This is a genomic window from Salinivibrio sp. MA440, assembly GCF_001996265.1.
In the GTDB taxonomy this organism is placed as follows: domain Bacteria; phylum Pseudomonadota; class Gammaproteobacteria; order Enterobacterales; family Vibrionaceae; genus Salinivibrio; species Salinivibrio costicola.
The window spans coordinates 1-57,671 of the sequence record NZ_MUFI01000019.1; the positions used below are offsets into that span (position 1 = coordinate 1).

At 50.7% G+C, this 57,671-nt stretch carries 53 protein-coding genes (1 of these 53 running past the window's edge); 30 read left to right on the forward strand and 23 right to left on the reverse strand.

The genetic code is table 11. The annotated features are described in order from the left end of the window. The first annotated feature begins 492 nt into the window (after window positions 1-492). Window positions 493-825 (forward strand): SMR family transporter, encoded by a 333-nt coding sequence (locus tag BZG80_RS07620; protein WP_077461911.1) that lies wholly within the window; start codon window positions 493-495, stop codon window positions 823-825. Between the two features lie 77 nt (window positions 826-902). Here the strand turns inward: BZG80_RS07620 and groL are convergent, their stop codons facing one another. Continuing rightward, window positions 903-2,549, reverse strand: a complete 1,647-nt coding sequence (gene groL, locus BZG80_RS07625) for a chaperonin GroEL (RefSeq protein ID WP_077679085.1) — start codon at window positions 2,547-2,549, stop codon at window positions 903-905. Between the two features lie 43 nt (window positions 2,550-2,592). Beyond that, window positions 2,593-2,883: a co-chaperone GroES gene (locus BZG80_RS07630; protein ID WP_021024083.1), complete on the reverse strand. Its 291-nt coding sequence runs from the start codon at window positions 2,881-2,883 to the stop codon at window positions 2,593-2,595. A 219-nt stretch (window positions 2,884-3,102) separates the two neighbouring features. Here BZG80_RS07630 and BZG80_RS07635 point away from each other — a divergent pair, with 219 nt between their 5' ends. Further along, window positions 3,103-4,452 carry an MATE family efflux transporter gene (locus tag BZG80_RS07635; protein ID WP_077679086.1) on the forward strand — a complete coding sequence of 450 codons (1,350 nt, stop codon included), beginning with the start codon at window positions 3,103-3,105 and terminating at the stop codon, window positions 4,450-4,452. Here BZG80_RS07635 and BZG80_RS07640 read toward each other — a convergent pair. Further along, window positions 4,422-4,895, reverse strand: coding sequence for a MarR family winged helix-turn-helix transcriptional regulator (locus BZG80_RS07640; RefSeq protein ID WP_077461909.1), 474 nt, complete (start codon window positions 4,893-4,895; stop codon window positions 4,422-4,424). The genes BZG80_RS07635 and BZG80_RS07640 overlap by 31 nt on opposite strands. A gap of 247 nt (window positions 4,896-5,142) precedes the next feature. Here BZG80_RS07640 and BZG80_RS07645 point away from each other — a divergent pair, with 247 nt between their 5' ends. Genes BZG80_RS07645 through BZG80_RS07660 form a run of 4 tightly spaced genes read left to right on the forward strand, consistent with a single transcriptional unit; the run spans window position 5,143 to window position 9,932 of the window. Next, entirely contained in the window at window positions 5,143-6,282 is a 1,140-nt protein-coding gene (locus BZG80_RS07645; protein ID WP_074214047.1) for a homogentisate 1,2-dioxygenase, read from the forward strand. Between the two features lie 14 nt (window positions 6,283-6,296). Continuing rightward, on the forward strand, window positions 6,297-7,283 hold the full coding sequence (locus tag BZG80_RS07650) for a fumarylacetoacetate hydrolase family protein (protein WP_077661099.1): 987 nt from the start codon (window positions 6,297-6,299) through the stop codon (window positions 7,281-7,283). A gap of 60 nt (window positions 7,284-7,343) precedes the next feature. Then, window positions 7,344-7,964: a maleylacetoacetate isomerase gene (maiA, locus tag BZG80_RS07655; RefSeq protein ID WP_077646945.1), complete on the forward strand. Its 621-nt coding sequence runs from the start codon at window positions 7,344-7,346 to the stop codon at window positions 7,962-7,964. A gap of 9 nt (window positions 7,965-7,973) precedes the next feature. Next, window positions 7,974-9,932: an acetoacetate--CoA ligase gene (locus BZG80_RS07660; protein WP_077679087.1), complete on the forward strand. Its 1,959-nt coding sequence runs from the start codon at window positions 7,974-7,976 to the stop codon at window positions 9,930-9,932. Between the two features lie 114 nt (window positions 9,933-10,046). Here the strand turns inward: BZG80_RS07660 and BZG80_RS07665 are convergent, their stop codons facing one another. Further along, entirely contained in the window at window positions 10,047-10,568 is a 522-nt protein-coding gene (locus BZG80_RS07665) for an FxsA family protein (RefSeq protein WP_077679088.1), read from the reverse strand. Window positions 10,569-10,874: 306 nt separating this feature from the next. Between BZG80_RS07665 and aspA the strand changes: the two genes are divergently transcribed. Then, window positions 10,875-12,326: an aspartate ammonia-lyase gene (gene aspA / locus BZG80_RS07670; RefSeq protein ID WP_394329758.1), complete on the forward strand. Its 1,452-nt coding sequence runs from the start codon at window positions 10,875-10,877 to the stop codon at window positions 12,324-12,326. Between the two features lie 75 nt (window positions 12,327-12,401). Here aspA and BZG80_RS07675 read toward each other — a convergent pair whose 3' ends face one another. Continuing rightward, a complete protein-coding gene (locus BZG80_RS07675) occupies window positions 12,402-13,712 on the reverse strand; it encodes an anaerobic C4-dicarboxylate transporter family protein (RefSeq protein WP_077577070.1) in 1,311 nt (436 codons plus the stop codon). Between the two features lie 254 nt (window positions 13,713-13,966). Between BZG80_RS07675 and BZG80_RS07680 the strand changes: the two genes are divergently transcribed. The 8 genes from BZG80_RS07680 to BZG80_RS07715 all read left to right on the forward strand — a co-directional run bounded on the left by BZG80_RS07680 (window position 13,967) and on the right by BZG80_RS07715 (window position 19,245). Then, entirely contained in the window at window positions 13,967-14,236 is a 270-nt protein-coding gene (locus BZG80_RS07680) for a type B 50S ribosomal protein L31 (protein WP_021024093.1), read from the forward strand. Then, window positions 14,233-14,376: a type B 50S ribosomal protein L36 gene (ykgO, locus tag BZG80_RS07685; protein WP_077679089.1), complete on the forward strand. Its 144-nt coding sequence runs from the start codon at window positions 14,233-14,235 to the stop codon at window positions 14,374-14,376. The genes BZG80_RS07680 and ykgO overlap by 4 nt, the downstream gene beginning before the upstream one ends. Before the next feature lie 194 nt (window positions 14,377-14,570). Further along, window positions 14,571-15,086 carry a thioredoxin fold domain-containing protein gene (locus BZG80_RS07690; RefSeq protein ID WP_077679090.1) on the forward strand — a complete coding sequence of 172 codons (516 nt, stop codon included), beginning with the start codon at window positions 14,571-14,573 and terminating at the stop codon, window positions 15,084-15,086. Window positions 15,087-15,174: 88 nt separating this feature from the next. Beyond that, window positions 15,175-15,807 (forward strand): response regulator, encoded by a 633-nt coding sequence (locus BZG80_RS07695; protein WP_077646939.1) that lies wholly within the window; start codon window positions 15,175-15,177, stop codon window positions 15,805-15,807. A 35-nt stretch (window positions 15,808-15,842) separates the two neighbouring features. Then, on the forward strand, window positions 15,843-16,475 hold the full coding sequence (locus BZG80_RS07700) for a MarC family protein (protein ID WP_077461900.1): 633 nt from the start codon (window positions 15,843-15,845) through the stop codon (window positions 16,473-16,475). A 180-nt stretch (window positions 16,476-16,655) separates the two neighbouring features. Further along, on the forward strand, window positions 16,656-16,922 hold the full coding sequence (locus tag BZG80_RS07705; protein WP_021024098.1) for a DUF4212 domain-containing protein: 267 nt from the start codon (window positions 16,656-16,658) through the stop codon (window positions 16,920-16,922). A 12-nt stretch (window positions 16,923-16,934) separates the two neighbouring features. Beyond that, a complete protein-coding gene (locus BZG80_RS07710) occupies window positions 16,935-18,662 on the forward strand; it encodes a sodium:solute symporter family protein (protein ID WP_077679091.1) in 1,728 nt (575 codons plus the stop codon). Between the two features lie 73 nt (window positions 18,663-18,735). Continuing rightward, on the forward strand, window positions 18,736-19,245 hold the full coding sequence (locus BZG80_RS07715) for a hypothetical protein (protein ID WP_077669661.1): 510 nt from the start codon (window positions 18,736-18,738) through the stop codon (window positions 19,243-19,245). A gap of 58 nt (window positions 19,246-19,303) precedes the next feature. Here the strand turns inward: BZG80_RS07715 and BZG80_RS07720 are convergent, their stop codons facing one another. The 3 genes from BZG80_RS07720 to BZG80_RS07730 form a co-directional block, all read right to left on the reverse strand. After that, window positions 19,304-19,528: a hypothetical protein gene (locus BZG80_RS07720; RefSeq protein ID WP_077461897.1), complete on the reverse strand. Its 225-nt coding sequence runs from the start codon at window positions 19,526-19,528 to the stop codon at window positions 19,304-19,306. Further along, window positions 19,528-22,977: a hybrid sensor histidine kinase/response regulator gene (locus BZG80_RS07725; protein WP_077679092.1), complete on the reverse strand. Its 3,450-nt coding sequence runs from the start codon at window positions 22,975-22,977 to the stop codon at window positions 19,528-19,530. Before BZG80_RS07725 ends, BZG80_RS07720 begins: the two co-directional genes overlap by 1 nt. Window positions 22,978-23,107: 130 nt before the next feature. Beyond that, complete coding sequence (locus BZG80_RS07730) at window positions 23,108-24,283, reverse strand: 3-phenylpropionate MFS transporter (RefSeq protein WP_021024103.1); 1,176 nt, start codon at window positions 24,281-24,283, stop codon at window positions 23,108-23,110. A 197-nt stretch (window positions 24,284-24,480) separates the two neighbouring features. Between BZG80_RS07730 and BZG80_RS07735 the strand changes: the two genes are divergently transcribed. From BZG80_RS07735 to fis, 9 genes are all read left to right on the forward strand, one after another. Continuing rightward, window positions 24,481-26,277, forward strand: coding sequence for a DUF294 nucleotidyltransferase-like domain-containing protein (locus BZG80_RS07735; RefSeq protein ID WP_077679093.1), 1,797 nt, complete (start codon window positions 24,481-24,483; stop codon window positions 26,275-26,277). Window position 26,278: 1 nt separating this feature from the next. Continuing rightward, window positions 26,279-26,902 (forward strand): 3'-5' exonuclease, encoded by a 624-nt coding sequence (locus BZG80_RS07740; protein ID WP_021024105.1) that lies wholly within the window; start codon window positions 26,279-26,281, stop codon window positions 26,900-26,902. 229 nt (window positions 26,903-27,131) lie between these two features. Next, the gene (gene acs, locus BZG80_RS07745) at window positions 27,132-29,081 is read left to right on the forward strand and encodes an acetate--CoA ligase (RefSeq protein WP_077577051.1); all 1,950 of its coding nucleotides are present in this window, start codon (window positions 27,132-27,134) and stop codon (window positions 29,079-29,081) included. 270 nt (window positions 29,082-29,351) lie between these two features. Continuing rightward, complete coding sequence (gene aroQ, locus BZG80_RS07750) at window positions 29,352-29,807, forward strand: type II 3-dehydroquinate dehydratase (RefSeq protein ID WP_077461892.1); 456 nt, start codon at window positions 29,352-29,354, stop codon at window positions 29,805-29,807. Window positions 29,808-29,832: 25 nt separating this feature from the next. Continuing rightward, window positions 29,833-30,294: an acetyl-CoA carboxylase biotin carboxyl carrier protein gene (gene accB, locus BZG80_RS07755; protein ID WP_077679094.1), complete on the forward strand. Its 462-nt coding sequence runs from the start codon at window positions 29,833-29,835 to the stop codon at window positions 30,292-30,294. A gap of 10 nt (window positions 30,295-30,304) precedes the next feature. Next, window positions 30,305-31,648 carry an acetyl-CoA carboxylase biotin carboxylase subunit gene (accC, locus tag BZG80_RS07760; protein ID WP_021024109.1) on the forward strand — a complete coding sequence of 448 codons (1,344 nt, stop codon included), beginning with the start codon at window positions 30,305-30,307 and terminating at the stop codon, window positions 31,646-31,648. A 127-nt stretch (window positions 31,649-31,775) separates the two neighbouring features. Beyond that, window positions 31,776-32,663, forward strand: a complete 888-nt coding sequence (gene prmA, locus BZG80_RS07765; RefSeq protein WP_021024111.1) for a 50S ribosomal protein L11 methyltransferase — start codon at window positions 31,776-31,778, stop codon at window positions 32,661-32,663. A gap of 229 nt (window positions 32,664-32,892) precedes the next feature. Next, the gene (dusB, locus tag BZG80_RS07770) at window positions 32,893-33,858 is read left to right on the forward strand and encodes a tRNA dihydrouridine synthase DusB (protein WP_021024112.1); all 966 of its coding nucleotides are present in this window, start codon (window positions 32,893-32,895) and stop codon (window positions 33,856-33,858) included. 22 nt (window positions 33,859-33,880) lie between these two features. Continuing rightward, window positions 33,881-34,177: a DNA-binding transcriptional regulator Fis gene (fis, locus tag BZG80_RS07775; protein ID WP_021024113.1), complete on the forward strand. Its 297-nt coding sequence runs from the start codon at window positions 33,881-33,883 to the stop codon at window positions 34,175-34,177. 89 nt (window positions 34,178-34,266) lie between these two features. Here the strand turns inward: fis and zntR are convergent, their stop codons facing one another. Then, complete coding sequence (gene zntR, locus BZG80_RS07780) at window positions 34,267-34,692, reverse strand: Zn(2+)-responsive transcriptional regulator (protein WP_025744438.1); 426 nt, start codon at window positions 34,690-34,692, stop codon at window positions 34,267-34,269. A 270-nt stretch (window positions 34,693-34,962) separates the two neighbouring features. Here zntR and purH point away from each other — a divergent pair, with 270 nt between their 5' ends. Continuing rightward, window positions 34,963-36,552 (forward strand): bifunctional phosphoribosylaminoimidazolecarboxamide formyltransferase/IMP cyclohydrolase, encoded by a 1,590-nt coding sequence (purH, locus tag BZG80_RS07785; RefSeq protein WP_077679095.1) that lies wholly within the window; start codon window positions 34,963-34,965, stop codon window positions 36,550-36,552. Between the two features lie 21 nt (window positions 36,553-36,573). Further along, the gene (gene purD, locus BZG80_RS07790) at window positions 36,574-37,869 is read left to right on the forward strand and encodes a phosphoribosylamine--glycine ligase (protein ID WP_077669668.1); all 1,296 of its coding nucleotides are present in this window, start codon (window positions 36,574-36,576) and stop codon (window positions 37,867-37,869) included. Between the two features lie 132 nt (window positions 37,870-38,001). Here purD and BZG80_RS07795 read toward each other — a convergent pair whose 3' ends face one another. Both BZG80_RS07795 and hupA read right to left on the reverse strand, forming a co-directional pair. Further along, window positions 38,002-38,676, reverse strand: coding sequence for a DUF1481 domain-containing protein (locus tag BZG80_RS07795; protein WP_077679096.1), 675 nt, complete (start codon window positions 38,674-38,676; stop codon window positions 38,002-38,004). A gap of 60 nt (window positions 38,677-38,736) precedes the next feature. Continuing rightward, window positions 38,737-39,009 (reverse strand): nucleoid-associated protein HU-alpha, encoded by a 273-nt coding sequence (gene hupA / locus BZG80_RS07800; protein ID WP_021024119.1) that lies wholly within the window; start codon window positions 39,007-39,009, stop codon window positions 38,737-38,739. A gap of 223 nt (window positions 39,010-39,232) precedes the next feature. Between hupA and BZG80_RS07805 the strand changes: the two genes are divergently transcribed. Continuing rightward, entirely contained in the window at window positions 39,233-40,321 is a 1,089-nt protein-coding gene (locus BZG80_RS07805; RefSeq protein ID WP_021024120.1) for a CNNM domain-containing protein, read from the forward strand. A gap of 58 nt (window positions 40,322-40,379) precedes the next feature. Here BZG80_RS07805 and BZG80_RS07810 read toward each other — a convergent pair whose 3' ends face one another. Further along, on the reverse strand, window positions 40,380-40,970 hold the full coding sequence (locus BZG80_RS07810) for a YjaG family protein (protein ID WP_077461884.1): 591 nt from the start codon (window positions 40,968-40,970) through the stop codon (window positions 40,380-40,382). Window positions 40,971-41,061: 91 nt separating this feature from the next. Here BZG80_RS07810 and BZG80_RS07815 point away from each other — a divergent pair, with 91 nt between their 5' ends. Both BZG80_RS07815 and BZG80_RS07820 read left to right on the forward strand, forming a co-directional pair. Further along, window positions 41,062-41,967 (forward strand): D-2-hydroxyacid dehydrogenase, encoded by a 906-nt coding sequence (locus BZG80_RS07815; RefSeq protein ID WP_077679097.1) that lies wholly within the window; start codon window positions 41,062-41,064, stop codon window positions 41,965-41,967. Beyond that, a complete protein-coding gene (locus BZG80_RS07820) occupies window positions 41,968-42,582 on the forward strand; it encodes a uracil-DNA glycosylase family protein (protein ID WP_077577035.1) in 615 nt (204 codons plus the stop codon). Between the two features lie 31 nt (window positions 42,583-42,613). On the opposite strand, the gene hemE is transcribed toward BZG80_RS07820, so the two are convergent. Together hemE and nudC are read right to left on the reverse strand one after the other, a co-directional pair. Then, window positions 42,614-43,678, reverse strand: a complete 1,065-nt coding sequence (hemE, locus tag BZG80_RS07825) for a uroporphyrinogen decarboxylase (RefSeq protein ID WP_077679098.1) — start codon at window positions 43,676-43,678, stop codon at window positions 42,614-42,616. A 253-nt stretch (window positions 43,679-43,931) separates the two neighbouring features. Beyond that, window positions 43,932-44,702 carry an NAD(+) diphosphatase gene (nudC, locus tag BZG80_RS07830; RefSeq protein ID WP_077669671.1) on the reverse strand — a complete coding sequence of 257 codons (771 nt, stop codon included), beginning with the start codon at window positions 44,700-44,702 and terminating at the stop codon, window positions 43,932-43,934. A gap of 144 nt (window positions 44,703-44,846) precedes the next feature. On the opposite strand from nudC, the gene BZG80_RS07835 reads away from it, so the two are divergent. Further along, the gene (locus BZG80_RS07835) at window positions 44,847-45,332 is read left to right on the forward strand and encodes an Rsd/AlgQ family anti-sigma factor (protein WP_025744442.1); all 486 of its coding nucleotides are present in this window, start codon (window positions 44,847-44,849) and stop codon (window positions 45,330-45,332) included. Between the two features lie 143 nt (window positions 45,333-45,475). Here the strand turns inward: BZG80_RS07835 and rpoC are convergent, their stop codons facing one another. The 9 genes from rpoC to tuf form a co-directional block, all read right to left on the reverse strand. Next, window positions 45,476-49,690: a DNA-directed RNA polymerase subunit beta' gene (rpoC, locus tag BZG80_RS07840; RefSeq protein ID WP_077486505.1), complete on the reverse strand. Its 4,215-nt coding sequence runs from the start codon at window positions 49,688-49,690 to the stop codon at window positions 45,476-45,478. A gap of 83 nt (window positions 49,691-49,773) precedes the next feature. Beyond that, complete coding sequence (rpoB, locus tag BZG80_RS07845) at window positions 49,774-53,799, reverse strand: DNA-directed RNA polymerase subunit beta (protein ID WP_025744443.1); 4,026 nt, start codon at window positions 53,797-53,799, stop codon at window positions 49,774-49,776. Between the two features lie 231 nt (window positions 53,800-54,030). Further along, window positions 54,031-54,399: a 50S ribosomal protein L7/L12 gene (gene rplL / locus BZG80_RS07850; RefSeq protein WP_077669672.1), complete on the reverse strand. Its 369-nt coding sequence runs from the start codon at window positions 54,397-54,399 to the stop codon at window positions 54,031-54,033. Between the two features lie 57 nt (window positions 54,400-54,456). Then, complete coding sequence (rplJ, locus tag BZG80_RS07855) at window positions 54,457-54,945, reverse strand: 50S ribosomal protein L10 (RefSeq protein ID WP_025744445.1); 489 nt, start codon at window positions 54,943-54,945, stop codon at window positions 54,457-54,459. Window positions 54,946-55,172: 227 nt separating this feature from the next. Next, the gene (gene rplA, locus BZG80_RS07860) at window positions 55,173-55,877 is read right to left on the reverse strand and encodes a 50S ribosomal protein L1 (RefSeq protein WP_025744446.1); all 705 of its coding nucleotides are present in this window, start codon (window positions 55,875-55,877) and stop codon (window positions 55,173-55,175) included. A 4-nt stretch (window positions 55,878-55,881) separates the two neighbouring features. Then, entirely contained in the window at window positions 55,882-56,310 is a 429-nt protein-coding gene (gene rplK, locus BZG80_RS07865; RefSeq protein ID WP_025674743.1) for a 50S ribosomal protein L11, read from the reverse strand. A gap of 122 nt (window positions 56,311-56,432) precedes the next feature. After that, complete coding sequence (gene nusG, locus BZG80_RS07870) at window positions 56,433-56,978, reverse strand: transcription termination/antitermination protein NusG (protein ID WP_025744447.1); 546 nt, start codon at window positions 56,976-56,978, stop codon at window positions 56,433-56,435. A gap of 11 nt (window positions 56,979-56,989) precedes the next feature. Beyond that, window positions 56,990-57,361, reverse strand: a complete 372-nt coding sequence (gene secE / locus BZG80_RS07875) for a preprotein translocase subunit SecE (RefSeq protein WP_025744448.1) — start codon at window positions 57,359-57,361, stop codon at window positions 56,990-56,992. Window positions 57,362-57,583: 222 nt separating this feature from the next. Beyond that, window positions 57,584-57,671, reverse strand: the end of a protein-coding gene (gene tuf, locus BZG80_RS07880; protein ID WP_198532931.1) for an elongation factor Tu. The gene runs 1,097 nt beyond the window's last position; 88 of the gene's 1,185 nt are visible here — the last part of the coding sequence; the start codon falls outside the window, past its right edge; it ends in the stop codon at window positions 57,584-57,586.

A 57,671-nucleotide genomic window follows, 5' to 3' on the forward strand; every position in this document is an offset into this window, starting at 1 on the left:
GGTGTTTGCTTTTCCAAAGAAAAGACAAACGGCTCGATAAATACTGTTTTGTTCGTCTCTTGCGAGACAAACGAATTGACTGTGCCGAACAACGTAAACGTTGTTTCGTATTGGTCACTCAGTTCATCGAATAAATCTTTTTGTCTATTCTCAACGAGTGCCCACACAGATTGCATAGGTCAAATTGTTAAAGAGCGTGTCGACTTAGTGGTCTGCATTTCGTGACTTACGTCTCGTTGCCCCGTCGACAGGAAGCGCAGTATAGAGATCTCAGTTTTTACCGCAACCCCTTTTTGCAAAAAAAAACTCACCCGCACAAAAAACATACTAAGTCGCTTTTTTTGTCTATTTTAACATTCAGGCAAGGCTTGTTTTTGTTTGGATTTATTAACATAGTCGAAATTTTCACCTTTCTCTAGAAAAAATGAGGCATACATCATGAAAAGGGGCTGGTAGCATAGTCGGCCTGTTTCTCACTTGGGAGTCATCGATATGAAGCACTGGCTTTTTCTGGGGTTTGCGATTGTGGCAGAAGTAATTGCAACGGCGTCACTCAAAAATAGCGACGGCTTTTCAAAGCTCGTCCCTTCGGTGTTAGTCGTAGTGGGGTACAGTTTTTCTTTCTATTTACTCGCGCTGACACTACGCGCTATACCGGTTGGTATCGCTTATGCAATTTGGGCAGGTGCTGGCGTAACATTGATTGCTTTAATTGGCTGGCTTGTCTTTGACCAAAAACTCGATACAGCGGCGATTATCGGCATGGTACTGATTGTCTCGGGTGTAGCAGTGATGAATATTTTTTCATCTGCGTCTCCGCACTGAGTCGCGTTATTGGCGTCAGCCCGAGAACGAAAAAACCCAGCCGAAGCTGGGTTTTTTCTTTAAGGAGGAGAGGCAGATTACATCATGCCGCCCATTCCTCCCATACCGCCCATTCCAGCAGCACCCATATCAGCGCCGCCATCTTTTTGTGGCAGATCAGTAATCATGGCTTCGGTGGTGATCATCAGGCCAGCCACGGATGCCGCAAACTGAAGCGCACTACGCGTCACTTTGGTTGGATCCAGGATACCCATTTCAATCATGTCACCGTATTCACCAGTTGATGCGTTGTAGCCAAAGTGGTTTTCACCCGCTTTCACGTTGTTCGCAACCACTGAATCTTCGTCACCTGCGTTAGTGGCGATTTGACGCAGTGGTGATTCCATCGCACGTAGCGCCACACGGATACCGACATTTTGCTCTTCGTTATCGCCTTTTAGCTCACCGACTTTGCTTGCAGCACGAATAAGCGCAACGCCACCACCGGCAACCACGCCTTCTTCAACCGCAGCACGGGTTGCGTGCAATGCGTCTTCAACGCGATCTTTCTTCTCTTTCATTTCAACTTCGGTCGCTGCACCGACTTTAATCACCGCAACACCGCCAGCCAGTTTGGCAACGCGCTCTTGCAGTTTTTCTTTGTCGTAGTCAGACGTCGCGTCTTCGATTTGTTGACGAATTTGAGCAACACGACCTTCGATCGCCGCTTCTTCACCAATACCATCAACAATTGTGGTGTTGTCTTTAGTAATGGTGACACGCTTGGCTTGGCCAAGGTCTTCTAGTGTCACTTTCTCAAGATCCATACCGATCTCTTCAGACACGACAGTACCTGAAGTCAGGGTCGCGATGTCTTGTAGCATCGCCTTACGACGATCACCAAAACCAGGTGCTTTCACTGCTGCCACTTTGACAATGCCGCGCATATTGTTTACCACCAAGGTGGCCAGCGCTTCACCTTCAAGATCTTCTGCAATGATCAGCAGCGGACGAGACGCTTTAGAAACCGCTTCAAGGGTTGGCAGTAGTTCGCGAATGTTAGAGACTTTTTTGTCGATCAGTAGGATAAATGGGTTATCCAGTTCAACATTACCGGCTTCTTGGTTGTTAATGAAGTACGGAGACAAGTAACCACGGTCGAACTGCATGCCTTCCACAACGCTCAGTTCGTCTTGCAGTGACTGCCCTTCTTCAACAGTGATCACACCGTCACGGCCCACTTTGTCCATTGCTTGTGCGATAAGCTTACCAACGGTGTGGTCAGAGTTTGCCGAGATAGTTCCCACTTGCTCAATAGCATTGTTGCTGGTGCAAGGTGCAGACAGATTTTTCAGCTCTTCCACCGCGGCAACGACAGCTTTGTCGATACCACGTTTCAGATCCATTGGGTTCATGCCCGCAGCAACTGCTTTTAGGCCTTCGCTAATAATAGACTGCGCCAATACGGTCGCTGTGGTCGTGCCGTCACCCGCCGCATCATTGGCTTGTGAAGCGACTTCTTTCACCATTTGCGCGCCCATGTTCTGGAATTTGTCTTCCAGCTCAATTTCACGCGCAACAGAAACACCATCTTTAGTGATGGTTGGTGCACCGAATGATTTGTCGAGCACTACGTTACGGCCTTTAGGGCCCAGGGTGACGCGAACGGCATCCGCCAGAACATTCACACCTTCGAGCATTTTCGCACGTGCGTCGTCACTAAATTTAACGTCTTTAGCAGCCATGTTTTTATTCCTTTCTTACGTTATTGATTGGAGGTGAAATGAATTACTCAACGATTGCCATAATGTCGCTTTCAGACAAGATCAAAACCTCTTGACCCTCGATCTTTTCGGTTTTGGTACCAAAGCCTTCAGAGAAGATAACAGTGTCACCCACTTGAACGTCCAACGGCTGCACACTGCCGTTTTCAAGAATACGGCCTTTACCTACCGCCAGTACTTTACCGCGGGTAGATTTTTCTGCAGCAGAACCAGTTAACACGATGCCGCCCGCTGATTTAGACTCAGCTTCTTGGCGCTCAACGATAACGCGATCATGTAGTGGACGAATGTTCATCGGTCGTCTCCTGAATTAGTAATGATGTTCCGTTTGATGAAGTAAGTATGCACACAGGCCGTACATGCGTCCGGTACCTGATGTCTCTCCCTATGTGGGGACGGACTTTTTCTTTCCCAAGGGCTTTACAGCAATTTTTTTGTTTTTTTTAGACACGTAACTTTCTCACCTTATGCGGATCCGCTAGGGTAAGCCGTCCCAACTCAGCGATCAGAGACTATGAACGATAAACACGGGTTGCTTTCTGCTCCAATTAATCAAACCTTGCGCAAAATGACGATTCCAATGGTGTTCGGCCTGTTTGCGATCATCATGTTCAACGTGGTCGATACCTTTTTTATCTCGCAACTAGGGACAGAGGCGTTGGCAGCGGTGAGTTTTACCTTTCCTATCACCTTTGCGGTGAACTCCATCACTCTCGGGTTAGGAGTCGGTATTGCAGCACTTGTCGGACGTTTACTCGGCCAAGGAGATCACCAAGATGCGGCGCGCGTATCAACCCACGGATTATTATTGGCCTTGTTGCTCGTGATGTTGGTTGGCTGGTTGGGTGCTGCCACCATTGTTCCCGTTTTTTCTGCATTAGGCGCCAGTAAAGATTTACTTCCACTGATCCATGAATATATGCAGATATGGTACCTCACGATTCCTTTATTGGTGGTACCGATGGCAGGTAATGCCGCCATTCGTGCCACAGGTGATACCAAAACCCCAGCCAAAATCATGATGGTCTCTGGGCTGATTAATGGCGTTCTCGACCCCTTGCTAATTTTTGGTTTAGGCCCTTTCCCTGAACTAGGCGTGCAAGGTGCCGCTATCGCCAGTGCCTTGAGCTGGGCCGGTGCCATGCTCGCTGCACTTATCGTACTCACTCGACGAGAGCAGTTACTGATTGCGCCGCAATGGCAACAGATTGGCAACGATGTGAGCCAAATTCTTAAAATTGGCATGCCTGCTGGAATGACCAATGCGCTCAACCCCGCCGCAGCTGCCATATTAATGATGATGCTCGCCTCACAAGGCACAGAAAGCGTTGCCGCCTATGGCGCCGCGCAACGGATTGAAGCGATTTTATTGATAGTGATGATGGCAATGACGTCTTCGCTTACGCCCTTAATGTCGCAAAACTTTGGCGCCCAATACCATCAGCGGGCCTTTCAGGCGCTGTTCAGTGCGATGCGCTTTGCTATCTTGTTCCAATTTGCCTTGTACTTATCGCTGTGGCCTTTTATCGATCTGATTGCGGATGTGTTCAGTGACGATGTGCGGGTTCAACAAGAAATTGCCCACTATTTGATGGTGGTCCCGGCCAGTTACGGCTTACAAGGCACCTTGATGTTATTGGTCGGTGGCCTGAATGCCATGAAGCGTTCGCTGCATTCGTTCGCCTGCAACCTAGTCCGTTTGTTTGTTTTCTTAGTGCCCTGTGCGTGGCTGGGCGGCATGGTCAACGGCACCCATGGCCTGTTTGCGGGAATCGCTGTTGCCAATCTACTGGCCGGTATTATGGCGTACCTGTATGCCGTGGTGTTGCGCCGTCAAACACTGGCTTCGTCACTGCCGGTCTGATCCAAGTGATACACTCGGTGCTGCAAGGCATCTAATGCCTGATATAAGGCTTGATACTGCGCCGCACTGAGTCCCTCAAGCATGGCTTTTTCCCACTCCAACACCTTGGGAATAATGGTCTGATAATGGGTGCGGCCTTTGTCGGTCAAATGGACTAACGCGGCGCGCTGATCACCTTGACACGCGCGTCGCTCTACCAACTGATGCTGCTCTAAACGGGTAAGCAAGCGCGACACTCTCACTTTATCCAACCGCGTTTCTGCGGCTAAATCTTTCGCCATCACGCCATCCCGTGCGCCCAAAGAGGCCAGCACGCGCCATTCTGGACGCGACAATCCAAACTCTGCTTCATAACGTGCCGCAAGACTATCGGCAACCAGCTCTGCGGTGTGAACTAATTTGTAGGGCAAAAAACTGTCAAGGGCTAGGTGCGGAACGGTCATATCAGTTAGTTTCAATTGAAATCATATACCTTACTTTACGAGAGGCGTCGATAAGATGCAAAGGTAGTGCTTTGTTTACACTTACGGTTTTTAGGCGGCAAAAATACTGAACAGACAAGGTAAAATATTTGTTAACAGTACGTTGCTTTTTATCTTGTCTGCTCGCTAGTATAAACGGATAGATTGTTTCTTTTGAAACTATTTGGCCGTACCGGTGACCACGGCCGCCCAGCACAAGGAGCGAGATATGCGAAAGTGGTTTTCATTCCCCATTCGTGAAGGGGACGCCTCACGTCAAGCCCACTGCGACTTTCCCGAAGGAACCTACGAGCGCGAATGTGGCAAGGAAGGCTTTTTTGGCCCGGCCAGCCATATGTATCACCGCCATCCCCCGACGGGCTGGAGTGAGTGGGAAGGCCCATTGCGACCGCATGCTTTTGACACCAACCGAGTTGAAACGCAAGGCACGTCGCCAATGGATGCCCCTGTGCTGTTATCCAATGCCAATGTTCAGGTTCGCTTATGGCGCACCGATACCGCCATGTCTTATCTGGTGCGCAACAGCGATGGCGACGATTGCTTATTCGTCCATCAGGGGGAAGGCTCGCTGTATTGCGATTACGGCCACTTGCGCTACAGCAAAGGCGATTACTTGATTATTCCTCGTGCCACCAGCTGGCGACTGGTGCCGGATGAGGCCACTACTTTGCTGATGATTGAAGCGACACATGGCTCCTACATGAGCGCCGAACGAGGCATTGTCGGCGAGCATGCGGTGTTTGACCCCGCGGTGCTAGAACATGCACGTATTGACGATAGCTTTAAAGCCCAGCAATCCGATAGCGAAAGCTGGCAGGTGATGATCAAATCGCGCCAACAGCTCAACCGTGTCACTTATCCTTATAACCCACTCGATGCCGTAGGCTGGAAGGGCAACCTCACCGTATTCCGGCTTAACTGGCGAGATATCCGCCCACTAATGAGCCATCGTTATCACTTGCCGCCATCCGCGCACACCACCTTTGTCGCGCAAGGTTTTGTGATTTGTACCTTTGTCCCCCGCCCGATCGAGTCGGATCCTGGCGCACTGAAGGTGCCTTTTTACCACAATAACGATGACTATGATGAAGTGCTTTTCTATCACCAAGGTGACTTTTTCAGCCGCGATAACATTGATGCCGGTATGGTGACCTTACACCCTTGTGGCTTCCCACATGGACCTCACCCAAAAGCCTTTGCCGCGGGCAAAAAGCATCAGAAAAAAGAGACCGATGAAGTGGCGGTGATGATCGATACCCGCATGCCACTTGATATGGGCGACGCGGCGAAAGCCACCGAACTGACCGATTATGTCTACTCTTGGCGCACGCCAAGTGACGCAGAATAGCGAAGGAGAAAGCAATGAAACTGGCTTCACTCAAACACGGACGTGATGGCAAATTGATTTTGGTCTCTCGCGACCTTACTCGCGCCGTCCACGCCGACGATATTGCGCCCACACTACAAGCGGCACTCGATAATTGGACGACCCTTGCGCCCAAACTGACTCAGCGCTATGACGCGCTTAACGACAACCAAGTCAGTGAGTCTTTTGCCTTTGACCCAAGTGTCTGCGATTCACCGCTGCCCCGCGCCTTTCAGTGGGCGGATGGTAGCGCCTACGTTAACCACGTTGAACTGGTGCGCAAAGCACGCGGCGCACAAATGCCTGAGAGTTTTTGGACCGATCCTTTGATGTATCAAGGCATGTCTGATGGCTTTCTTGGTCCGCGTGATGAGATTGAATTAGTGGATGATGCGTGGGGCTGTGACTTTGAAGCCGAGCTAGCCGTCGTCACCGATGATGTGCCCATGCACCTAAGCGCTGACAAAGCGGGCCAACACATTAAATTACTGATGCTGGTCAACGATGTTTCTCTGCGCAACCTGATCCCCGGCGAGCTTGCCAAAGGGTTCGGTTTTTTCCAATCCAAGCCCGCCTCTGCTTTTTCGCCGGTGGCGGTTACCCCCGATGAGCTTGGCGATCACTGGCGCGACCATAAAGTCCACTTGCCGATGCATGTCACTCTGAACGGCGACTGGTTTGGCTCGCCCGAAGCCGGTGTCGATATGACCTTTGATTTTGCCGAACTGGTCGCCCATGTAGCGAAAAGCCGTCATGTCAGTGCCGGGACCATTATTGGCTCCGGCACGGTGTCCAATACCGATCGCAGTAAAGGCTCTTGCTGCTTAGCCGAAAAGCGCATGCTGGAAATTATCGACCAAGGCGAGGCAAAAACCCCGTTTATGACCTTTGGCGATAGCGTCACTATCGATATGCGCGACAGCCAAGATGCGTCTATTTTCGGCGCCATTGAGCAAACTGTGACCCGTTACATCGCAGAGTAACCTTGATGCGCGCCCGGTGCCTCTGGGCGCGCTTGACGTTGACGCCGTCTAGGAGCTTGTATGCTGCTTTATGATTACAGTAAGTCGACCGCGGCCTACCGCGTCCGCATCGCCCTTGGCCTTAAAGGCCTCAGCTACCAACGAGAAACCGTGTCCCTTCTGGATAAACATCAGCACAGTGACGCCTATCGTTCGCTCAACCCCGCCGGTTTAGTGCCTACCTTGGTCGATAGCGATGTCACCTTGAGCCAATCGCTCGCCATTATCGAATACCTCGATGAGCGCTATCCACAGGTCAAACTGCTCCCCGGTGATCCAGTGCAAAAAGCCCAGTGCCGCTCTCTGGCACTCGATATTGCCTGTGATGTGCATCCACTCAATAACTTGCGAGTTCTGCAATACTTAACCGGCCCCTTTGGCCACAGTGATGATGACAAAATCACTTGGTATCACCATTGGCTAAAACAAGGGTTCGATGGCTTGGAAGCCAAACTACAAGGATTAGACAGCTCCTTTATCGGCGGAGAAGCGCCCAATTTGGCCGATATTTGTTTGGTCGCGCAGCTGTTTAATGCACGCCGATTTGCGTTTGATTTAACGGCATACCCAACCCTGACACGCATTGAATCACAATGCCAAACGTTGGATGCATTTATACAGGCACACCCTGATAAGGGCTAAGGAGAGGACATGAAAGACGGATTGTTGTGGGCGCCGGATAAGGAACGTCAAACCCACACGTTACTCGCTGCGTTTATCCGTGCCGTGAATCAGACTCACGACACCCAGCTAAGCGGTTATGACGATCTTTACGCATGGTCAGTACGTCAAAGCGGCGATTTTTGGCAACAGTTATGGCAATTTGCCGGCGTGATCGGCGATCCGGGCGAGAGAGTGTGCGATATCGATCCCGAGCACCCCAATCGAGATAGCCACTGGTTTCCCACCGCACGTCTGAACTATGCCGAAAACCTGCTCAAGCACGCAGAGCAATATGCCGACCAACCGGCGATGATTTTTAGCGGTGAGCATGAGGTAGCACGAACCCTCACTTGGCGTGAGCTCGTCGATCAGGTCGCGGCCATCCGTCACTACCTAGATATGCAAGGCGTTCAGCCGGGCGATGTGGTTGCTGGCTATTTACCTAATCTGCCTGAAACCGTGATTGCAATGCTTGCCACCGCGGCTCTGGGCGCGATTTGGACCTCAACCTCACCGGACTTTGGCGTCGACAGTGTGTTAGACCGTTTTGGCCAAACCGAGCCCAAAGTGCTGTTTACCACCGATCATTACCACTATAACGGCAAAACCTATGACTGCCTGAATAAAGCACAGCAGGCGGTGGGTAACGTACCGGCCATTGAACGCCTAGTGGTGATCCCTTTTGATGGCGAGCGACCTTCTTTACCTGCTGGCGTGGATAACTGGCAGGACTTATTAGTCAAGGACGTGCCGCCGCTTCGCTTTACCCGCGTGGCGTTCAATGCCCCACTCTTTGTGCTTTACTCTTCCGGCACCACGGGTAAGCCCAAGTGCATTATTCATTCGGTAGGGGGGATATTGCTCAATCATTTGAAAGAGCATCAGCTCCATTCGGATGTGCGCCCCGGCGATCGCTTTTTCTATTTCACCACCTGCGGCTGGATGATGTGGAATTGGCAAGTCAGCGCTTTAGCAAGCGGCGCGACCTTGGTGCTCTATGATGGCTCGCCGTTTTATCCCGATGCGGGGGTACTTTGGCGACTGGCCGAGCGGCACCGGCTCACCCTTTTTGGCACCGCAGCCAAATACTTAGAGGCATTGAAAAAACAAGGTGTGGCGCCGAAAGATGATTACTCGCTGACGTCACTACGCGTCCTATGTTCGACCGGCTCGGTACTTGCGCCCGAACAGTTTGATTATGTCTATCAAAAAATAAAGCCTGATCTGCAATTAAGCTCGATTGCGGGTGGCACCGACATTTGTGGCTGTTTTGTTCTTGGCAGCCCACTATCACCGGTTTATCGCGGTGAAAGCCAAAAGCGCGGCTTGGCGCTCGATGTACAAGTGTTTAACGCCCAAGGCCAAGCGGTTGAAGAGCAGAAAGGGGAACTGGTGTGTTGTAATAGCTTCCCCAACCAGCCGGTTGGCTTTTGGCACGATACCGATGGCAGTCGCTATCACAATGCCTACTGGAGCAAGATTGATGACATCTGGTTCCATGGTGACTATGTGCGCCTGACCGCACAAGGTGGCATGGTGTTTTATGGTCGGTCTGATGCGGTATTAAACCCAGGCGGGGTGCGAATTGGTACGGCGGAAATCTATCGCCATGTTAACCAGCTTAGCGAGATCATCGATTCAGTAGTCATCGGCCAGCAATGGCAAAATGATGTCCGCGTGGTGCTGTTCGTCAAACTCGCCGCCGACGTGACACTGGATGAGCCACTCAAGCAAACCATCAAAAAAACCATCCGCACCCAGTGCACACCACGTCATGTTCCCGCGGTGATTGCCGAGGTGAGCGATATTCCGCGCACCAAGTCAGGGAAACTGGCCGAGCTGGCGGTGCGCGATGTGGTCCATGGCCAAGACGTGGCACAGTTAAGCGCACTGGATAACCCAGCATCACTCGACCAATATCGCCAACGCCCTGAGCTTGCTGAATAAACGACACTCGCTGAATAAACGACAATAGTGCAATAGGCCCATAAGGTCCGCAAAAAACTAAAAATGGCCGCAGTGTGCGGCCATTTTTGTCGATGTTTTTTTACAACGTAAACGTTATCTTAGGCGATGATTGTCATCGTCGTCATCGTCTTTACGCTCGTACTCACCTTCAAAGGTGTTGCCATCGTCATCGCGCCCGCCACGACGGAAAGGATCGTCACCAAAGGGGCCTTGCGCATTGCCCCCTTGATGGAAGCCACCTTGGCTAAAGCCCGCTTGAGAGACAGTGACGCGCTTCATCACTTGTTTGGCGAGCGCCGCACGCGGTGCTGGTAGCAGCACCAACATCCCCATCGCATCGGTCATAAAGCCTGGCGTCAACAGCAAGACACCTGCTACCGCAAGCATCACGCCTTCAAGGATTTGCTGCGCCGGTAACTCACCGCGATTGAGCCTATCCTGCACCGAGGCTAGCGTCATCAACCCCTGATTACGGACCAAAGACGCACCGACAAATGCCGTGATCAGAACCAACGCCAAGGTCGGCCACAAGCCCAGCCAGCCGCCGACCTGAATAAATAGGCCAATTTCGATCACTGGGACCAGAATAAATAGCAGTAGTAAGACTGGAAACACGGTTCACCTCGCGCTAAAAATTGACGTTTCATCCTAACATCAAAATAAGGCAAAAGCCGAACCGGGATCCTGTATTTACTGCTTGAATCCCAGCGCAAGAAAGCGCATTTTGTTTAGTCATCATGTTACAGCTGTGACGGAAGTCAGCCATTTCAACCGCATCATGTGCTGTAATATGGGTTGAAACGATGTAATAGACGATACATCCAGCCAAAATCTCTGAGGAATGGATTCTACAGCAATATTTGTGGCGACGTTTTAATCATTATAATAACTTGATGTTAAGGCCAACGCATGTCTCAGACGATTATTACCCCTAATGATACCCCTACGCAAACCACTGCCACCCGCTTGGAAGAGGACTTACTCGGCCAACGAGCGGTGCCTGCAGATGCGTATTATGGCATTCATACCTTGCGCGCGATTGAGAACTTCACTATTTCAAGCACCCGTATTTCTGATATCCCAGATTTCGTACGCGGCATGGTTTATACCAAAAAGGCCGCCGCAATGGCCAACCAAGAACTTGGCGTGATCCCTGCTGACGTCGGTGATTACATCATCAAAGCCTGTGACCAGATGTTGGAAACCGGCAAATGCATGGATCAGTTCCCCTCGGATGTCTTTCAAGGCGGCGCAGGCACCTCGGTAAACATGAACGCCAACGAGGTAATTGCCAACCTTGCGCTTGAACTGATGGGGCACGAGAAAGGCGATTATGATGTGATTAACCCTAACGATCACGTCAACAAGAGCCAATCCACTAACTGTGCGTATCCAACCGGATTTCGAATTGCGGTATATAACAGCATTCTCAAACTGATGGATGCGATTGATTACTTACAAAAAGAATTCGATGTCAAAGCAGACACGTACGCTCATGTCATAAAAATGGGCCGTACCCAGCTGCAAGATGCGGTGCCAATGACAGTGGGACAAGAGTTCAAAGCCTTCTCTGTACTGCTGCGTGAAGAGATTAAAAACATCAAATATACGGCGGCCCTGCTTTTAGAAGTGAACTTAGGCGCCACCGCGATCGGGACGAAGTTGAATGCTGCAGAAGGTTACCAGCAACTGGCGGTGAAACGCCTTGCAGAGATTACTGGTTTACCTTGTATACCGGCAGAAGATTTGATTGAAGCCACCTCAGACTGTGGGTCCTATGTCATGGTGCATGGCGCGCTAAAACGCCTGGCGGTGAAACTATCGAAGATCTGTAATGATTTACGCCTACTTTCTTCTGGCCCTCGTGCAGGACTGAATGAAATTAACTTGCCTGAAATGCAAGCCGGTTCATCCATCATGCCTGCCAAGGTCAACCCGGTGATCCCTGAAGTAGTCAATCAGGTTTGTTATCGAGTCATGGGGAACGACACTACCATCACCTTTGCTGCCGAAGCCGGCCAACTTCAGCTTAACGTGATGGAGCCCGTAATTGGGCAGGCACTGTTTGAGTCTATTTCCATCCTGGCGAATGGCTGCCGGAACTTGGGTGAGAAGTGTGTAAGCGGGATTACGGTTAACCAAGAAGTGTGCGAGCACTACGTGCATAACTCGATTGGGATTATCACCTATCTCAACCCCTTTATCGGTCATCACGAAGGCGATATTGTCGGCAAGATTTGTGCGGAAACCGGTAAAAGTGTTAAAGAGGTGATACTCGAGCGTGGTTTGATGACAGAGTCTGAGCTTGATGAGATTTTCTCCGTTGAGAACCTCATGCACCCCAAATACCGCGGTAAACGCTTTAACGCTTAGTCGGTCAAAATCACAACAACCATAAAACAACAAAGGGCGCTTATAGCGCCCTTTTTCATGCCGGTGAAACAGCCGCTACAACACCTGGGTAATCAACAAACCACATGCAATACTAAAGACCATGCTCAGTAAGCCTGGCAACATAAAGCTATGGTTGAACACATACTTACCAATCCGCGTGGTACCGGTGCGGTCAAAATCAATTGAAGCGATAATCGGACCATAATTCGGGACGAAGAAATAACCATTTACCGCAACAAAGGTGGCAATGATCATCGAAGGAGGTAAGCCAAGCGAAATCGCTACTGGAACAAGCACCGCCGTCGTTGCACCTTGACTATTCACCATCACTGATAGGGCAAATAAGGCAAAAGCAAATGTCCAGGGCGCCACTTCAACCAAGCCAGATACCGCGTCTTTGACCATATCTAGATGGCCGGCAACCAAGGTATCCCCTAACCAAGCAATACCAAAGATAGCAACGATGGCACGCATCCCAGCATGGAATACTGAGCCTTGGCTAATCGCATTACCGTCTGGTTTACAAGTCAGAATAATTAACGCAGCAACCGACAACATGACGATTTCAATGGTGTGGGCCATGCCCATTGGCTCACCATCAAATGCCGGACGCAAAGCAGGGAAAGCCCCCATGATGACCACGGCTAACGCACCGAATAAGAACAATGCAACCGATTTTTTCGCCTCAGGGGTGACTTCGATATCTTCAACCGCGAGGTCAGCTTCCATTTCCCGGCGAAACGCGGGATCTTGCAGACGACGTTGATATTCAGGATCGTCTTTAAGCTCTTTGCCCAGTTTATTCACGATCACACACGCCAGCGCCAAACCGATAAAGGTGCTAGGAATGGTCACTGATAGAACATCTGTCAGTGTGATGCCTTGCGGTTCTAAAAAGGCGACACATGCAACCACAGCAGCGGCAATCGGGCTGGCCACAATCGCAAACTGTGAGGCAATCACCGCCATACCGAGTGGGCGGGCAGGACGAATCCCGCTTTTGCGGCTCACTTCGGCAATAACTGGCAACACCGAGTACGCCACGTGTCCCGTCCCTGCCATCATGGTAAAGACATACGTCACTAAAGGTGCAACAAAAGTAATATGACGTGGATTTTTGCGCAGAATGCCACTGGCAATTTTAATTAAAAAATCGAGGCCCCCTGCCGCTTGCATGGTCGCGGCAGCGGCAACTACCGCCATGATCATTAATAAAACATCAATCGGAGGATGCGTCGGTTGCAACCCGAACACAAAGCTCAACACTAAGAGTCCAAGCCCGCCCATCACACCTAAACCGATGCCGCCGATACGGGCACCCACTAAGATGCAGCTGAGTACCACTAATAACTCAACCAAAAACATAATTTTCTCCTACTTTGGATAGACTTTCCCACTACGTCGCGTTCACACACGAGAGCAAACGCGCCCAGCACCATGGCCAAAGTCTAACCAGGCCCCGTAACGCGTATGTTGATTCAAGTAAGAAAAAGTAACACTTTTCGCGAACTGACAACAAAAAGTTCGGAAATTGAGATCTTTAACCTAGACACTAGGCAAGCTTTTCTTTTCTGCTTTTAATTGTTATGTTATATCATAACAATTAATGAGGAGTCATTATGCAAGCTAATATCCATCCCGAGTACCGCCCTGTCGTTTTTCATGACACCAGCGTTGACGCCTATTTTATAATCGGATCAACCTTGCAAACATCACGCACCATTGAGTGGCAAGATGGCAAAACCTATCCTTACTACCCGTTGGATATCTCGAGCGCTTCACATCCGGTGTACACAGGTAAACAACGCGCTGCCAATAAAGAGGGGCGCGCCGCCAACTTTGCGCGCAAGTTTGGCCAAATTGGTCGCAGTCAAAAGGCGTCGTCATGAAGGTATTGAACTCACTGAAAAGCGCCCGCCAGCGTCACCCTGATTGCCAGGTTGTCCGTCGTCGCGGACGCATGTTTGTCATTTGCAAAACGAATCCGCGTTTTAAAGCCGTACAAGGGCGCGCGAAAAAACGCACTTAAACGCTCCCATTGTCGAGACACATCGCATCGCTAAGGCATCGTCGCTAGGTACGTGAAAATATTTAGCGACTCTCCTTGCGACGCATAACAGCAAGATGCATACCGCGCTTAAACGTTTGATCTATTCGACCACACTTACCACACTGTTCTGCTAATTGTGTATACTCAGGCTAGTCATAGAAAAAGGGCACACGATGAAATCACGCCGTCGTTGGTTGTTCACTGCAGCTTGCCTACTCAGCGCGATTGCAATGAGTGTTGCATATGTACGTTATGCGCATTATCGGGCTGCGCCAGTACAATCAGAAGACACAGTCCAGGCCCCTGCGTTTATTACGGTGAACAGCCAAGCCGCGCTTGAGGCTGAACTTGCCAAAGCCGCTACCAATCAACAAGTCGCCTTTGTCGACTATTACGCCGACTGGTGCATTCCATGCAAACAGTTTGCGCAAAAGACATTCACTGATCCGGCAGTGGCTAAGCCACTTAGTACTATGCACCGAATTAAAGTGAACCTGAGTGAAAACCGTCCGGAAGATTTTGCCTTGATGCGTAGCCAAGCGGTGGCAGGCTTACCGACTCTCGATTTTTGGCTTCCCACGGGGGAACGAAATCAAGCGGCGCGTATAATCGGCTTTTTACCTCCTGAGGCATTTCTCGCTCACCTCAATGAACATGTACTTATGCCGTCAGTAAAAAGCAAGGAATGATCAATCTCTTAGTTCTCTTGTTACAAAATTGATAAGCCCTGCATCGGGTGATAGGTTGAAAGAAACTGAAGGGAAAGATAGCCGCATTATGGAAGCGCAACACACCATCGTTATTGCTGATGATCATCCACTATTTCGAAATGCCTTATTTCAATCTGTGCATATGGCGATAAGCGGTGCCAACCTGTTGGAAGCAGATAGCTTAGATAGCTTGCATAAAATACTCGCACGAGATGCTGACGTCGATTTAGTCTTACTCGACCTCAAAATGCCCGGCGCTAACGGCATGTCCGGTCTGATTGAGCTGCGCAACCAATATCCTAACCTGCCCATTGTCGTCGTCTCTGCCAGCGAAGAACGCAATGTGATCCGTCAAGTGCATTCACATGGTGCGTTTGGCTTTATCCCTAAGTCCAGCGATATGCGCGCCTTGGTACAATCATTAACCCAGGTACTCGAGGGAACGCCTTGTTTTCCTGATGATCTCGGCGAGGAGGATGACAGCGAGTGCCTATCTAGCAAACTCGCTGCGCTGACACCGCAGCAGTATAAGGTGTTACGGATGCTCTGTGACGGTCTGCTCAATAAACAAATCGCTTACGATCTCGCCGTTTCCGAAGCCACCATCAAAGCGCATATGACGGCTATTTTCCGCAAGCTCGGGGTGAAAAATCGTACGCAAGCGGTGATTTTATTGCAGCAATCCAATATAGAACTTTGATACGCTAGCGCCCTCGACCCTATTATGGAGCGCCCATGCTAAGTATTCTGGCTACACAATTCGTGATCTTATGGGCCGTGATCGATCCTGTCGGTAGCGTGCCCATTTATCTCTCGCAAACCAGCCATATGACAGCGAAACAAAAACGCCGCGTTGCGATTAAAGCCGTCACTATTTCCTTTGCGATTTTGCTTTTCTTTCTCATTATTGGTCAGATTTTGTTAGAAGCGATGCAAATTCCACTGCCCGCATTTCAAGCCGCGGGCGGTTTAGTACTCCTTCTTTTTGCTCTGACCATGATTTTCGGCGAAGGCAAACCCAGCCAAGAGGCCAAAATGCTGAGCGAAAACGTGGATAAAGCCGAGATAGCGGCAACGGCCGTTTACCCCTTGGCTGTGCCTTCCATTGCCTCCCCTGGCGCCATGATGGCCATTGTGATGCTCACCGATAACAACCGCTATGCCATTGCTGAACAAGCGATCACAGCGGGAGTGATGTTTTTAGTTCTGCTCGCGACCTTGGCTTTACTCCTCGGGGCCAATGTGATTCACAAGGTGATTGGTAATGTGGGCGCTTCTATTATCAGTCGCGTAATGGGGCTGATTCTCGCCTCGGTGGCAGTGGCTAATTTACTCGAAGGGGTCCAAAAGTTTTACCACTTAAGTTAGACCTTTAGCGAAAGCCTTGGCTGGCTCACACGGAGCCAGCCCAACCTACCTCACAAAACACCTGATTTTTCCTGCGATTGCCTACAACTAAGCTCGACTAAAGTTGCAATGTCGCTTTGCCTAACCCCTGCTATCGTCATTACGTAACATTCCATTAACGTAATAAACAAGGAGAAGGCGATGGCGTTTCAAAGCAAGGAACACGCAAAAGCCTACTGGGACAGAAACGTAAAACTGATGATCAGCTTACTGATTGTCTGGTTTGTGGTCTCATTTGGCTGCGGGATCTTATTCGTTGATGCTCTCAATACCATTCAAATTGGCGGCTACAAATTAGGATTCTGGTTTGCTCAGCAGGGATCGATTTATACCTTCCTCGGCATCATTTTTGTGTATACCAAACAAATGCGCAAACTCGATCGCGAGTTCGGTGTTGACGACGAGTAAGAGGATAAACACATGGATTTAAGAACCATTACTTATATTGTTGTCGGGTTCACATTCGCACTCTACATCGGGATTGCAATTTGGGCACGCGCAGGCTCCACCAAGGAGTTTTACGTCGCGGGCGGCGGGGTCAACCCCATCGCAAACGGGATGGCCACCGCTGCAGACTGGATGTCAGCCGCTTCCTTTATTTCAATGGCCGGCTTAATTGCCTTTATGGGTTATGGCGGTTCGGTGTTTTTAATGGGTTGGACTGGCGGCTTCGTGCTTCTTGCATTGCTGCTCGCGCCTTATCTCCGTAAGTTTGGCAAATTTACCGTGCCAGAGTTTGTCGGTGAGCGCTTTTATTCAAAAACCGCACGTATCGTCGCTGTCATCTGCTTAATCATCGCCTCAGTGACGTATGTTATCGGTCAGATGAAAGGGGTTGGGGTGGCTTTTGGTCGCTTTTTAGAAGTGGATTACTCCACCGGGCTATTAATCGGTATGGTAATCGTCTTTATGTATTCCGTGATGGGCGGGATGAAAGGCATTACTTACACCCAAATTGCTCAATATTGCGTACTCATTTTAGCTTACACCATTCCCGCAATCTTTATTTCCCTTAACTTGACTGGTAATCCGTTCCCACAGCTGGGTCTCGGTAGCACCATGGCGGGCACCGATCAGTATCTGCTCGATCGACTGGATCAGGTGGTCACCGAACTTGGCTTTGTGGAATACACCACCGCAGTGCGTGGCAGTACGCTCAATATGTTTGCCTACACCATGTCACTGATGATTGGTACTGCTGGCTTACCCCACGTCATTATCCGTTTCTTTACCGTGCCTAAGGTACGTGATGCTCGGGCTTCTGCGGGTTGGGCGCTGTTCTTTATCGCGATTTTGTACACCTCAGCACCTGCGGTCGCGGCAATGGCGCGCTTGAACTTAATGGACACTGTGAATCTGCCTAATGGCGACAATCTTGTCTATGACGAGCGTCCAGACTGGTTCAAAAACTGGGAAAAAACCGGGCTACTTGGTTTTGATGATAAAAACGGCGATCAAAAAATTCAGTACACGTCGGATCCGGAAACCAACGAATTACGCGTTGACCGCGATATTATTGTCCTGGCCAATCCCGAAATCGCCAAACTGCCTAACTGGGTGATCGCCTTGATTGCCGCCGGTGGCCTGGCGGCCGCTTTATCGACCGCAGCCGGGTTATTATTGGCTATATCGTCCGCGATATCCCATGACCTGATTAAGGGGGTCGTCAATCCGAATATCAGTGAAAAAGGCGAGCTGATGGCGAGCCGGATATCCATGGCATTAGCGATTGCCGGCGCTGGATACTTGGGGCTCAATCCACCAGGCTTTGCGGCCGGGACAGTGGCACTTGCCTTTGGTTTGGCCGCGTCATCGATATTCCCGGTACTGATGATGGGGATCTTCACCAAAACCATCAATAAAGAGGGCGCAATTGCGGGTATGGTAGCGGGGATCAGTGTCACCCTGTTCTATGTCTTCCAACATAAAGGGATTCTGTTTGTCGCTGATTGGACCTACTTTGAAGGCTTAGGCAGCAACTGGATCTTAGGGATTGAACCCAATGCCTTTGGTGCAGTCGGGGCAGTCTGCAACTTTGTTGTCGCTATCATTGTGTCACGCATGACGAAGGAAACACCGCAAGAGGTGCAAGACTTAGTCGAACACGTTCGCATGCCATCGGGTGCGGGTGATGCGCAATCACACTGATACAGTGTTAAACTATCCAAGCCCCTTCGGGGGCTTTTAAACGACCGATTATGGCCAGCCAAGGAGAGGCATGATGTCAACGATAACGCGTTTATTAACCAACAAGCATGTAGTTATCGCGATGCTAGTCGCGCCAGTGCTCGCAGTGATAGCCTATTTTGCGGTCGATGCCAGTGTGTCTGAAGCGCCCAAGGCGGCCCAACCGGGGAAAAGCTACCCGCTTGCTGTCCGTTCCAACTGTCGCTATACCAGCGGATTTTGCCAGCTCGAAAATGGTGATATGAAACTCAAACTGGAGTCACAAGGGATCGAGGATAATCAGCTGACGTTGCGGCTGATCAGTGAGTTGCCTTTAGAAGGTGTTCGTATTGGCCTGGCACAGACCTCGCCCCAAGCAATGCAAGCCACCGGTAATAAAGGTACCCACTGGCTCGTATCACTGCCAGCACCAAAGAGTAATGATGCACAAATCCGCGTCGCAGTGAGCATGGCGGGTAGCCATTATTTTGCGCAAACGCCTGCTACGTTTATCGAGCACAAGACCTTTTACACCGAACACCAGCAAGCCCAAGACGCATCATAGTCGACGACAAAATGCGTCATAATTGATGATACGATGATGACCCCAGCGAAGGGAGCCACTAGCTATTCAGCGACATCACGGCAGGTCGAATCGCGGCAATAATCACAGCGATTTTGTGTTCATAAGCTTGTTCAGCAAGCCAATGGTTCACATCGGCCCATCCGTCGCCATCCAAGTGAGCAAGTTCATCGACTTCAATATGGCCATCAATAGGATCAAATCGTCCTTCGACCTTGACGGTACCGATATCGGTTTCAAGGCGCGCGAATGCAAACGGCGTCATTATTTTCCTCGCTGTTGTAATAGGGTCCGTAGCTTCAGCGGCTTCACGGGCTTAGACAGATACGTAAAGCCTAGTCCAGTTACCGTCTGTTGTGTTTCAGTACTGCGGTCAGCGCTGATCATTACGCCATGAAAACAAGCGCCCAACTTTAGCTGGCATTGCTGTAATACTTGTAGGCCCGTTTGTTGGTTGGCTAAATGATAGTCACTCAGCACAAATTCAGGTTGCCATTGTTCACTGATTTGCTGCATTGCCTCGCCAACATCTTGCGCGCACCGCACATCACAGCCCCAACGTGATAAAAGCTGGGTCATTCCGGTCAAAATATCTTGTTCATTATCAACGCATAATACTCGGCACCCTTCCAACACCTGGGCGCTGTGCAGCGTTGGTGTGGCGCCTTTCGGAATAGCATTCACTTGGCGGATATCACTGCCATCAACAGTGATGGAAAAAACAGTCCCCTTGCCTGGCCATGACTTCAGTCCCAACGGTTGAGACAAGATTTGGCTAATGCCTTTCGCGATAGCCAACCCCAGTCCCAGCCCCTGCTCTGCACCTTGGCGCTCAATCCGAGTGAACTCTTGAAAAATATCTTGCTGGCGAGCCAACGGGATCCCATCCCCATCATCCCAAACCTCGATTCGATAATCATGGCCGGTACGGCGCACGCCAAATAACACCCGTCCGTCTGGGTTGTAGCGAAAGGCATTGGTTAAGAAGTTTTGCAATACTCGCCGCAGGAGGGTTTTATCCGAGCGGACAATGGCCCGGCTGCGGCAGACATGAAAATCGAGGCCTTGTCGATGTGCTAACACTCCAAATTCCGCTTCAAGCGCATCAAAGACTTCACTCAATGGAAAGGATTCAATCCGGGCTTTCATCTTGCCCGATTCAAGACGAGAAATATCCAATAAGTCTCCAATCAATACCTCAGCACTTTCGAGCGCACTTTCGATATGCTGCGCGGCGGTTTCTGTTTCACGGTTGACCGCCATTTCACTCAGTGATGAGGCAAACAAGCGCGCCGCATTGAGCGGTTGCATTAAGTCGTGACTCACTGCGGCTAAAAAACGGCTTTTTGACTGCGAGGCGGATTCCGCTTTACGGGTGGCGTCGATTAAACGGCTATTCAAGCGCTCCAATTCCTGGGTTCGCTCAGTCACACGCGCTTCCAAGGTTTCGTTTGACTGTTTGAGCGCGGCTTCGGCATCGCGGAACGCGGTGATATCGGTAAAGGTCATGACAAAGCCCCCGCCCGGCATCGGGTTACCTTGCAATTCAATCACGCGCCCGTCGGGATGAACACGCGAGGACGTATGCGGCTTTCGCCGCGTTAAGTGCATCACCCGTTTGCTCACATGATCCTCCGGATCGCCCGGCCCACACAATCCCCGCTGAGCATTGAACCGGATTAAGTCCGCGACCGGTCGTCCGACTTGAATAAGCCCAGGTGGAAATTGGAACATATCGATATAACGCTGATTCCACGCCACTAGCCGTAATTGTTTATCCACCACCGATATCCCTTGATTGATATGCTCAATGGCGCCTTGCAAAAGACCGCGAGAAAAATCAAACAACTCAGAGGCTTCATCCACGATGGTGGCAATTTCCTCCAGCTGCATATTTCGACCTTGTAGTGCAGAAGACAGCACCAGCCGAGCGGATGACGATCCAAACACGCCCGCCAGCACACGCTCGGTATGACGAATTAAAGGGGCGCTGGCCTGTTGCTGTGGCATTAACTCCTCACCGCGCTGCTCAGCAAATTGGCTAAAAGCCTGGCGCATGCGTCGACGCCCCACGAAGCGTGACGCCAGCATCTCAAGCTCTGCGACCGTGACTCGGCTTTGATACAAGCGCGCACCATCGTTTTCGGGTAATGGCATGCCGACAAATGCGGCGGCTTGCAAGCGCTCACTCAGTGACGGTCGTGTTAATAAAGACACAAGGATAAAGCTGGCGGCATTCATCAATACGCTAAAGGCCAACCCCCAATCAATAATATTAAGCCCGGCGAGTGGAGGTAATGATGGTGGCGTAATCAGCCAGATAAGCATATTGGATTGCCCATCCCCTGCCAGCATCCCGGTTTGGACCATCATGGTCACCAACCAAAGCGAAAATCCGACCGTCAGCCCAGCGTACACCCCTTTTTTATTTCCTTGCCGCCAATACAAGGCGCCAACCATGGCAGGTGCAAATTGCGCGATGGCAGCAAAAGACAGAAAGCCAATTTCTGACAAGGTTGGGACGGTTAAAATCAAATGATAGAAGCCCCAGGCGGCAATCAAAATCAAGAAAATCAGCGCGCGACGGACGTTGAGTAATAAACCAGAAAATTGCGCGAAATTGCGAGAGGCCATTTTCATACGCCGTAACAGCAGCGGCATAACAAGATCATTGGAGACCATAATGGCCAGCGCAATGGTAGAAACAATCACCATGCCACTGGCTGCCGAGGCACCGCCCATAAACGCCAGTAATGCCATGCCTTCCGCGCCCACAGATAAGGGCAAGCGGATCACATAGGCATCCGCCGGTGTACCGGGCAATAACGCTTGCCCGGCATAAGCCATGGGAAGGACAAAAATTAGCATCAGGAGTAGATAGGTTGGGAAGACTTTACGTGCCATGTTCAAATCGCTTGCACGCGTGTTTTCCACCACCATGGTATGAAACTGGCGCGGCAGACAAATAATCGCGGCGCCCGTTAAAAAGGTGTGAATGATTAAACTACCGACATCGGGCTCACCGATAACGCCTGATGCTTCAAGCGTTATTGGCAACGTCGGCGCTTGGAATAACAGCGCAACAACAAACACGCCAACCCCGAGAAAAGCCACCAGCTTAATGACAGATTCAAACGCCACTGCCATCATCATACCGCGATGATGTTCGGTGCTATCAATGTGTCGAGTACCAAATAACACCGTAAAAACGGCGAGAACGACACACACCAACCACGCAATTTGCGTTTGTTCTAAGCCAACACTCCGCCCCATTTCCGGCGAGAGCACGTCAAGGCCCATGGCAATGCCGCGTAGTTGCAACGCAATATAAGGGAGCACCCCCACCACAGCGATCAGCGTCACCATCACAGCCAGTCCCTGAGACTTGCCATATCGCGCCGCAATAAAGTCAGCGATCGAAGTGATATGTTCGCGTTTGGCAATCAGAATGAGACGAGCGAGAAAGCGCCATCCGAGGGTAAACACCAACATCGGCGCCAGGTAAATCGGCAAAAAGGACCATGGAGAGCTGGACGCTTGGCCGACGGTGCCAAAAAAGGTCCAAGAGGTGCAATAAACGGCAATGGAAAGGCTATAAATCCAAGGCCGCCATTTGTGAAGCCAGCGCGGCTGGCGATCGCCATACCAGGCAATGGCAAATAATGCCCCCATATAGAGCAGTGAAACAGAGACAATTACCCAGCCTTGTGTCATGACTCCCTTCCTGACGCCATAATGTGCCAAATCCTTTGGCTGGGTGTACCACGGCAACGGCGCCCACTCAATCATGCAATGCTGGCTTTGTGGGCGCTCTAGCTAACTTTATTGCAAGCCGGTAAGCCGTTTATTGCACACTGGCATGCTTGGCGCGTCGAAATTCGGGCTCACGTAATGGGAGCACAAAAACAGGCAACGCAAGCAGCGCCATTGCGTAAAAGGTTCCCGATGGCGAAACCGCATAAATCCACCCACTTGTAGTAGTAAGAGCCGCGACCACCGCGCCCATCGGCAACGCGTTATAAGCAGCTTGTGCAGCGACCAACCGCGTTCCGCATTCACGCTGAATATACTGCATGGCACCCAAGTGCGCACCGGCAAAGGTGACGCCATGGAGTAACTGAACCAACACAACGGGAATGGCTGCGGTGGTGGTGCCTGTTATCCCCCAACGGATCAATACGCCTAACGCAGCCAATTGGAATAGCGACTTGGACGACCAACCGCTAAAAAGCCGGGCGCCGAGAGCAAATACGGCCACTTCTGATACGACGCCCAAGCTCCATAAATAGCCGACGATACTCTCGCTGTAACCGGCCTGCTTCCAATAAATCGCACTAAAGCTGTAATAGGCGGCATGACTGCCCTGCAACAAAGAGGCGATCAGCAAAAATACAATGACCTGACGATCACGGAATAGCTGACGCATCGACACTTTGCTGCCTGTCATATCATGCTCGCTTTGCGGCATGATGGTCGGACGACGCAAGGTCAGCAGTAAACATGCCGATAAGCCACCGATTGCCACCCAAGGAATAATTGCCGCCGATTGCTCGGTCACCAACCAGCCCGTTAAGCTCGAACCGACAATAAAGGCAATCGACCCCCAAAGACGCGTACGACCATAGTCGATATACCGATGACGCGCGTAATAGTTCGCTAACGCATCAGACAAGGGCACCGCTGGACCAATGGCTAAATTAAACAACACAGTGACGAAAGCCAGCCACCACACATTGGCGCCCATCATAGGATGCAAGGCACAGGTCACTAACGCCATCAAGGTCAACGCCCGCAGAGCCGGCAACAAAGCCTCAACCTGTTGCACGCGCGGAGTAAACACTAAGTTGGCGACACACCGGGTAGCAAAACCAAGCCCAATCAAGGTCCCGATCACGCCCGAATTAAGGCCTAGAGACTCAAACCATATCGCCCAAAACGGCAAATACACGCCATACGAAAAAAAGAAGCCGCCAAAATATTCTGACAACCAACGAAAGGGGGAACATTGGGTTAATGCCATATCATTACTTCATATTAAGAGACATACGGCGCTAAGTGTCGCAGTAATAGGACGGGAAAAAAAGACACAAGCGGCGCTTATTGATGGCAAAACATTGATCTCGTCGATGAAACCGTCGTAACTGGCTAGACTAAAGTCGGCTAGCAGGATCGCGAGGGCTAGGACACACTGAGGCTATCATAGTGAGGAGTGCGATTATGCCTGAACCTTTTGACACCTCGCAGCCACCGTTTGATTGCCTAACGCCCGCACAAGCCAAACAATGTCGACAAGCGCTGGATGTTGGCTATTTTCGACGTGGTGACAGCCTGATCCATGCAGGCGATACGGGTGAGCAGCTGTTTATCATTATTAAAGGCAGTGTCGAAGAAGTCTCAGAAGAAGGCAAAGAAGTGTTTTCTCACTATACGTCTGAGGATTTATTTGACGTCCCCGCGCTCGTGCACGGCACCGCCAAACATCAATACCGCGCCCTAGAAGATACGCTTTGTCACCTACTACCGGCCGAGGTGTTTCTTGCGATCTACCATAGTAATCAAGACTTCCGCGATTACTTTGAGACCAACTTACAACGCCGACAAGCGTTAATGGTCCAGGCACGTCAGCAACAAAACCTCGCCGAATTTATGCTCACCAGGATTGATGATAGTAATATTCAACCTGCGTTATGTATTTCCCCAACGCTGACGATAAAAGCCGCGACCGCGCAAATGAAAGCCGAACGCTGTGACTGTGCTTTGGTAACGTTTGATGATGGAGACTGCGGGATCATTACCCGGACGAACTTATTACACGCTTTGGTACTCGATGACTATGATCAATCTGCCCACGTTGGCGAGGTGGCCACGCGCCCTGTGGTCAGTGTTGAACGCGGTGACTTTCTTTTTCACGCCATGATCAGTATGACGCGCCAGCGCGTGAAGCGTGTGCGTGTGGTCGACCAGCAAGGGCAAACCGCGGGGATGCTTGACCTGCCGCAAGTGCTGAGTCTATTTTCAACCCACTCACACGTGCTCAACTTGCAAATTGCGCGCGCCCAAACCATTGATGAGTTAGTTATCGCCGCCAATAGCCAGAGCAAACTGGTGCATACCCTATTTAACAACGGCATCCATACCCGCTTTGTGATGCAACTCATCGCCACCGTGAATGAACAAATCATGGAAAAAGCCTTTCGCTTGTTGGTGCCCGAGAACTATCAAAACCAGTGCTGCATGGTGGTGATGGGCTCAGAAGGACGGGGCGAGCAAGTACTTAAAACCGATCAAGATAATGCGCTTATTCTCGCCGATGACCTGGACTGGCCGGATTGTCAGCAAGTAATGGCGGCCTTTTCACACACGCTTTATCAACTGGGCTACCCGCCCTGCCCCGGCAATGTGATGGTCAGCAACCCCAAATGGGTAAAAACCGCCTCGCAATGGCAACAAACCGTGCGCAACCTCGTCCAAAGTGCCAATGAACAAAGCGTGATGGATTTGGCCATCTTAGCCGATAGCCAGGCGATTGCTGGGGATCTCAGCTTGATTAATGCGATCCAAACACCACTTCACGAGGCGTTAAGTGACAATATGTTGGCGCTTAATACCTTTGTGCGTCCCGCGCTGGCCTTCCGGGTTCCTTTGACCGTGTTTGGCTCGCTTAAAAGCAGTAAAGAAGGGCTAGATATTAAAAAAGGCGGCATTTTCCCGATCGTCCACGGTGTTCGCACCATGAGCTTAGAAAAAGGGATCACCGAGACCAATACCTTTGAGAGGCTCGCGCAACTGGCCCAGTTAGGCACACTTGCCGACGAGACGGCAGAAAACCTGTCAGAGGCGCTAAAACTGTTTATTCGTCTTCGTCTACGCCAACAACTTCGTGGTGAGCAGCAAAGTAACCGTCTGGATGTGGCCGACTTACCGTCGAGTGAACGCGATCTGTTGCGCCACGGGTTGCACGTGGTGAAAAAGTTTAAACAATCCCTCGCATTCCACTATCATGTGAGGGATTAACGTGAACGAGCTAGCTCGCTATTGGTATCGCTATCGGTTGCGCCACTCTCCTTATCGCGCGCTCTTTTTACCGCCAGATAAACGTACCCTGATATCACTGGATTGTGAAACCACCAGCCTTGACCCAGCTCATGCCGAGTTAGTCACGATTGCGGCGACACCGATCAAAGGCAATCGTATTCTGACCAGTCAATCGCTGACACTCACCCTTGCCGCGCCCGAAAGTTTAAGCGCCAGCTCCGTGCGCATTCATCAATTGCGTCATCAAGATCTTGTCCATGGTGTCAGTGCCAAGCAGGCCATGACCTCACTGATCCACTTCATCGGTAATCATCCTTTGGTTGGCTACCATATCCGCTACGACAAAAGCATTTTGGATCGCTATGCCCGTCAATATCTTGGTTTCCCGCTGCCCAACCCACTGATTGAAGTCAGCGACATTTATCAACGCAAATTAGAGCGCCTACTCCCTAATGCTTATCATGACATCAGCATGGAAGCGATCAGTCGCCATCTAGAGATTCCCCTTCCTGCTCGCCATGATGCTTTAGACGATGCCTTAGCAGCGGCCCTGATTTATGTTCGCCTGACGCAAGGCGAGATGCCAATCCCTCAATCTCGGTAATCCAGCGCCCTTGAATCGCAATAAAAGTGCGATCCAGCGCCCAGTAACTGGCCCGACAACACCACAATCCACTTAAAAATCAAGGGGCTCATCCTAAAGTCTAATTGCCGGATAGCCTTATCTGTCACACCTTTACTGCATGGTTTACGTTTGCCAGGCCGCGGTAACGCCTGACATCTCACGACATGGAAGCGCCGCGCGGAGCATCGCGGACACGAGGAGAAACAGGATGAGCGATAGTCACGTATATCCCGTCATGCCTTCAATTGCACAAAAGGCACACGCTGATGAGGCCAAATATCAAGCTCTCTATCAGCAATCAATTACCGACCCTGAGGGATTTTGGCGAGAACAAGGCCAGATAATTGATTGGATAAAACCTTACAGCAACGTCAAGCACACGTCCTTTGATACGGGGCATGTCGATATTCGCTGGTTTGAAGATGGCACACTCAACGTGGCGGCTAACTGTATTGATCGCCACCTAAAAGACAAAGGCGATCAAATCGCGTTGATTTGGGAAGGCGATGATCCCAACGACGATGCGACCCTGACTTACCAAGCCCTTTACGAGCACGTGGGTCGCTTTGCTAACGCCCTAAAAGCGCAAGGGGTTAAAAAAGGCGATGTGGTTTGCTTGTATATGCCGATGGTCATGGAAGCGGCCATCGCGATGCTCGCTTGTGCGCGCATTGGGGCGGTGCATACCGTCGTATTCGGTGGCTTCTCCCCTGAAGCGCTTGCTGGCCGCATCATTGACTCGAACGCGAAAGTGGTGGTAACTGCGGATGAAGGGGTACGCGGTGGCCGTGCCGTCCCGTTAAAGCAAAATGTCGATGAAGCGCTAACCCACCCCAACGTGAAGTCAATCGAAAAAGTGGTGGTCTACCAGCGCACAGGTGGCGACATTGATTGGCATCATCACCGCGATGTTTGGTGGCATGAGGTCACGGAAAACGCATCGGTGGATTGCCCCGCAGAAGAAATGCAGGCTGAAGATCCCCTTTTCATTCTCTACACCTCCGGCTCCACCGGCACCCCCAAAGGCGTTCTCCACACCACAGGCGGATACTTAGTTTACGCTGCAATGACCTTCAAATATGTTTTCGATTATCAAGACGGCGAGGTGTTCTGGTGTACGGCCGATGTCGGCTGGATTACCGGTCACAGCTATCTGGTGTATGGCCCGCTCGCGAACGGGGCAAAAACCCTTTTATTCGAAGGTGTCCCCACCTACCCGACCACGGCGCGAATGAGTGAAGTGGTCGATAAGCACCAGGTCAATATCCTCTACACCGCCCCCACCGCGATTCGCGCACTGATGGCCAAAGGCAATGAAGCCGTTGCCGGCACCCAACGTAATTCGCTACGGATCATGGGATCGGTCGGCGAGCCCATTAACCCCGAGGCCTGGGAGTGGTATCACAGCACCATCGGTAATCAAGCCTGCCCAATTGTCGATACTTGGTGGCAAACAGAGACGGGCGGGATTTTGATTACGCCCCTCCCTGGCGCCACACCACTTAAACCGGGCTCAGCGACGCGTCCTTTCTTTGGTGTTCAGCCAGCGCTGGTGGACAACATGGGCAATCTTCTTGATGGCGCGACAGAGGGTAACTTGGTGATGCTAGACTCATGGCCCGGTCAAATGCGGACCGTATTTGGTGACCACGATCGCTTCGAGCAGACTTACTTCTCGACCTTCAAAGGTATGTATTTTACTGGTGACGGCGCGCGCCGCGATCAAGACGGTTATTACTGGATCACCGGCCGGGTTGATGACGTACTCAATATATCCGGACACCGAATGGGAACCGCCGAAGTCGAATCCGCTTTGGTGGCATTCAATAAGATTGCTGAAGCGGCAATTGTTGGGGTGCCTCATGATATCAAAGGCCAAGCCATTTATGCCTATATCACCCTCAACGCCGGTGAAGTACCGAGCGCCGAGTTGCATAAAGAAGTGAAAGAATGGGTGCGAAAAGAAATCGGACCGATCGCCACGCCAGATTTCATTCATTGGACCGATGCGCTCCCTAAAACACGTTCCGGTAAAATCATGCGCCGAATTCTGCGTAAAATTGCCACAGGCGAAACCGGAAGCTTGGGAGATACGTCTACCCTTGCCGACCCGAGTGTGGTGGATAAGCTTATTGCAGAAAAAGAGAGTGTGGTGTAACCCTCACGAAAGATTGCTTAGCAACCTTTGCCGCCCACGGGCGGCTTTTTTATTCTTGCCGCTAAACCTGCTTTAGCGCGCATTTTTTCAACACCAACAGGACGAAGTGTGCTGATTAGACCAGTATTTTGCTGCGATTTGCGGTGAATTCTCTATAATTGCTATCACAAAGGATAAAATCGCATGTAGCGTACCATCACAGCATGCGTACCAGCAGGAATTCACACTAAGCTGACACGATGTTAGCGAATAGGAGAAGTAAGCCTCAAGATGCCGACAAGAAACCACATTTTAGTCTTAAACGGCCCGAACCTTAACTTGCTCGGACGCCGTGAGCCTGAACACTATGGCTCTCAGACCCTCGCGCAAATCATGGCCGCGTTAGAGGCTCAAGCCACAGGGTTGGCATTGACCCTTGAGCACTTTCAATCCAACAGTGAAGCTAGCCTCATTGATAAAATCCACCAAGCGATGGAAAGCGTGGATTTTATTATTATTAACCCAGCCGCTTTGACGCACACCTCGGTTGCATTACGCGATGCACTGCTCGGGGTCAACATTCCCTTTATTGAAGTGCATTTATCTAATGTTCACGCCCGCGAACCCTTCCGACATCATTCCTATTTGTCGGATAAAGCGGTCGGCGTGATCAGTGGCTTAGGGGCTGATGGTTACGAATTCGCCTTAACAGCTGCCGCACGCCACCTCGCGTTTGCGGCCCAGTAAAACAAAACATAAGAAGAGACGTATCATGGATATCCGCAAGATTAAAAAACTGATCGAACTTGTCGAAGAATCGGGCATCTCCGAACTCGAGATTGCCGAAGGTGAAGAGTCAGTACGAATCAGCCGCTCAGCACCCGCAGCGCCAGTCCAAATGGCTGCGCCACAGTACGCACCACAATACGCAGCGCCGGCTGCACCCGCGCCTGCCCCCGAGGCTTCTGCCGCAGAGCCAGCAAGCGCACCTAAACCGACTGGCCATCAGGTTCTGTCACCCATGGTTGGCACCTTCTACCGTGCACCGAGCCCAGAGTCGGCAGCATTTGTCGAAGTCGGCAGCCAAGTGAAAGAAGGCGACGCCTTGTGTATCGTTGAAGCCATGAAAATGATGAACCAAATCCAAGCCGATAAGAGCGGGGTGGTGAAAGCGATTCTGTGTGAAGACGGCCAGCCCATTGAATTCGACGAACCACTCGTGATCATCGAATAAGCGAGGGCGCATGTTAGATAAAATTGTAATTGCTAACCGTGGTGAAATTGCACTGCGGATTTTGCGTGCTTGTAAAGAGCTCGGCATTAAAACCGTGGCGGTGCATTCCACCGCAGATCGCGATCTTAAGCATGTCTTGTTAGCCGACGAAACCGTCTGTATTGGCCCCGCGCCAAGCAATCAAAGCTACTTGAACATTCCTCGCATTATCAGTGCCGCTGAAATCACCGGTGCTGTTGCCATTCATCCTGGCTACGGCTTCTTATCAGAAAATGCCGATTTCGCCGAGCAAGTCGAACGCTCAGGGTTTGTGTTTGTTGGCCCAAGAGCAGAAACCATTCGTCTGATGGGGGACAAAGTCTCCGCGATCGAATCGATGAAAAAAGCGGGCGTACCCTGTGTGCCAGGTTCAGATGGCCCTCTGGGTAGCGATCAAGAAAAAAACAAAGCGATCGCCAAGCGTATCGGGTATCCCGTCATTATCAAAGCGTCTGGCGGCGGCGGTGGCCGTGGTATGCGTGTGGTTCGTGCCGAATCGGAACTGATTGACGCCATTGCCATGACGCGTTCTGAAGCAAAATCCGCGTTCAGCAACGACATGGTTTACATGGAAAAATTCCTTGAAAACCCACGTCATGTTGAAGTGCAGGTACTCGCAGACGGTCAAGGTGGTGCCATTCATCTCGGTGAACGCGATTGCTCAATGCAACGCCGCCATCAAAAAGTGGTCGAAGAAGCCCCTGCACCAGGGATCACTGCAGAAATGCGTAAGTTTATTGGTGAACGTTGCTGCCGCGCGTGTGTTGAAATTGGCTATCGCGGCGCCGGCACCTTTGAATTTTTGTATGAAAACGGCGAGTTCTTCTTTATCGAGATGAATACACGTATTCAAGTTGAGCACCCTGTGACAGAAATGGTCACGGGTATCGATTTGGTTAAAGAGCAACTGCGTATCGCTGCCGGTCAGCCGCTGTCGTTTACGCAAGACGATATTCAGATTCGTGGTCATGCGGTCGAGTGCCGGATCAACGCCGAAGATCCAGAGCGCTTTATCCCCAGCCCGGGACAAATCCAACGCTTTCATTCGCCAGGTGGCATGGGTGTACGCTGGGAGTCCCATGTCTATACGGGCTATCACGTGCCTCCCCATTACGACTCCATGGTCGGCAAGCTTATTTGTTATGGGGAAAACCGCGACGTTGCGATTGCTCGCATGAGAAATGCGCTCGCTGAGACAGTGATTGACGGCATAAAAACCAATATCCCACTCCAGATCGACATTATGAATGACGAGCACTTCCAACGCGGTGGTGCCAACATTCATTACCTCGAGAAGAAGCTCGGCTTGTCATGACCAGAGCGTAGAACGATAAATAGACGCAAAGCGGCCTGCATGTTTGTAGGCCGCTTTTTGTTTGCAGCATGCACAGTGTTGATCTGATAACATCTTCAGTATTCCTTATCCTGACACGAGATTCACCATGCCTTGGATCCAATTAAAACTGAACGCCAATGCCGACAATGCTGAAGCACTTGGCGATCTACTGATGGAAGAAGCCGGCGCGTTGTCTGTGACCTTCCTTGATGCCAAAGACACCCCGGTTTTTGAGCCTTTACCCGGCGAAACCCGCTTGTGGGGCGAAACTGACATCATGGCGTTGTATGATGCACAAGCCGATATGGATACCGTATTAGCGGTACTAAACGCGAGCCCATTGCTGGCTGACAACTTTGCCCACAAGATCGAGCAGCTCGAAGACAAAGACTGGGAACGGGCATGGATGGATAACTTTAAGCCGATTCAATTTGGCGAGCGGCTGTGGATCTGTCCGACCTGGTGTGAGGTCCCCGATGACACGGCAGTCAACGTGATGCTGGATCCTGGACTCGCCTTTGGCACCGGCTCTCACCCAACCACGGCTCTTTGTTTAGAGTGGCTTGATAGCTTGGATCTAAACGGAAAAACCGTGATTGATTTTGGCTGTGGCTCAGGCATTCTAGCCATTGCGGCTATCAAGCTGGGCGCTGAGCGGGTCATTGGCATTGATATCGATCCCCAAGCCCTGCTCGCCTCCAAGGACAACGCTGAGCGTAATGGTGTTGCCGATCAACTGCACCTGTATCTCCCGAAAGACCAACCGGCCGATCTGAAAGCAGATGTGGTCGTGGCCAATATTCTCGCTGGCCCACTCCGTGAGCTTTCTGGCGTGATCAAAGGGCTGATCAAACCAAATGGTCAACTAGCGATGTCTGGCGTTCTCGATTCTCAAGCCGAAGACGTTGCTAATCACTATCGCGATCGTCTCGATATTAACCCGATCGTCGAACGTGAAGAGTGGTGCCGGATAAGCGGCCAGTTGCTCACTTAATCGGTCAGATCGTCGCGCTATGAGCTTGCCGCACAAGTAACTTTTGTCGGTAAGCCATGGTTGACGTGCTACTTGAAATGCTTGATTAATCAGCGAAACGCGGCTGATACAAAAAGTGCGAGAAAAATCAAGCCATCAATGCTCAAATATTGTCCTTTTCAGACGCAGCAAAAATGCGTAAAATGCGCGCCCTTGCTGACTCAGAGCGGCTGAAGAGGATTTAGAGCTTTTGCGTATCGGACCTTACACCCTGGATGTCCCTTTGATCGTCGCCCCAATGGCCGGCGTGACGGACCGACCATTTCGTGAGCTATGCCTTGCGCATGGTGCCGGTATGGCTATCAGTGAAATGATGTCATCCAATCCAGCATTGTGGCGGACGAACAAATCGCAAAAGCGCATGGTTCATATTGACGAATCCGGTCTGCGCTCGGTGCAAATCGCGGGGGCTGAACCCGAGCTTATGGCTGAGGCAGCGCGATTTTGTGTCGAGAACGGGGCGCAAGTGATTGACATCAACATGGGTTGCCCAATGAAAAAGGTCAATAAAAAGCTAGCAGGCTCTGCATTGCTAACTCGACCCGATCTGATTGAGCAAATCCTAACAGCCACGGTAAACGCGGTGGATGTTCCCGTGACGCTTAAAACGCGTACAGGCTGGGATCCGGACAATAAGAACTGTGTAACGATCGCCCGGATGGCGGAAGATTGTGGTATCCAAGCCCTTGCACTGCATGGCCGCACGCGTGCCTGCATGTACAAAGGTGAGGCAGAGTACGACAGCATTAAAGCTGCGAAAGCAGCGGTATCGATTCCGGTGATAGCCAATGGCGACATTGATTCACCAGAAAAGGCCCAGTATGTTCTCGACTATACAGGGGCAGATGCCGTAATGATTGGTCGCCCTGCTCAGGGACGCCCGTGGATTTTTCGCGAAATCCACCACTATCTCACCACAGGTGAGCACTTGCCTGCCCCTTCATTAGAAGAGGTTAGGACGATTTTGTTGGGTCATGTTCAAGAGCTTCATCAATTTTATGGGGAGCTCAAAGGATTACGTATTGCCCGAAAGCACGTGGGCTGGTACCTCAAAGAGCATGATCAAATTGGCGACTTTCGCCGCACCTTCAACGCAATCGAAGATGCACAACAGCAGATCGATGCGCTGCAAGGCTACTTCGACAACGTTGCATAAATACGAGAAGAGCTGACAGAATATGTTCGAACAAAACCTGACTTCCGAAACATTGACAGTAACAACTGTAACTTCACAAGATCAAATTACGCAAAAGCCACTTCGTGACTCTGTAAAAGCGTCCTTGAAGAACTACCTCGCGCAATTGAATGGCCAGGAAGTCAACGATCTGTATGAGCTTGTCCTCGCAGAAGTTGAGCAGCCACTGCTGGATACCATCATGCAATACACCCGCGGCAACCAAACCCGCGCAGCCACCATGATGGGCATCAACCGCGGTACATTGCGTAAGAAACTGAAAAAATACGGCATGAACTAATCAATCATTGGTTTGGCTGTTATAAAACGGGCTAGCCGTTAATCGGTTAGCCCGTTTTTGTTTTCTCTGATGGTGCAACGCACCTTTCCTTAACAGCATGAGTTGGAATCTTCACTGTCCGCTAGGGTTTCCAATATTGAGCAATGGGTCGCGTCATCGTCGTCCATACCGCAGCAGGCGGCATTTAAACGTGTAAGGGAATGCTTGACCCGCTCAAGCGCGGCTATCTTCTCTGAGACCTCATTCAGGCGCCGCTGGGTGATCCCTTTCACTTCTGCACAGGTGTGTAACGTCGCTTCTTCGCGAATGTCAGACAGCTCGTGAATTTCATCAAGCGATAATCCCATTTCTTTGCCGCGTAAAATGAACATGACTTGGCTAATGGCATCATCGGCATAAAGCCGGTATCCACCCTCTGTACGCGCACTCGGGGCCAGTAGACCGGACTTTTCATAAAAACGCAGCGTATCGGTGGAGACACCACAGTGCTTGGCTAGCTCACCTATTTGCAGCAACTTGGTCATCACCGCTCCTTTTCATGTTGGATGAACTCTCTTTTTGTAACAAAGGCGGGCCCTTATGACCAGCGTTGCATCAAGGCAAGCAACGACAGCCCGATAAAAACAATAAAAATGTCGCCATCAGCAAATAGCAATCGATTGCGCAAATAAAATCAGATAGAATGGCGCCGCTTTGACAATTGGCCGTTTAATAAAGTTTACCTATGTGGTTAGCCATGGTGGGCTTTGATAAGCATTCAATCTGTCAGTGAAGAGAGCTAAGCCATGGAAAATCTGCGTCCTATTCGTCGCGCGTTACTCAGCGTGTCTGATAAAACCGGTGTGGTCGAGTTTGCCCAAGCGCTCGCCCAACGCGGTGTCGAACTGCTATCAACCGGCGGCACGGCCCGTTTGCTCGCAGAAAACGGCCTTGCGGTCACCGAAGTCTCCGAGCATACCGGCTTCCCCGAAATGATGGATGGCCGCGTGAAAACCCTCCACCCGAAAATTCACGGCGGTATTTTGGGCCGGCGCGGTCAAGACGATGCGGTGATGGAACAGCATCAGATCGCACCGATTGATATGGTAGTAGTGAACCTCTACCCGTTCGCACAAACCGTTGCCAACCCAGATTGCACACGTGATCAAGCCATCGAGAATATCGATATCGGCGGCCCAACCATGGTGCGCTCAGCGGCGAAAAACCATGCTGATGTCACCATTGTGGTAAACAGCCAAGACTATGATCGCGTGCTCACCGAGATGGATCAGCACCAGCAGTCTTTGACACATGCCACGCGCTTTGATTTAGCGATTGCCGCGTTTGAGCACACCGCGGCCTACGATGCCATGATTGCGAATTACTTTGGTACCCAAGTGCCTGCCTATCATCACGCAGAAGACAGCCAAGAGTCGCCATTCCCACGCACCCTGACCCAACATTGGGTTAAAAAGCAAGACATGCGCTATGGCGAGAACAGCCACCAGGCGGGCGCCTTTTATACTGAAGCCCACCCGCAAGAAGCCTCGGTGGCCACGGCTACCCAACTGCAGGGCAAGGCGCTGTCTTATAACAATATCGCTGACACCGATGCGGCATTAGAGTGCGTGAAAGAGTTTGAACAACCTACCTGCGTGATTGTAAAACACGCCAACCCCTGTGGCGTTGCTATCGGTGAAGACTTACTCAGTGCCTATCAGCGCGCTTATCAAACCGATCCTACCTCAGCATTTGGTGGCATTATTGCCTTTAACCGTGAGCTGGACGGCGACACGGCACACGCCATTGTTGAGCGTCAATTTGTCGAAGTGATCATCGCGCCGCGCGTCAGTGACGCCGCCAAAGCGGTGGTCGCGGCGAAGAAAAATGTCCGTCTTCTCGAGTGTGGCCAATGGCAAGCACGCACCACAGGTTGGGATAGCAAGCGCGTCAATGGCGGCTTGTTAGTTCAAGCACGCGACCAAGGCATGGTCGGTTTAGACGATTTGCGCATTGTCACTGAGCGCCAGCCCACAGACAAAGAGCTAAGCGATGCCCTATTTTGCTGGAAAGTGGCAAAATACGTAAAATCGAACGCGATTGTGTATGCCAAAGACAGCATGACCATCGGCGTCGGCGCCGGCCAAATGAGCCGCGTCTACTCGGCGAAAATAGCCGGCATCAAAGCGGCCGATGAGCAGCTCGAAGTGGCCGGTAGTGTAATGGCCTCTGATGCCTTCTTCCCTTTCCGTGACGGCATTGATGCTGCGGCAAAAGCTGGGATCACCTGCGTGATCCAGCCGGGTGGTTCGATGCGTGATGAAGAAGTGATTGCCGCCGCCAATGAGCATGGCATGGCGATGGTCTTTACCGGTATGCGCCATTTCCGCCACTAAGTGGGCGATGAAGGAGAACACATGAAGGTATTAGTAATTGGTGGCGGTGGCCGCGAGCATGCGCTAGCGTGGAAAGCCGCGCAATCATCCAACGTTGAGATCGTATATTGCGCGCCGGGAAACGCCGGCACCGCGCATGAAAACAAGTTGAGTAACATTGCGATCGCAGCTGATGACGTTGAAGGGTTGCTGGCCTTTGCCCGCGAGCAACAGATTGATTTAACCATCGTCGGTCCTGAAGCGCCCTTGGTGTTGGGCGTGGTCGATGCCTTCCGTGAGCACGGCTTAGCCATCTTTGGTCCTACCCAAGCGGCCGCGCAACTTGAGGGGTCTAAAGCGTTCAGCAAAGACTTTTTAGCGCGCCACGGCATTCCCACCGCTGACTACCAAACCTTTGCCAAGGTGGAGCCTGCACTGGCCTACATCGCGGAAAAAGGCGCGCCCATTGTGGTCAAAGCCGACGGCCTTGCCGCTGGCAAAGGGGTCATTGTGGCGATGACCGAGCAAGAAGCGACTGAGGCCGTGCGCGATATGCTCTCGGGCAATGCCTTTGGTGAAGCGGGCCACCGCGTGGTCATCGAAGAATTTCTGCAAGGCGAAGAAGCAAGCTTTATCGTCATGGTGGATGGTGAGCATGTGTTGCCAATGGCCACCAGCCAAGACCATAAACGCGCAGGTGAAGGCGATACCGGCCTCAACACCGGCGGTATGGGTGCATACTCGCCCGCCCCTGTGGTCACCGACGCCATTCACCAACGCGTGATGGACGAGGTGATTATGCCCACCGTCAAAGGGATGTATGCGGATGGTGCGCCCTATACCGGCTTTTTATACGCAGGATTGATGATCGCCGTCGATGGGACGCCAAAAGTCATTGAGTTTAACTGTCGCTTTGGCGATCCGGAAACTCAACCGATTATGATGCGTTTGCAATCTGACTTGGTGGAGCTTTGCCTGGCTGGCACGCAAGGACGCCTCAATAAAGTCGATTCTCAGTGGGATCCACGTGCAGCCGTCGGCGTGGTTTTAGCCGCAGGTGGCTATCCAGGAGACTATCGTAAGGGCGATCGTATTACTGGGCTGCCTACCGATAGCGATACCGCCAAAGTGTTTCATGCCGGTACTGCGCTCAACAACGGCGACATTGTCACATCCGGCGGGCGTGTACTCTGTGCAACGGCACTGGGAGAGACGGTAACAGCCGCCAAACAAGGCGCTGACGCGCTTGCCGCTATGATTTACTGGCCAGGCTGCTTTTATCGCAGTGACATCGCCCACCGCGCGGTATCTCGCGAAAAAGCTGATTTATCGACTTAATGTTACATCGCGGCATGCCGCATCCAGCAAGCCAGACCCGATAAATGCGCCACCAAGGCGCATTTTTTATATCCGCGGTTTTTACGTGTCGACGAGCTTTTTTGCTTCGATAGGGTTTTGTTCATCGAGCTTTTATTCGTCAAGTAAGCGAGGGCGCTGCAAACAGGCTTTGTTATTATCGACATACACAAGAAAGTCGATGTTATCGCGTAGGATACCTGAATCGCCAGCTGCTACCAAAAAGGTGCCGGGCTGACTTATCTGCGAAACCACGCTGGGATCAATCGTGTCAGAAAATGTCCAACGCTGGGTATCGCCACGACAATCGACCCAACGGTCGCCCTGACGCTGCGCTTGCCACACTGATACATCACGTGACAACTGCGTTTTTGCTTGCTGCTGTACTTGATTGGCTTCTTGATAAAGGCGGGTCAGTGTCGCGCTACTCAAGGGGAGTAAGGTTTCATCTTGCTGATAGCGCTGAAAGACAGGCTCACCACTGGCATCAAATCGAACATAGATAGAGAAGGGAGCTAATGCGGCGCCCGCCAGCTGTGTGCCCTCTCGTTTGATTGCACGCAAGCTGCCGTCTCGCCAGACATACTCGCTACGATAACGACCATAATCGCCCTGCCACACTTGCTCGGCTAAACCAATCACCTGCCCTTGCTGACTATCCAACCAGTAAACAGCGCGATAATCGCCGGCGGAAGCGGCGGTCATATGCGTGACCGGCTTGGAAGGCTGCCCACTTGAGCATCCAACCAGGATGGCCATCAACGCGACTATCCAAAATTTAGAACGCATCACGAGTCCACATACAAAAACGCCATAGCGAGAAGGCTATGGCGACATGAGCAGTAACGCTTATTTAACCGCGTCTTTTAACGCTTTACCCGCGACAAACGCAGGTACGTTTGCTGCCGCAATTTGAATTTCTTGACCCGTTTGTGGGTTGCGACCTGTGCGTGCTGCACGGTGGTTCAATTTAAACGTACCGAAGCCAATCAGTTGTACCTGCTCGCCTTCTTTCAAAGCGCCTTCAATACCGCCTAAAGTCGCTTCCAAAGCGGTTTTCGCTTGTGCTTTTGAAAGTTCTGCTTTTTCTGCGATCAGGTCGATCAGTTGGGTCTTGTTCATTATGTCTTCCCTTCTAGGTTTTTTAGAGACGAAGTCACTCTAATTCAAAAGAAGCCCGGCTGGCAAAGGTTTGTGGCGCTCTGTGTGGCTGTATGGAGGCTCTTTAACCACAAACTGAGCGCGAACTCACAATTTGTTGCGTTTTTTCTCAGTTGAAAGGTTGTAAACGCCCGCCAATGGCCTGATCTTTAGAGTGTTGACTGACTTTTAACTTCGGAAATTTATGCTCATTCTGATCCTTTTTATCTCGCTTTCAATTGGTGTGTCTTTCATATGCTCAGTACTGGAAGCTATTTTGCTGAGCATCACACCGAGCTATATTGCCAATCTAAGAAACCAAGGTCACCCAGCCGCAGAGCGGCTCAACGCGCTTAAAAAAGATATTGATCGGCCACTCGCATCCATTCTGACACTGAATACCATTGCGCATACAGTTGGAGCCGCCGGTGCAGGCGCGCAAGCTGCCCATGTGTTTGGTGATGCTTGGGTCGGGGTATTCTCCGCTGTTCTTACACTGGCGATTCTTCTTTTATCAGAAATCATTCCTAAAACCATTGGCGCCAATTTCTGGCCTCAACTGGCACCCAGTGCCGCCGTCATTCTAAAGTGGATGGTCTGGGCATTAACGCCGTTTGTTTGGCTGTCCGAACAAATCACCAAGCGGCTGAGCGCAGATACCACGCATGTCAAACTGCGTGACGAAATTTCAGCGATGGCAATGCTGGCATCTGAAAGTGGCGAAATGGGCGAAGATGAAACGCAAATGCTCAATAACATGCTTAAATTACGCGATCTTCCTGCCACTCAGCTTATGACGCCACGTCCCGTATTATTTCGTGTTCCCGCCGATATGGATGTTAACACCTTTCTCAAGGAACATGGCGATTGCCCCTTCTCACGTCCTCTTGTCTACGGTGAGCAGCGTGACGATATTTTGGGGTTTGTCCACAAATCCAATATCTATGAAGTCAAAACCGAAGGGGCAGGACAAACACGGTTAGGCAACTTGATGCGCCCACTCGCGGTAATCTTACCCGGTAATACGGTCTTACAAGCATTTGATATTTTGATGATTCGCCGCGCTCAATTGGCGATGATTGTCGACGAATACGGCACGGTACAAGGGATTATTACGCTCGAAGACATTTTTGAGTATCTCACCGGAAGAGAAATCATTGATGAGGCGGACACCGTGACGGACATGCAGCAACTGGCTTATCAGCGCTGGGACGCCTGGAAGAAGCAGCATAATATGATTGAAAGCCAAGACGATGACGAGCCACCGGTACAACGACATACCGATGAGTCATAACTCGAAAAGGCGGCCTAGGCCGCCTTTCTGTTCTTACTAACGTTTTGACAACTCATGCTTACTCAGCACGCAACCCTAGATTACTCACGCCAGCTTCTCGAAGCTCTTGCCGGATGCCTTTGAGCATCTCCACATCACGACTTTCGGCACTTTTCAGCACACGGAAGATTGCCCACTGGGCATCCCATTCCTCACAAACCGCCTCAAACGCCTTTTGATTGTCATCGGTTACCGTTTCACCGGTTTGTGCTTCTTCAAGCTGGGCAACACTGAGGACCGACTGCTGAGAAACTTTTAATGTAATGGGCAAGATTTCATCACGATCTAACAAAGCGTGAAGAAGCTGAGACAAGGCAATACAGGCATCAATCGCCGGATACGTCAGATAGATGGCATCGTCATCAGCCACAGGGATCAATGGCTCGAGCTTTTCTAATTGGCGCTCAAAGTCAATTTTAGCCGTTTTGACCGTTTGCGATTCCCACACCGCATCGAGAATATTGCGAAACGCTTGCGGGTCGGCAAATTCTGTTTGCGCACAGAAAAGCGCGTAGTTTGGCACCATACGCTCCACCAGCGCAGCCATAAAACTAATATGTTGCCAATTCTCACATTTTTCCAAACGCAGTTGTAAAGGGTTTCGTAACATAGCTAATTGATCTTTAATAGCGGGAAGGACAAACGTCCTCGGTCAATGAGGGCAGTGTACTCGATTCCCCCCAGCATAAAAAGGAGCCTTTGTGGATAAAGTTTACGTTATCAGCGAGCATGCCGAGACCTATCATCGGTTACTGCATAACGCCACACTACCTGAACTCACCGTCGTGGATCGCCCCGATCAAGCCACTATCTGGCTCGCCGATCCGCCACTGGCGGCACCTCAATTATGCTATGGCGATCAGCTCCGCTGGTTACAATCAACATTCGCCGGTATCGACGCCCTGATCAACGCACCTTATCGACACTATCAATTAACCAATGTGAGAGGCGTTTTTGGTGACTTAATGGCCGAATACGTCTTCGGCTATTTGCTCAACGAAACACGACATATTACTCAATATGCAGACCAGCAAGCGCAACGTCTTTGGCAACCGCACGACTACACGTCGTTACGTGGAAAAACACTGGCTATTCTGGGGACGGGCGCCATTGGTCAGCATATTGCCACCGTGGCTCATGCGTTTGGGATGCACGTGCTGGGCACCAACCAAGATGGGCGTGCTGTCGAGGGGTTTGAGCACACCATGACGCTAACTGCGCTGCGTCAGCGGCTAGGCGAGGTCGATGTGTTAGTCAGTACACTGCCCGCAACAACGGAGACGGCCCAATGCGTGAATGCTGATTTTTGGCAATACGCACAAGACCTCTTGTTTATTAATGTCGGTCGCGGCGCAACGGTCGATGAACCTGCGCTCATTAAGGCCCTGGACGAGAAAAAACTGCGCTTAGCCGTATTGGACGTGATGCAAAAAGAGCCGCTACCTCAAGCGCATCCTTTTTGGGTGCATCCTCGTGTTCACATTACCCCACATATTGCTGCCGTTAGTTTTCCCGAACAAGTTTTTGACCTTTTTGCAGACAATTATCGCCGTTGGCATGCCGGTAAGCCGCTGGCTCATCAGGTCAATTTTAACAAAGGGTATTAAATGGTTTTCTCCGATTTAGAGACCGCCTTAGTAACCGCTCGTGAGTGCCACTTATGCCAACACTGGCTGGCGAACGGCCCCCACCCAATTATCCAAGCGAGTACAGATTCTAGAGTGCTGATTATCGGTCAAGCGCCAGGGCGACGGGTGCATGAAAGTGGTCTGCCGTTTAACGACCCTAGTGGCGATCGCCTGCGTGAATGGCTGGGGGTCACACGTGAGCAGTTTTACCAGCCAGATTTATTTGCCATCATGCCCATGGGCTTTTGTTATCCCGGCAAAGGTAAATCGGGCGATCTGCCGCCGGCGCGTATCTGCGCCCCCGTGTGGCACCAGGCAATCAAAGCACATCTCCCTAACGTTGCGGTGACCTTGCTGATTGGTCAATATGCTCAGCAGTACTACTTAGCCAACAAGCCTAAGACACTGACCGAGACCGTCAAGCAATGGCAACAGTGGGCGCCTCATGCCTTTTCGCTGCCTCATCCTTCTCCCAGAAACACACGTTGGCTACGCCGCAATCCGTGGTTTGAAGAGCAGGTAGTGCCCGCAATGCGACACCGAGTTCAGCAGGCTTTACGAGACGCTCCCCGTTGTAAGGGTCGCCTAAAATAAAAAAACGCTCGCCGATTGGCGAGCGTGATCGTTAGCGATGATAAGGCTTAGATAATTCATGTACCGCATCAATAAAGACGCCTGCATTCTCAGGTGGGACATCCAAGTGAATGCCATGGCCGAGGTTAAACACATGGCCAGTCCCTTCACCGAAACCTTCCAAAATCGTCGAGACTTCTTGGCGAATGCGCTCAGGGCTGGCATATAACATCGACGGATCCATATTACCTTGTAGAGCAACATTGTCGCCAATCCGTGCTTTGGCATCAGCCATGTTAATGGTCCAATCAAGCCCAACACCATCACACCCGGTCGCGGCAATGCGTTCCAACCACATACCCGCATTTTTAGTAAACAAGGTCACTGGCACGCGGCGCCCGTCATGCTCTCGGATCAGACCGTCGACAATTATCTGCATATACTGCAAAGAGAAGTCATTGTAATCGCGCGGCGTTAGCACGCCACCCCAGGTATCAAAGACCATGACAGATTGCGCACCCGCCTTAATCTGCGCGTTTAGATAACTAATCACACTGTCGGCGAGCTTGTCGAGTAAGGCGTGTAACGTCTGCGGCTCGGCATACATCATCTTTTTGATCTTGGTAAAGGCTTTAGAGGTGCCACCTTCTACCATGTAAGTTGCCAGTGTCCATGGACTGCCAGAGAAGCCAATCAAGGGAACTTCACCCGCCAGTTCTTTGCGGATAGTACGCACCGCATTCATCACGTATTGCAATTCCCCCTCAGGGTCAGGCATACCGATTTTATCGACATCCGCTTTACAGGTGATGGGACGAGAAAACTTGGGGCCTTCTCCCGTTTCAAAGTACAGCCCTAATCCCATTGCATCAGGAATAGTGAGAATATCTGAAAATAAGATAGCGGCATCCAAATCAAAGCGACGCAACGGCTGCATGGTCACTTCACAGGCCAATTCAGCATTTTTACACAACGACAAAAAGTCACCCGCCTGCGCACGTAATTCTCGATATTCAGGAAGGTAGCGACCCGCTTGGCGCATCATCCACACGGGCGTGCAATCTACCGGTTGCTTATAAAGGGCGCGTAAATAACGATCGTTTTTCAATTCGGTCATTGTGTTTAAACCTGTGTGCGAAAAGTGGCCGCCATTGTATCACTGTAAAATGGCAACAAAAGCGAAGCTTTGTTAACAGGATCATAAAACGGCCACCCAAGGACCACGAACGATTGCTGGTGATTTAACCGCATGGTAAAACCATCCTATAACGACAATAGATCTACAAAAGACAATAGATCTACAAAAGACATAGGTCTACAAAAGACAACATGTTCGCATCTTACCCCGGCTCCCCTACGGCCGGGTTTTTTTATGCCTGCGTCAAGGTGCAGCTGGCCTCAATCAAGCGTCGAGCAATCGTTCCTGTTGGTGCGACTAACGGTAACTGGTCCATATCAAACCATTGTGCATCGGTGAGCTCCTCATAGTCGGGGTTTAGATCCCCTCCGGCATAATCGGCGAGAAACCCCATCATCACATTAGAAGGAAACGCCCAAGGCTGACTTTCCATGTAACGAATATTGGTTATCGATAGGCCCGTTTCTTCTTTCACCTCACGCGCCACACATTGCTCGAGCGTTTCGCCAGGCTCAACAAACCCCGCAATCACGGTATACATGCCCGTTTTATGACGAGGGTGCTGAGCAAGCAACAAACGTTTACCATCGCGCACGGCAACAATCACACACGGCGATACGCGTGGATAATCATGACGCTGGCAGCTTGAGCACCACATCGCTACCGCCTGCGCGTTAAATTCCGTACGCTGACCACAGCAACCACAAAATGCTTGCTGATGGCGCATATGATCGAGCTGGATGACCCGCCCGACTAACGCAAATAAGTCCGCTGACAGATAGGGGAGTAAGTCCCGAAAGCCTGCCATCTCGTCATCGGGAAGCATGACGTTACAATTAAATATCCCCACCACCGGTGTCTGCTGATAGTTACCGACAGTCACTGTATCACCACCAGCAAACGGCAGCTGCGACAAGGGCATACATGGCAATTGACCACCTGGCAGCCAAAGTTTGCTCTTGCTAACTACACATACATAGACGGCTTTTTGATTCTGAGACATGGTCACTTCCTTAGCCTTGCAGCTACACTTGAATACTGGCAATCTAGTTTCATAACGTGATGCAAAGGATTGAGCAGCCCGTTAATTTTCAGCCGGCCTTATATAGTGCCATTCATTCGCTGATCGATCACGAGGACACCGATCATGCTGAGAAAACTTGAACGTACCAAAGCCCAATGGAGCGGTTACGACGAGGTTATTGATTACTGGCTTGAGTTACGCCGCCAATTATTGGTGGAGTATTACAATGTGGCCGGCGTGGCCGCCAAAAAAAAACAATCGCTGCCAACGAAAGCAGAACTCGATAATTTTTGTGATCATCTTGTCGACTATATTTCGACCGGCCACTTCAAGATCTACAACATGGTCATGGAGCGTTGGCAGTCAACAGGGTTCGCGGCGACGAAAGAGACCGATAACCTTTATTATCGCATCGTTGATACGACAGACCCTCTGTTAGACTTTAATGATAAATTCAGTGCGGTAGACTTGGACGACGAAGATTATGACGCCACCGATTTTGACCAAGATATGTCTGCGATTGGTGAGTGGCTTGAGCAACGTTTTGAGTTGGAAGATACTTTAATTCGATTGATTGCTGACAGTCTGGCTCACCCGCCGGGCGCCTAAAACGCATCACCTAATATCAATAGAAACGCCGCCTCTTGAGATGCGGCGTTTTTTGTGCGCTGAATGAACACAAAAACAAAAGGCATCTCCGAAGAGATGCCTTTTTATTCGACTTAGCTTATCGCGCTAATTATTTCACTCGCTTAGCTGTCGTCGTTCAAGCCCGCATTAAGCAACGCCGCTAGGTCTTGTGATGCTTGCTCTGCATCGACCTGAGGAGCGACTGGCTGCTCTGGCTCTGCACGCTTAGCTTGACGGTCTTTGTGATACGCGAAGCCAGTACCGGCTGGGATCAGACGACCCACGATCACGTTTTCTTTCAGACCGCGCAAGTCATCACGCTTACCTGCCACCGCGGCTTCTGTCAGCACACGCGTGGTTTCTTGGAACGAAGCCGCTGAGATAAAGGACTCAGTCGCCAACGATGCTTTGGTAATACCCAAGAGATCACGGCCAAATGTAGCTGGCTGCTTACCTTCGATTTCAAGATCACGGTTAGCAATCATGACACGAGAGTATTCAACCTGCTCGCCTTCCAAGAACTCAGTATCACCTGCAGACTTAATCGTCACCTTACGCAGCATCTGACGAACAATCGTCTCAATGTGCTTATCGTTGATCTTAACGCCTTGCAGACGGTAAACGTCTTGTACTTCGTTGGTGATGTATTCCGCCACCGCATGGATACCACGCAGACGTAGGATGTCGTGTGGTGATTCTGGACCATCTGCGATCACATCACCTTTCTCGACTTTTTCACCTTCGAAGACGTTGAGCTGACGCCACTTTGGAATCATCTCTTCGTACGCTTTACCTTCTTCTGGTGTGATAACCAGACGACGCTTGCCTTTGGTTTCTTTACCAAAGGACACCGTACCGGTGATCTCTGCCAGAATCGCTGGCTCTTTCGGCTTACGCGCTTCAAACAGGTCAGCAACGCGAGGCAGACCACCGGTGATATCCTTGGTACCGCCGCTTTCTTGCGGGATACGCGCTAGGGTGTCACCAATGCCAACACTCGCACCGTCATCCAGTTGCACGATGGCTTTACCTGGCAAGAAGTATTGAACCGGCATATCAGTACCCGGCACCATCACATCATTACCTTGCGCATCCACCAGCTTCACCGCAGGACGCTTGTCTTTACCGGATGTTGGACGCTCTGAGGCATCCATGACCACGATAGAAGACAGACCCGTTAGCTCGTCAGTTTGACGTTGCATGGTCGCGCCATCAATCATATCCACGAAGCGAAGGCTACCTTCTACCTCAGTGATGATTGGCATGGTGTGTGGGTCCCAGTTAGCGACTACGTCACCGGCTGCCACGGCTTCGCCGTCTTGCTTGCCAAGGATTGCACCATAAGGCACTTTGTAGCTTTCTTTGGTACGGCCAAACTCATCAACAATGGTCATTTCTGTCGCACGCGAGGTAATCACGAGCTTACCGTCGCTGTTGGTAACAGATTTGGCATTGTGCAGGTGCATAGAACCTTTGTTCTTCACCTGGATGTTGTTTTCTGCCGCTGCACGCGATGCGGCACCACCGATGTGGAACGTACGCATGGTCAGCTGTGTACCAGGCTCACCGATAGACTGTGCTGCAATAACACCGACAGACTCACCGTGATTAACCAAGTGACCACGAGCCAGGTCGCGACCATAACAGTTGGCACAACAACCAAAGTCGGTTTCACAGGTTACAACAGAACGCACTTTCACTTTATCGACGGAATGATGCTCAAGAATGTCACACCATTTTTCGTCCAACAGCGTGTTGCGTGGTGCCAGGACTTCTTCCGAGCCAGGCTTGAGCACATCTTCTGCCACAACACGGCCTAGAACACGCTCACGCAGGGCTTCTTTAACGTCACCACCTTCGATAACCGCCATCATGTGGATACCGCCTTGGGTACCACAATCGGTTTCGGTCACAACCACGTCTTGCGCGACATCGACCAGACGACGCGTCAGATAACCTGAGTTCGCGGTTTTCAGTGCCGTATCCGCCAGACCCTTACGGGCACCGTGCGTTGAAATAAAGTACTGAAGTACGTTTAGACCTTCACGGAAGTTCGCGGTGATTGGCGTTTCGATGATGGAGCCATCCGGCTTCGCCATCAGACCACGCATACCCGCTAGCTGACGGATCTGTGCGGCAGAACCACGTGCACCTGAGTCAGCCATCATGTAGACGCTGTTAAACGATGTTTGCGTTTCTTCTTCGCCATCACGGTTAATCACTGTCTCGGTAGACAGGTTATCCATCATCGCTTTGGCAACTTGTTCGTTCGCAGCCGCCCAGATATCGATCACTTTGTTATAGCGCTCGCCGGCCGTCACTAGGCCTGACTGGAACTGCTCTTGAATTTCCGCGACTTCAGCTTCAGCAGCTTCGATCAAGTCGTACTTCGCTTGTGGGATCACCATGTCGTCGATACCGACAGACGTGCCCGAAAGCGCTGAATACGCAAAACCTGTGTACATGATTTGGTCAGCGAAGATAACAGTATCTTTCAGACCCAGCTTGCGGTAGCAGGTGTTTAGCAAGTTAGAAATTTGCTTTTTACCTAATGGCTGGTTCACCAAGTCATACGGCAAGCCGTCAGGAACAATGGTCCATAGCATGGCACGGCCCACGGTGGTATCCACCAATGACACTTTTTCCGTGCGTGTACCCATCTCATCGATGTCGATTTGCTTGATACGTACTTTTACACGGCTGTGCAGTTCAGCATGACCGGTACGGTATACTTTTTCTGCTTCACCTGGACCAGCCAGGTACATGCCTTCGCCTTTGCCGTTGACCTTTTCACGGGTCATATAATACAGACCCAATACCACGTCCTGCGACGGAACGATGATAGGATCACCAGACGCTGGCGACAGAATGTTGTTGGTTGACATCATCAACGCACGCGCTTCGAGCTGAGCTTCCAGCGTTAGCGGCACGTGAACAGCCATTTGGTCACCATCGAAGTCAGCGTTATACGCCGCACACACCAACGGGTGCAGCTGGATCGCTTTACCTTCGATAAGCACAGGTTCAAACGCTTGGATACCCAAACGGTGAAGTGTTGGTGCACGGTTAAGCATCACTGGGTGTTCACGGATGACATCATCCAAGATATCCCATACGACCGCTTCTTCGCGCTCAACCATCTTCTTAGCGGCTTTGATAGTGGTCGCTAGACCACGAGTCTCAAGCTTGCCGTAGATAAACGGTTTAAACAGCTCTAGTGCCATTTTCTTTGGCAGACCACACTGATGCAGACGCAAGTATGGACCCACGGTAATCACCGAACGACCAGAGTAATCAACACGTTTACCCAGCAGGTTCTGACGGAAACGCCCCTGCTTACCTTTGATCATGTCAGCCAGTGATTTCAGCGGACGCTTATTCGAGCCGGTAATGGCGCGACCACGACGGCCGTTATCCAGCATGGCATCGACAGACTCTTGCAGCATACGCTTTTCGTTACGCACGATAATATCTGGCGCAGCAAGATCAAGTAGACGCTTCAAGCGGTTGTTACGGTTAATCACACGGCGGTACAGGTCGTTGAGATCCGAGGTCGCAAAACGACCACCATCCAACGGGACCAATGGACGCAGATCGGGCGGCAACACAGGCAGCACGGTCAAAATCATCCACTCAGGGTTGTTACCTGATTGTAAGAAGGACTCAACCAGCTTCAAACGCTTGGTGATCTTCTTACGCTTGGTCTCAGAGTTCGTCTCTTCGAGCTGTTCACGCATTTGCTCTGTCTCAACCGACAGATCCATGTTCGCGAGCAGTGCTTTGACTGCTTCTGCGCCCATGCGCGCGTCAAATTCGTCGCCCCACTCTTCGAGTGCGTCTAAATATTGTTCTTCAGACATCATCTGACCGCGCTCTAGGCTGGTCATGCCTGGTTCAATAACAATATACGACTCAAAGTAAAGCACACGTTCGATGTCACGCAGTGGCATGTCCATCAACAAGCCGATGCGCGATGGCAGCGACTTCAGGAACCAAATGTGGGCAACAGGAGAAGCAAGCTCAATGTGACCCATGCGCTCACGGCGCACTTTGGTCTGAGTGACTTCAACGCCACATTTTTCACAAATGACGCCGCGGTGCTTGAGGCGCTTATACTTACCACAAAGACACTCATAGTCTTTGACCGGGCCAAAGATACGTGCACAGAACAAACCGTCACGTTCAGGCTTAAAGGTACGGTAGTTGATGGTTTCTGGCTTTTTCACTTCACCAAACGACCATGAACGAATCATGTCCGGTGAGGCAAGACCGATTTTGATCGAGTCAAATTCTTCGGTCTTATGTTGTGCTTTCAGAAACTTAAGTAAGTCTTTCACAATCGGCTCCTGTGAGGAGTTGACCCATAAAGGCGCTGACAGGCAGCGCCTTCATATTCTTACCGGAGAGAGTAGCTCGAGGCTTACTCGTCTTCCAGCTCGATGTTGATACCCAACGAGCGGATTTCTTTCAGCAATACGTTGAAAGATTCCGGCATGCCCGGCTCCATACGATGGTCGCCATCTACGATGTTTTTATACATCTTAGTACGGCCATTAACGTCATCCGACTTCACGGTGAGCATTTCTTGTAGGGTATAGGCAGCACCGTATGCTTCCAGAGCCCAAACTTCCATCTCACCGAAGCGCTGACCACCGAACTGTGCCTTACCACCCAACGGTTGCTGCGTCACCAAGCTGTAAGAACCGGTTGAACGGGCGTGCATCTTGTCGTCAACCAAGTGGTTCAGTTTCAGCATGTACATGTAACCCACGGTTACCGGACGCTCAAACTTCTCACCAGTGCGGCCATCGTACAGGTCAAGCTGACCAGACTCAGGCAGATCACCCAATTTCAGTAGTTCTTTAACAATTGGTTCAGGCGCACCGTCAAAGACAGGAGACGCTGTCGGCAGACCATCACGCAGGTTTCCGATTAAGGTGCGTACTTCTTCGTCAGTCAGTTGGCTAATGTCCACTTTCTGACGGGTATCACCGAGATCGTAAACCTTCTGCAAGAACTCACGGAATTTCGCTAGTTCTTGCTGCTCTTTGAGCATGCGGTTGATCTTGTCACCAATCCCTTTCGCTGCCAGACCCAAGTGTGTTTCTAGGATCTGACCGATGTTCATACGCGAAGGTACACCCAACGGGTTCAGCACTAAGTCGACGGGTTCACCAGATTCGTCGTAAGGCATATCTTCGATCGGGTTGATCTTCGAGATAACACCTTTGTTACCGTGACGACCAGCCATTTTATCACCTGGCTGGATGCGACGTTTAACCGCAAGGTACACTTTAACGATCTTCAACACGCCTGGCGCAAGGTCATCACCTTGGGTGATCTTGCGACGTTTGGTGTCAAATTTCTTGTCAAAGTCAGCTTTGATTTCGTCGTACTGCTCGGCAAGCTGCTCTAGCTGCGTTTGCTGTGCTTCGTCGTCTAGTGTCTGCGTCAACATGGTCTGACGATCCATGCTGGCTAATTGACTATCAGTGTAACCGGCTTGAGAAAGCAGTGTGCGAACACGTGCCATCAGACCACCTTCAAGGATAGAGAACTCCTCGGTTAGGTCTTTTTTGGCTTCTTTCAGCTGCATTTCTTCGATTTCGAGTGCACGTTTGTCTTTTTCAACGCCATCGCGAGTAAAGACTTGCACATCGATAACCGTACCAGATACACCATTAGGAACACGCAATGATGAATCTTTTACGTCAGAGGCTTTTTCGCCAAAGATTGCTCGTAGTAGCTTCTCCTCTGGCGTCAGTTGTGTTTCGCCTTTTGGCGTCACTTTACCGACCATGATATCGCCGCCTTTGACTTCGGCCCCGATATACACAACCCCAGATTCATCCAGCTTAGACAGTGCCGCTTCACCCACGTTTGGAATATCCGCAGTAATTTCTTCACTGCCCAGCTTGGTATCACGCGCCACACAAGAAAGCTCTTGAATGTGAATAGTGGTTAAACGATCTTCCTGAGCCACACGCTCAGAAATAAGGATGGAATCCTCAAAGTTATAACCATTCCACGGCATAAACGCGATGCGCATGTTCTGGCCGAGTGCCAGCTCACCCAAATCGGTTGATGGTCCATCAGCCAAGACGTCACCTTTGGCGACTTCATGGCCTGGCATCACAGTTGGACGCTGATTAATACAGGTGTTCTGGTTTGAACGTGTGTATTTCACCAAGCTGTAGATATCGATACCCGCTTCGCCTGATACCAACTCATCTTCATTCACTTTCACCACGATACGTGATGCGTCGACCGACTGAATGGTACCACCGCGTTTCGCTACCGCTGTCACACCCGAGTCAACCGCCACATTACGCTCGATACCTGTTCCCACGAGCGGCTTTTGCGCGCGCAGTGTCGGCACCGCCTGACGTTGCATGTTCGCGCCCATCAAGGCACGGTTAGCATCATCATGCTCAAGGAACGGGATCAGTGAGGCTGCCACCGATACGACCTGGTTGGTCGCAACGTCCATGTACTGGACATGATCACGTGGGTGCAAGCCTGACTCACCGGTTTCACGCGCGGTGATCAGTTCATCAGTGAAGGAGCCATCTTCGTTCAACGCAGCGTTCGCCTGCGCAATCACGTAGTGACCTTCTTCGATCGCTGACAAATAATCAATTTGATCGGTCACTTTACCGTCAACGACTTTACGGTAAGGTGTTTCTAGGAAGCCGTAGCCATTACAACGTGCAAAGGCAGACAGTGAGTTAATCAGACCAATGTTCGGTCCTTCCGGTGTTTCAATCGGACACAGACGACCGTAGTGGGTGGCATGAACGTCACGCACTTCGAAACCTGCACGCTCACGCGTCAGACCGCCTGGACCCAATGCAGAAATACGACGTTTGTGCGTCACTTCTGACAACGGGTTATTTTGGTCCATAAACTGTGACAGCTGTGAAGAGCCAAAGAACTCTTTAACTGCCGCAGAGATAGGCTTAGCGTTAATTAAGTCTTGTGGCATCACACTGTCGAGATCACCCAAGCTCAAACGCTCTTTTACTGCACGCTCTACACGTACTAGACCTACACGGAACTGGTTTTCTGCCATTTCGCCCACAGAGCGAATACGGCGGTTACCCAGGTGATCAATGTCATCAACTTCACCAATACCATTTCGGATATGGATGAGTTTACGCATCACCTCGATAATGTCTTCTTTGCTCAGAACGCCTGGGCCAGTCAGATCATCACGACCCAGAGAGCTGTTAAACTTCATACGACCCACAGATGATAGGTCATAGCGATCGTCTGAGAAGAACAGACTTTCGAACAGTTGCTCTGCCGCTTCACGCGTTGGTGGCTCACCAGGACGCATCATGCGGTAAATTTCAACTAACGCCGTCAAGCGATCCGTTGTATTGTCGATACGCAGGGTATCTGACATGTACGGGCCGTGATCCAGGTCATTAGTGAACAGGGTTTCGATACGTTTGTGACCTGCTTGCGACAACTGCGCCAGTGTCTCCAGACTTAACTCTTGGTTAGCCGAGACAATCACTTCGCCAGTTTCCTGGTTGATATATTCACGTGCAGAAATCTTGCCCGCAATATACTCCACCGGCACTTCGATGTGATCAACGTTATCTTTCGTCAACTGACGGATATGACGCGCGGTAATTCGACGGCCTTGCTCAACGTAAACTTTACCGTCGGCTTCAATGTCGAAATTTGCCGTTTCGCCACGTAGACGATCAGGCACCAACTCCATCACCAGAGATTTGCCCTTCACTTCGAAAACGACTTTTTCGAAGAATAGATCCAAGATCTCTTCAGTTGTGTATTCCAGCGCACGCAGAATAATAGAAGCCGGCAGCTTACGACGACGATCGATACGAACGTATACGATATCCTTAGGATCAAATTCGAAATCCAACCATGAACCACGGTATGGGATCACGCGTGCGTTATATAGCACTTTTCCTGAGGAGTGGGTTTTACCCTTATCGCTGTCGAAAAAGACGCCCGGACTACGGTGCAGCTGGGATACGATAACCCTCTCAGTACCATTGATGACAAAGGTACCATTTTCAGTCATGAGCGGAATTTCGCCCATATAGACTTCTTGTTCTTTGATGTCTTTTACGGTACCAGCCGGGGCTTCCTTATCAAACATCACCAAGCGCAGTTTCACGCGCAGTGGGGCCGAATAGGTTACGCCACGAATTTGGCATTCTTTGACATCGAAAACTGGCTCACCGAGACGATAGCTAACGTATTGCAGCTCGGAATTGCCGTTGTAGCTCTGAATTGGAAAAACAGAGCGAAAGGCAGCTTCAAGACCGTATTGCCCTTCTGGATCCTGCTCGATAAAGTTCTTAAAAGATTCAAGCTGGATCGACAGCAAGTATGGCACGTCCAGAACTTGAGGACGCTTACCAAAATCCTTACGGATACGCTTTTTCTCGGTATAAGAGTAAACCATAGGGTTCCTCAGCTCGCTGATAAGTGACCCAAACTGTCCGATAAAACAAGGACAGTGACTAAACAACCACCGTTTAGTGTAGGAAAATCAAAGCGCGTGCTTTGATCTTTTTTGCATGGTCAGCAGTGATAAAACGGGGTGGAAATTTCACTACTGCCCTACAGCGCAAAAAGGCCGGTGGCTTTCTAGCCACCAGCCAATGCCCTTTCAGGCTAGGAAATTAAGTATAAATTACTTAACTTCAACAGAAGCACCAGCTTCTTCTAGCTGAGCTTTAAGCGCTTCAGCTTCTTCTTTCTCAACACCTTCTTTCAGAGGTGCTGGCGCGCCGTCAACAAGCGCTTTCGCTTCTTTCAGGCCTAGACCAGTTGCGCCACGTACCGCTTTGATTACTGATACTTTGTTCGCACCAGCTTCTTTCAGGATAACGTCAAATTCGGTTTGCTCTTCAGCCGCTGCGCCTTCGCCAGCACCACCAGCAACAACTGCTGCTGCAGCTGATACGCCGAATTTTTCTTCCATAGCTTCGATAAGCTCAACAACTTGCATTACAGACATGTCTGCAATTGCGTCTAGGATTTGCTCGTTAGTGATAGACATAACAATTCTCTTTAAAGTCAACAATAAAAGGATTAAGCAACCAGATTAAGCGGGCAATTAGGCCGCGTCTTTTTGGTCGCGAACAGCGGCGATAGTACGAACCAGCTTGCCGGCAGAAGCTTCTTTCAAGCCCATCATTAGGCGTGCAATTGCTTCGTCGTACGTTGGCAGTGTCGCCAATACCTCTGGGTCAGTGATCACGCCTTCGAATGCAGCAGATTTAACCTCAAACTCGTTGTTTTCTTTAGCGAAGTCTTTAAAAAGACGCGCAGCAGCACCTGGGTGCTCGTTAGAAAACGCAATCAGAGTTGGGCCAACAAAAGTGTCTTTCAGACACTCGTAGTCTGTGCCTTCAACTGCACGGCGAGCCAGTGTATTACGAACAACTTTCATGAAAACGCCCGCTTCACGCGCTTGTTTACGTAGAGAAGTCATCGCATCCACGGTTACACCGCGAGAATCAGCAACTACTGCAGACAGGGCACCACTGGCAGCTTCGTTGACTTCAGCAACAATTGCTTTTTTGTCTTGAAGGTTTAAAGCCATTTGGATTTGCTCCTGGATTGTTTAACACCACTCCCCACATAGCGTAGAGAGAGCTTTTACGGTGCAGATCCAAGAAAGACGAAAATCTATCATGTTCTGGCACCGTCTACGTAGGAGAGATTAAGTTCGCTATGAACACCTACGGTCTTGGACGAAGTTTGCCGCAGCAAACTCAGCCATAAAATTGCCAAGCGAGAGAGTATAAACTACTCGCTCGCTTGTCGCAATTAGTTAACGCTTGCGTCCAAAGAGTTCTGGTCTAATGAAACACCAGCACCCATAGTGGTCGACAGGCTAACTTTCTTAATGAAAGTACCTTTTGCTGAAGTTGGCTTCGCCTTCTTCAGTGCAACCAACAGCGCTTCAAGGTTCTCTTTTAGGCTGTCAGCGTCAAAGTCTACTTTACCGATAGTAGTATGAACGATACCGTTCTTATCGTTACGATAACGAACCTGACCTGCTTTCGCGTTCTTAACCGCTTCAGCAACGTTAGGCGTTACAGTACCTACTTTCGGGTTTGGCATCAGGCCGCGTGGACCTAGGATAGTACCTAGCTGGCCAACAACGCGCATTGCGTCTGGTGAAGCGACGACAACGTCAAAGTTCATTTCGCCTTTCTTCACTTGCTCAGCAAGATCTTCCATACCCACGATATCTGCACCCGCTTCTTTCGCAGCGTCTGCATTCGCACCTTGGGTGAATACTGCAACACGGATATCACGGCCAGTACCGTTCGGCAGTACAGTTGCACCACGAACGTTTTGGTCTGATTTACGCGCATCGATGCCAAGGTTGACAGAAACATCAACACTTTCAACAAATTTTGCAGTCGCCAGTTCCTTAAGTAGAGCAACGGCTTCGTTGATGTCGTACTCTTTGGTCACATCAACTTTTTCGCGGATTACGCGCATGCGCTTAGTCATTTTAGCCATTGTCTTAACCCTCTACGTTCAGGCCCATTGAACGGGCAGTACCCGCAATGGAGCGTTTCATCGCTTCGACGTCCGCACCCGTCATGTCTGCCGCTTTGGTTTCTGCGATCTCTTGGATCTGAGCGTCAGTAACGGTACCCACTTTTTCAGTGTTCGGACGACCTGAACCAGACTTAACACCGGCTGCTTTCTTAAGCAGAATCGCCGCTGGTGGGGTCTTGGTTACGAAGGTGAAAGAACGGTCACTATATACAGTGATAACAACAGGAGTTGGTAGGCCTTTCTCGATAGATTCAGTCTTCGCGTTAAACGCTTTACAGAACTCCATGATGTTCACACCGTGTTGACCTAGAGCAGGACCAACCGGTGGCGATGGGTTAGCTGCACCCGCTGCAACCTGCAGCTTGATGTAAGCTTGTACTTTCTTAGCCATTATTCAATTACCTAATTTTGGGTACTAACGTCTATCTTGCGACAGACTTCCCGTTTAACAAAAGGGCGCGAAATTATAGTCAAATTTCGCGCCCTTGCCAACCGTTAGCGGTGCTTTTTTGATCAGGTTTTTTCTACCTGGCCAAATTCAAGCTCTACCGGTGTTGCACGGCCGAAGATAGACACTGAAACTTTAAGGCGGTTTTTATCGTAGTCGACTTGTTCAACCACGCCGTTAAAGTCTGCAAATGGGCCTTCAGTAACGCGTACCACTTCACCTGCTTCAAATACAGTTTTATGCACCGGAGACTCGCTCGCTTTTTCAAGGCGATTGAGGATAGAGTCCGCTTCTTTATCAGAAATTGGAGCTGGGCGATCAGAGGTGCCGCCGATAAAGCCCATCACACGTGGCACACCACGTACTAGGTGCCACGACTCATCGTTCATCACCATTTGGACGAGCACATAACCTGGGAAGAATTTACGTTCGCTTTTACGACGTTGACCTTGGCGCATTTCAACCACTTCTTCGGTTGGCACCAATACTTCCCCGAAATAGTCTTCCATTTCGTGCATCTTGATATGTTCGCGCAATGATTGCGCCACACGGCTTTCAAAACCAGAGAAAGCCTGAACCACATACCAACGTTTTTTGGGAGCTTCGCTCATGTACTTTTACCTCACACGCCAGTGATTAGGCGGACTAGACGGACCATGATTCCGTCAACGCCCCACAAGATGAGCGCCATAACAACAGTAACAGCCAGAACGATGAGAGAGGTTTGCAAAGTCTCTTGGCGCGTAGGCCAAATGACTTTACGCACTTCCATACGCGATTCGCGTGCAAACGTGATCGCAGCTTTTCCTTTCATCGTGAGTGCAGCCACACCGCCAGCAGCGGCAACCAGCACCACTACAGCAGCAGCTCGCACTACTACAGACACATCACTGTACAGGCTATTCCCTACCACGGCTGCGGCCAATAGGACAAAAACAACACCCCACTTGAGGATGTCCATCGAACCGGATTGGGTCTCAGCGTTCGCTTTCATACATTCTACCTGTAACAAGTCTACATAGACGGCAGTGCCTATAACAGCATACGGTCAGTATTCTGCAAGGCACGTGGTGATCTTATCTCTCGTTAGAGGGTGATACGATCACTAAAGTCCGCGCTGACCGACCACTAGTGGCGAAAATTACGCCAATAGGAGTGTCAAACGCAGAAAAAGGGCATCAAATGATGCCCTTTTTACTAGTGTTTCGTCAAATCATTATTCAACGATGTTGGCAACAACACCAGCGCCTACAGTACGGCCACCTTCACGGATAGCGAAACGTAGGCCTTCGTCCATCGCGATT

Coding starts and splice junctions, on each gene's coding strand:
- BZG80_RS07805 (WP_021024120.1), top strand. CDS start 39,233: ATGCTCATTCTGATCCTTTTTATCTCGCTTTCAATTGGTGTGTCTTTC.
- hupA (WP_021024119.1), bottom strand. CDS start 39,009: ATGAACAAGACCCAACTGATCGACCTGATCGCAGAAAAAGCAGAACTT.
- secE (WP_025744448.1), bottom strand. CDS start 57,361: ATGAAAGCGAACGCTGAGACCCAATCCGGTTCGATGGACATCCTCAAG.
- BZG80_RS07730 (WP_021024103.1), bottom strand. CDS start 24,283: ATGGCATTAACCCAATGTTCCCCCTTTCGTTGGTTGTCAGAATATTTT.
- acs (WP_077577051.1), top strand. CDS start 27,132: ATGAGCGATAGTCACGTATATCCCGTCATGCCTTCAATTGCACAAAAG.
- nusG (WP_025744447.1), bottom strand. CDS start 56,978: ATGAGCGAAGCTCCCAAAAAACGTTGGTATGTGGTTCAGGCTTTCTCT.
- BZG80_RS07820 (WP_077577035.1), top strand. CDS start 41,968: ATGGTTTTCTCCGATTTAGAGACCGCCTTAGTAACCGCTCGTGAGTGC.
- BZG80_RS07720 (WP_077461897.1), bottom strand. CDS start 19,528: ATGACGCCGTTTGCATTCGCGCGCCTTGAAACCGATATCGGTACCGTC.
- rpoB (WP_025744443.1), bottom strand. CDS start 53,799: ATGGTTTACTCTTATACCGAGAAAAAGCGTATCCGTAAGGATTTTGGT.
- BZG80_RS07620 (WP_077461911.1), top strand. CDS start 493: ATGAAGCACTGGCTTTTTCTGGGGTTTGCGATTGTGGCAGAAGTAATT.
- nudC (WP_077669671.1), bottom strand. CDS start 44,702: ATGTCTCAGAATCAAAAAGCCGTCTATGTATGTGTAGTTAGCAAGAGC.
- BZG80_RS07690 (WP_077679090.1), top strand. CDS start 14,571: ATGAAATCACGCCGTCGTTGGTTGTTCACTGCAGCTTGCCTACTCAGC.
- purD (WP_077669668.1), top strand. CDS start 36,574: ATGAAGGTATTAGTAATTGGTGGCGGTGGCCGCGAGCATGCGCTAGCG.
- BZG80_RS07700 (WP_077461900.1), top strand. CDS start 15,843: ATGCTAAGTATTCTGGCTACACAATTCGTGATCTTATGGGCCGTGATC.
- rplJ (WP_025744445.1), bottom strand. CDS start 54,945: ATGGCTTTAAACCTTCAAGACAAAAAAGCAATTGTTGCTGAAGTCAAC.
- maiA (WP_077646945.1), top strand. CDS start 7,344: ATGCTGCTTTATGATTACAGTAAGTCGACCGCGGCCTACCGCGTCCGC.
- BZG80_RS07710 (WP_077679091.1), top strand. CDS start 16,935: ATGGATTTAAGAACCATTACTTATATTGTTGTCGGGTTCACATTCGCA.
- rplK (WP_025674743.1), bottom strand. CDS start 56,310: ATGGCTAAGAAAGTACAAGCTTACATCAAGCTGCAGGTTGCAGCGGGT.
- accC (WP_021024109.1), top strand. CDS start 30,305: ATGTTAGATAAAATTGTAATTGCTAACCGTGGTGAAATTGCACTGCGG.
- fis (WP_021024113.1), top strand. CDS start 33,881: ATGTTCGAACAAAACCTGACTTCCGAAACATTGACAGTAACAACTGTA.
- BZG80_RS07680 (WP_021024093.1), top strand. CDS start 13,967: ATGCAAGCTAATATCCATCCCGAGTACCGCCCTGTCGTTTTTCATGAC.
- rplL (WP_077669672.1), bottom strand. CDS start 54,399: ATGTCTATCACTAACGAGCAAATCCTAGACGCAATTGCAGACATGTCT.
- hemE (WP_077679098.1), bottom strand. CDS start 43,678: ATGACCGAATTGAAAAACGATCGTTATTTACGCGCCCTTTATAAGCAA.
- BZG80_RS07630 (WP_021024083.1), bottom strand. CDS start 2,883: ATGAACATTCGTCCACTACATGATCGCGTTATCGTTGAGCGCCAAGAA.
- prmA (WP_021024111.1), top strand. CDS start 31,776: ATGCCTTGGATCCAATTAAAACTGAACGCCAATGCCGACAATGCTGAA.
- aroQ (WP_077461892.1), top strand. CDS start 29,352: ATGCCGACAAGAAACCACATTTTAGTCTTAAACGGCCCGAACCTTAAC.
- groL (WP_077679085.1), bottom strand. CDS start 2,549: ATGGCTGCTAAAGACGTTAAATTTAGTGACGACGCACGTGCGAAAATG.
- BZG80_RS07650 (WP_077661099.1), top strand. CDS start 6,297: ATGAAACTGGCTTCACTCAAACACGGACGTGATGGCAAATTGATTTTG.
- ykgO (WP_077679089.1), top strand. CDS start 14,233: ATGAAGGTATTGAACTCACTGAAAAGCGCCCGCCAGCGTCACCCTGAT.
- BZG80_RS07795 (WP_077679096.1), bottom strand. CDS start 38,676: ATGCGTTCTAAATTTTGGATAGTCGCGTTGATGGCCATCCTGGTTGGA.
- BZG80_RS07725 (WP_077679092.1), bottom strand. CDS start 22,977: ATGACACAAGGCTGGGTAATTGTCTCTGTTTCACTGCTCTATATGGGG.
- BZG80_RS07695 (WP_077646939.1), top strand. CDS start 15,175: ATGGAAGCGCAACACACCATCGTTATTGCTGATGATCATCCACTATTT.
- accB (WP_077679094.1), top strand. CDS start 29,833: ATGGATATCCGCAAGATTAAAAAACTGATCGAACTTGTCGAAGAATCG.
- BZG80_RS07675 (WP_077577070.1), bottom strand. CDS start 13,712: ATGTTTTTGGTTGAGTTATTAGTGGTACTCAGCTGCATCTTAGTGGGT.
- BZG80_RS07660 (WP_077679087.1), top strand. CDS start 7,974: ATGAAAGACGGATTGTTGTGGGCGCCGGATAAGGAACGTCAAACCCAC.
- BZG80_RS07715 (WP_077669661.1), top strand. CDS start 18,736: ATGTCAACGATAACGCGTTTATTAACCAACAAGCATGTAGTTATCGCG.
- BZG80_RS07635 (WP_077679086.1), top strand. CDS start 3,103: ATGAACGATAAACACGGGTTGCTTTCTGCTCCAATTAATCAAACCTTG.
- BZG80_RS07645 (WP_074214047.1), top strand. CDS start 5,143: ATGCGAAAGTGGTTTTCATTCCCCATTCGTGAAGGGGACGCCTCACGT.
- BZG80_RS07735 (WP_077679093.1), top strand. CDS start 24,481: ATGCCTGAACCTTTTGACACCTCGCAGCCACCGTTTGATTGCCTAACG.
- BZG80_RS07640 (WP_077461909.1), bottom strand. CDS start 4,895: ATGACCGTTCCGCACCTAGCCCTTGACAGTTTTTTGCCCTACAAATTA.
- rplA (WP_025744446.1), bottom strand. CDS start 55,877: ATGGCTAAAATGACTAAGCGCATGCGCGTAATCCGCGAAAAAGTTGAT.
- BZG80_RS07705 (WP_021024098.1), top strand. CDS start 16,656: ATGGCGTTTCAAAGCAAGGAACACGCAAAAGCCTACTGGGACAGAAAC.
- purH (WP_077679095.1), top strand. CDS start 34,963: ATGGAAAATCTGCGTCCTATTCGTCGCGCGTTACTCAGCGTGTCTGAT.
- BZG80_RS07835 (WP_025744442.1), top strand. CDS start 44,847: ATGCTGAGAAAACTTGAACGTACCAAAGCCCAATGGAGCGGTTACGAC.
- BZG80_RS07810 (WP_077461884.1), bottom strand. CDS start 40,970: ATGTTACGAAACCCTTTACAACTGCGTTTGGAAAAATGTGAGAATTGG.